Genomic DNA, 57,671 nt, shown 5'->3' with positions numbered 1-57,671 from the left:
CGACCCCACCAATGATGGCGCAGATTACTTCATTCCCGGATTCCATGACAGAACCGTGGGTGCCGACGGGCTGGTAGGTCCGGACGGCACGGTCTATGCGCCCGGCACTTACATCACTCCACCGGATACAGGTACATTTTCATTCTTCGAAGATGGTCTGACCGGCAGCGTAAAAGGTGCTGAGGTTACCGCTCAGATACCCCTGCGTATGGTGAGTGACGTACTGGACGGTTTTGGTATCGCCGCTTCTTATACTTACATTGATGCGACTCTGGAAGATGACTCACCGGTGCCCGGTCAGTCAGAAAGAGTTACGTCTTTGACTGCCTATTACGAAATGAATGGCTTTGAAGTGCGTGTTGCTGCGACAGACCGGGGTGAATTCTTCACCTATCAGCGCGGCGGTTCAAACAAAATTGAAGGTGCGACACGGGATGCGGTTACCCAGGTGGATGCGCAAATCAGCTATGACTTCGAGGGCAGTGGTATTGAATACCTTGAAGGATTGCGTATATCTTTGCAGGGTACGAACCTGACCGATGAAAAAGAAGAGACCCGCGATTCGAATGGTTTCGTCACCCTGAGACGGGAGTTCGGACCTTCTTATATGCTGAACTTCAACTACTCCTTCTATTAATCAATCCGGGCGGCAGCTTTACTGCCGCCCTTCTTTTTAAATATTTTCGTAGCAGCTTTTACTACAAAAACGGTTACGAAAGTGTTTATAGTAAATTTAATATCAATAGCATCAACGGATTACTGAATGACCTCAGGTGTGCGCAAATTAGTCATTGCCGGCGGAGGCACCGCCGGCTGGATGGCAGCCGCTCTGTTTAAGAAAGTCCTCGCAGACAACATCGAAGTAGAGCTGATTGAATCAGAAGAAATTGGCATCATCGGTGTCGGTGAAGCAACCATTCCCCCTATTCAAACCTTTAATCAATATCTTGGTCTGGATGAAAAAGCGTTTCTTAAAGAAACGCACGCCAGTGTAAAGCTGGCTATCCGCTTTGAAAACTGGAAGCAGGAAGGCAGCAGCTATTACCACACATTCGGCGCACCGGGCGCCACGCTGGGCTTTGTCGGCTTCCAGCACTACTGGTTACGGGCGGCACAAAACGGGCTGACACAGTCATTGTGGGATTTCGATCTTAATTACATGGCTTGTCTGGAAGGAAAATTTAATAAAATTCAGACTGATAATCCGGTGTATCAATTGCCTTATGCTTATCATTTCGATGCCACCCTGTATGGTCAGTTCTTAAGACGCATGGCAGAAAACGCCGGCGTAAAACGCACAGCAGGCACGATTGAACATGTGAAGCAGAATGAAACCACGGGCTTTGTGGAAGCACTGCAGTTAAAAAGTGGTGAGCAGATTGCCGGCGATTTATTTCTGGATTGCACCGGCATGCGCGGCCTGCTTTTACAAAAGACGCTGGGTACAGAATACGAGGACTGGTCTCACTGGTTATGTGCTGACAGAGCATGGGCAGTGCCGTCACAAAGGCATGAGCATACCGCTCCGTTCACCCGCAGCATCGCCCGTTCAACGGGCTGGCAATGGCGTATCCCCCTCACCCATCGTAACGGTAATGGACTGGTGTACAGTTCAAAATATATGGACGATGACAAAGCCAGGGAGTTGCTGATGACAAACCTGGATACGCCGGCACTGGATGAACCCCGGAAAATCAGTTTCCGCACTGGCCGGACCGTAAAGCAATGGTCAAAAAATGTGATCGGGATCGGTTTGTCCAGCGGGTTCCTTGAACCTCTGGAATCGACCAGCATTCATCTTATCCAAAGCGGTCTGGTGAGGTTACTGAAGATGTTTCCGCACAGGGAAATTAATCCGTCGATGGAAACCATGTATAACGCGGAATCGAAGGAAGAATTTGAAACCATCCGCGACTTTATCATTTTGCATTATGTGGTAAATGAACGTGATGACTCTGAATTCTGGCGGGATATGCAAACCATGTCCATTCCTGCGAGACTGGAGCAGAAAATCAACGCGTTTAAAGATACAGCCACCATTTTTAACGAACAGAACGATATCTTCCGTGATGCTTCCTGGCTTCAGGTCATGGCAGGCCAGGGGATCATGCCACGGGATCATCATCCTGCAGCCAATACACAAACCGTCCCCCAATTACTCGATGTCATGGGAAAAGTATTACAGGCAAAACAGCAGCCTCTTACACAGATGCTTCCCCATGATGAATTTCTCAAACGGTTTACTCAATAATGTCAGCGCCTCATCGTATTGTTATCGCCGGTGGCGGCACCGCCGGCTGGATTGCTGCCTGCCTCATGGCGCACCACTGGCGTGATAAGCCGGTGAGCATTACGCTGGTGGAATCAGCTGATATTGCCACCGTGGGCGTAGGAGAAGGTTCAACCCCTACATTGAAACGCTTCTTCAGCGATCTGAACATTGCGGAAAGTGACTGGATGCCAGCCTGCAACGCCACTTATAAGGTGAATATCCGGTTTAAAGGCTGGAGTCCCCAAAACGGGCCTGCCAGTTACAGTCACCCGTTCATTTCTCAACCGGATGCATTCACCGAGCGCCCCTTTCATGTGAATTGCCACAACCGCCGGCTGGGTCTGGACGTGAACGTTACCCCGGAAAACTTTCTGCTGAACGGGTGGCTGGCCGGAGCAGGGAAAGCCCCGGTGACGCCACCCTCGTTCCCTTTTCGTATCGAATATGGTTACCATTTTGATTCTGCCTTACTGGGCCGATATCTGAAACGCCATGCCGTCAGCCTGGGTGTAAATCACATTGAAGGGAAAATTGACGATGTCATTACCAGTCTTTCGGGCCATATTACGTCGCTGACATTACACTCCGGCGAGATAGTTGAAGGTGACTTTTTCATCGACTGTACGGGCTTCCGTTCTTTGTTGTTACAACAGACACTGGATATCCGCTTTAATTCATTCAGTGAAAACCTGTTTAACGACAGGGCTGCGGTACTGGCCACAACGGCGCAGGCACAACTGCCTGTGGAAACAACGTCCACGGCGCTCAGCAATGGCTGGGCGTGGTCTATCCCTTTGAGTAGCCGTATCGGAAACGGTTATGTCTTTTCTTCAGCTCATCTCTCAGACGATAAAGCAGAGGCTGAACTTCGCCGTCATCTTTCCGTGCAGGACAATGAAGGTGATGTGCGTTTCCTGTCTATGCGTGTTGGTCAGGTTGAAAAGCACTGGCACAAGAATTGTCTGGCGCTGGGGCTGGCGCAGGGTTTTATTGAACCGCTTGAAGCCACAGCGCTGCATCTGGTGCAACTGTCCGTCGAATTTTTCATGGAAGATTATGAACAGGGTAACTTCAGTCCCGCTTTACAGGACAAGTTTAATAAAGACGTCACTGAAAGGTTTTCCAGAGTAAGGGATTACATCGTCGCCCATTACAAACTCAATACCCGTGACGATTCGGCATACTGGCGGGATAACCGTAATAATATGGCTTTATCTGAATCTCTGTTGCAACTTCTGGATGTCTGGTACCGGAAAGGCGATTTTCCGGCAGAAATTCAACGGCAGAACATTCAGTCTCACTTTGGCATTACATCATGGCATTGCCTGCTCGCCGGATACGGCATTTTTCCCCCGCTGGCTAAACAGCAGCCCGGACAGGGTGATCTCTACAAAGACAATGATACTGAGGCATTCTTTAAAGGCTGTCTGTTAAATTTCCCCGATCACACTGCGTATCTTAAAGAGGTTGCACGTAGATCCCCGGCAGTTAAAAGCTCACTATACTAAAGACTGTTGAAAGGCGGAGACACATTACAACTGAACTTGTGCCCGGAGGTGGTGCAGCACTCCAGTTTGTTCCTTTGTGGTCATTCTTCCCGGCTTGCGCTGAGATGGCATGAAAACATGGCGGCTGAGGAGGCAGTCCGCCAAGTACCGGCCAGAAAAAGGTTACGCATAACCCTTTACATGGTCAATATAACCGATTGATTCGGTGATAATTTAAAGAATATGCTTCGTTTGCCGTCTTTAACTTCAGATTTCACTCTGGCCCCGGTCAACTTATCCTCTAACTCCCTCAAGTCAGAAAATTCTGCGGGTAATTCAGACAAATCCAGTTCTGCCAGCACCTCTTTTTCACTGTAAAAATTACTGACACTTATCAAAATGTCATCATTGTTCCAGCGCACGAAAGCAAATACCTTTGCATCAGAAAGCTGGCCGTTTACCTTTAACGACTGATGTAAAGACTGGTAGTTACCGGATATCACTGCCGGGGTTGAAACGGCGATATTCAGTACGGTTTTATAATAATCACGCAGTGCCTGCTCTGCTTTGGTTGATTGTCCACCATCAAATTTGCCGTTGTTCATCCAACGCTGGTGAGCCGGCACCCCGATGTAATCGAAAATAGACGTTCTGGACGGCTGGCCGAATCCCGCGACTTCACTACCGTCTTCGCCATTTTCCTGACCAAAGTAAATCAAAACCGGAGACTCACTGATAAGCGCAGACACAACCAGAGCAGGTTTGCCTGACTCAGCATTTCCGGCAAACTCAGGACTGGCTATTCGTTGTTCATCATGGTTTTCAAGAAAATGAAGAAGATGCTGACGGATATCTCCGTATTGTTCCTGAATATCAGTCAGTTTTGCGACATCGCCATTATCCTGCATAACATCTTTAAGTGAGTCATAAAAATCCACCTTGTCATACAGGTAATCCATTTTACCCAACTGCAAATAGTCACGGTAAAGCGCTGGCTGATAGACTTCAGCAAGCAATACCGCATCCGCAGAAGTGTGCTTAATGTGACTGTTTAAATATGACCAGAACGCCACCGGCACCATTTCAGCCATATCATAGCGAAACCCGTCTACGCCCTTATCCAGCCAGTACTGTGTGATATCTTTAAACTTTACCCACGAATCCGGTACAACTTTATCAGACCAGTACTGATAGTGAGCCTGAGCCGGCGCAAAACGCAGCTCTTCCGGTACATCAGGGAATTCATGGTCACCCGACGGCGTAACACCGTAGTTAATTTTAACGGTTTCATACCAGTCATTGACATCAGGTTTAGCATAACGGGAACCATTACCTGTCCAGCGGGCCGGTGATTCATCAAAATGACCGTCTGCCAGAGGATGTGCTGCACCACCTAACGGTTTTGTTGCCGAGGTGAAATCCGGGACCTCAAAAGGTTCTCCCGGGATATAGTAAAAATTATTATTTTTACTGTAGGTGACCGATGTGTCGTCACGGGCGCCAAAGCTGCTCTGTGGTCTCACTACTGAATAGTACTGTCTGGCAACATGGTTAGGCACAATGTCAATCATGACCTTGAGGCCGGCTGCGTGAGTACGGGAGATCAGTGCTTCAAACTCCTCAAGCCGGCTCGCCGGATCATCTGCAAGATCCGGGTCCACATTGTAATAATCCCGCACTGCGTAAGGCGAACCGGCTCGTCCTTTAACTACATCCGGATCGTCCCCTGCAATGCCGTAAGCAGAATAATCCGTTACTGAAGCGTGATGGGGAACACCGGTATACCAGATCCAGTTTGCGCCAAGCGCACTGATTTCATCCAGGGCCTTTTCTGAAAAATCACTGAATTTACCTGACCCGTTTTCTTCGATGGTTCCCCAGGGTTTGTTGGTCGTATTGGTATTACCAAACAATCGGGTGAATACCTGATAGATTACCAGCTTTTCAGCGGTATCCGATTTTGTATCGTTGGTCTTTGACGGGGTTGCTGTCATCGGGCCCCCAGGTTCTGTGTGACAGGCAACAACAAATAAACTGGAAAAAATAACACATACCAGTATGGCGGGAAGCCGGATGGAAAGTAAAGTGGCTGACACGACAAGCAAACTCCATGCATAAAAAAACCGAGCATAACGACCCGGTCTTTTTCAGCAATAAACATACGTATTCATAATCAAGCAGCGCGTGTTTTTTGACCTTTTCCTGTCAATGTGGAAGGTACTGGTTTGTGGATCGAACCAAAGTTCGGTACATCTTCCAGCTCTTTCATAATTTTTCTGTAGAAACGATGCAGCGACGGTGAGATTTGATGGAAAAACTCTTCAGGAGACAAGCGGTAGGCTGCACGCTTACCATGATATTCAATAACCTGACCAAGCTGATTGAACTCAATGCCAAGCATACGCAGACTTCTGGCCAGTTTCGGCTCCATCATAACGTATACATTTTCTACATCCCTCAGCACACAAATTGTTGCAGCAAAGAAATACAGTGCCAGTGTGAGATAAGGGAAATTTCGATCGGGTTTGGTTCTTTTGAAACCTTTGTCGAGTGACTTACCCGTCACCGGAGAAAGATTTGTATCGGTTTCGCGACGGCGAAAGCGTTTTGGAATGGCCAGGCGGGAAATTTCACACACCGAGTGGCGCGGCAAGCGGCTCGGACTGTTCTCATCCATCCGGATGGCATCTGCACAATTTTGCTCTATTGGCAGTACCTGTCCGCTGTGCTGAGGCATAACCACGCGGATAGTACCGGCGCAATCTCCGGTGGCCTTGTGCTGTATATAACAACTGATCGCATATTCATCGAATTCGTCAAACTCCATTTTGGTTTGACGCACTTCCTCAAACCCCATTTCCTCGCAGTACACCTGATGGCGTGTACGAAAACAGGCTCTCTGATCTTTTTCTTCATTTGCCACAACAAGGGTAAAGTGCTCAAAGAAGTGATTGGCGGCTGCATCTATGGCTTTGTTCATCTGGCGCCTGACAAGAGGCTTTACCATATGTTTGACACCAGGTACTTGATGCACTTTTTTAAAAGCGTTTAACAAGCGACGTTTCACTCTGACTCCCAACGATTCGAAAGAGGATTTTTTATTCTATTAATGAGTCTTACTTGGTGCTTCCGTGACTAACCAAACAAACCACACCCGTGAGGTGTGAGAGTCACCCTGTGAGATCAGTTGAATAACGGATTATAATTATTAATGCCACAACTCAAATGCATACTAACAGCGTCAACTTTTATAGGTTTTTGTATTTTTTGTATAAACCCATTGCGTACTTTCTTAAACAAGTTTCAGACCACTTTATCAGGATCATCGAAAATAGTTATGAACCCGCAATACTATCAAAGAGTATTAATAATATTTTTAAGTAAGACTTAAACCTCAGTTTTTTTATGCAAAATGAAAACTAATTTCATAACTGTATGATTTAATTTGTTATTAATTGTAACCGGCAAATCTAAACCTATGAAAAACCTGCCGAAATTTCGTTCAGCCCAGGCAAATTCATAAGCGTAAATTAATTTAATTGAGGGTGAGATAATTTTAGATCCCGTGTCACAACATCCGGATCTAAGCGTGAGATCGTAAAAAACTCTGACACTTTCAAAGATATGGTTACCAGGGTGTTGCCATATGGAAACACCATTTTACAAGACCTCAGGATTTCTCAGTCCGTAACTGATTATTACGGTCCCGCGAAGCTCTTATAAGCTCGTCACCATGCTGATACTGGCTTTTTGCAAGCCGGTCATAAAGCACGACATTCGCTGTCGCAGCCAGATTCATACAACCTGTCGTTGGCACATAAACAACATCATCGGCCCGTGCAACCAGACTGGCAGGCACGGAACCGTCCTCGGGCCCGAATATATAAAATGCGTTAGCCGGATGCTGATATTCAGGTAGCGGAATTGCTCCTTCAACCAGTTCAATTACAACAACTTTTGTGCCTTCGGGGATGACCTGTTGCAAATCAGAAACAGCCTCAACGGGTATTTGTTTATGTATGTCTTTGGTGTCCGCATAGAACTCTCTGGCCCGGGTATACCGTTCACCGGTGTAATACACAGCGCTGGCATTAAAACAACCCGCGCCACGGAGCACTGAGGCCACATTCACCGGACTTTTCGGGTTAACCAGACCGATATATGAAAGTTTTGACGATGACATTAAGTACCCCGCTGGAAAAACCGCGGCAGTATCGCAAAAAGCAATCCGCTTAACCAGCAGGCAAAGAAAAATATTTACTGTTATGCTGCGAGCCTTTTACGGGAGGATAACAGCCGTCTGGCCATCCTTCTTCCCTGCGCATAGCCAAGTAATAGTTTACGCTTATCCATCGTGAGTCGTTTTACACAAAATCCGGCATCCGGTGCGATTACGGTGATTTTACAATCGGCAGGAGGATTATTCAGAAAGGCCAGCGTTTCATTATACATGCGCGCCCTTTGAAGCATGGTTTCGAGCAAAGCAGGCTGATGACCGTACAGCTTAGTCAGTAGCCAGGCGTTTTTCACTTCAGGCTTGGAAAATCCCGCAGGCTGTGACAGCACCACGGTAATGTCTCTGGCTCCCATCCCGTAGGCATGTTTAACCGGTATTGAATCCCCTACTCCGCCGTCTACATAAGGTACGCCATTGATCACCGGCTGTTCCCTGAATGCTGTAGGTATTGCACAAGAAGCTACCATCAAATCGTCAACAGTATCCGGTGTGGCCAGATGATATCCACATTTGCCGGTTTGTGTATTTGTGACACCTACGTAGAGAGGAATTGCACTTTGTTCACCCGGTACAGGTATACCTAAAACCGTTTTCGCGTGATGCCATAACCAGTGGACATCTGTCATGTGCCCCCCCTTTATAAAACGAAGGGGACTGAAAAATTCGGCTTTCGTTGCAAACTCAGTGATGATTGTCTTACTCAGACCCTGTGCACCGGACACATAGGTAGAAAGATTTGTTGCACCTGCAGAAACACCGATGGCGAAATCAAATCCGTAGTGTTTTTCTTCCATGAATTTGTCGAGCACACCCGCGGCAAAGATCCCCCGCATTGCCCCGCCTTCAACTACCAGTGCTGATTTAATCCCGCTCATTTTAGTCTTCCTGTCTTTCACTCTCTATCTGGTAAGACCAGCATATATTGTACCAATCGTGCAGCTGATCCATGACTAATGAAATGAATAACTAAAACAGAAGCTTAACAGGAAAACTGCAGATTAAAACGCTGGCAGGATGTGCACCAGTATGTGATGTCTCCCCGACAACAGGGAAATATTATCCGGGCAGGGTAAATTTTGCAGACGGGAAAAATCGATGGCTGTAATTAAAAAAACCGTCTGCACTGACGTACAGACGGCTTATTCACCGGTTATCGGCTAAAAAGCGATCAGAAGGTGTAGTTGAAACCTAACAGGTAGTTAGCGCCATAAGCCTGATACAGCAGGACCTGACGGCTGTCAGTTCCCGATGTCTGAATATCGTCTTCGTCGGTCAGGTTTTGAGCCTGTAAAGTGACACGCAGGCCTTCCAGTGATTCAATACCAGACTCACTGAAGTCATAGCCAATCTGTGCGTCGATGAAAGTACCACCCTGGTTGGTGGTATCAGACAAGGCCAGACTCAGACCACGGGCTTCTGTAAGATAATCAGAACGTTTGGTACCGGCTACCCGCACTTCGAAACCGCTGTTTTCATAGAAAACAGTCAGGCTGTAGTTTTCATCGGATAATCCCGGGATCCGTGTTTCACCACCCTCACCGGCGGCGTCAGCATGACCGTCCATGAATGTGACACTGGCAAACACACCAAATCCGGACAGTGCATCAGCAATAAGATCGCGCGGCAGACTCATCTGGATCTCATAACCGCGGACCAGACCTTCAAAGCCGTCCTGAGGCTTGGTTTTATAACCTTCGAACAACACCGGAGCTAATGCGGCTTCATCCTGGGTATGGTGAATTTCCGGAATGTAGTCCTGAGTAAAGTCAGACAATAATCCGTTCTCGCGATGCCAGTTCTTAATGTCTTTAAAGAAATAAGACAAGGCTACGTAACCAGTATCAGCAAAATAATTCTCGTAGGACAAGTCGAACTGATTTGCTTCGTAAGGACGCAACTCAGGGTTTCCGGAGCTGCCACCCCATGGACCGTTCTCAACATTATTGGAAAGAATATTGGTGTTGTTATAAGAGAAAGTCACCTGAGTATTCGGACGCATATCATCCATACGCGGACGGGTCAGTACTTTACTTAATCCCATTCTCAGAAACTGGCCTTCGGCAAATTCTGCGCTGAGGTTCAGAGTCGGCAATACATCTGTGTAATCGGTTCCGCCCGTAACAGGCACAGCTTCCACCAGACCATCCTGATTAACAGAAGTACTGAAGCCCTGAGAACTTTGATCGGCACGCACAACCTGAACACCCACATTACCGCGGATGTAGATATCGTCTACAGAGGTATCAATATCCAGTTTACCGTACAATGTGGTGAGTTTTTCATTCACGGTGTATGTATCACCCAGACGACCGGCATCAACCAGCTTTGCGTCTGTAGCAATATAATATCCGCTGTCATACAAGCCAATAGAATCGTACGCCAGCACACCATTGATGCCTATGAAATCAAGGGAGACAACACCAAGTACTTCAGGAATAGCTGCGTCACCAGGATAAGACGGAGCAGTCAGATAAGCGCCGTTATTTACCTTAGATTTTTCACGGTCAGAATACACCATGCCGACTTCCAGACCGGAGAAAATTCCCCATTCCACAAAACCTTCCGTAGAAAGACGGAAGGAATCCAGGCTCTCTTCAAATACAGGCTGGTTAACAAAGCCATCCTGGGCGTCACCACCAACAATGGGAGCACCCCATGTTTGCGGTCCTGCCAGTGTGATCAGGCTGGCGTCGGTTAAATCAACCGGCGCAATTTCAGGATGATCTGAATACATCACGCCGGTGGATGTCATTTCCCACGAACGTGCTGTCATGGGACGTCCGTCAGTACCGGTACGGCCCACACCGGAGTAACTTTCTACGTCAGTAATAGTTTTATCGACGCTGCCGGTTGAAATATCTGCTTTGATACTCCAGTCATTATTGAGCATGTACTCAACATTCAAACCAAAGGTTTTCAGCTCAGCTTCCTGCCGGCGTACGTCATTGCGTACCACACTGTAGAAGCCATCGTAATAGCCCGAAGTGACCAGGCCATCTTCAACGCCGGTAATCGTGTAGTCACCGGTTCCCCACTCTGCACCACCTTCTTCAACACCGCGACGGGCATCATCTTCGAGGAAATCGATATACAGGGCGTCGAACTGAATATTTAATTGATCCTGCGGGGCCCATTGGATAACTGCAGCGACAGAATCACGGTTCATCATGGCAGATCGGGCAAAGGAGTCATGACCGCCCAGAACCAGTGTTCCTTCCGGCACATCAACACCGCTGGCCGCTTTATCCGGATTCGCATCAGCATAACCCCAGCCACGGAACTGTTGTTCCTGACGTGGTGACTCCATGGTCGCAACCGTAAGCGCCACACCTAACGTATTATCAAGAAATTGATCAACGAAGTTAAAGGACAAACGGTGTCCCTGATTATCAAAATCAGGGTTCGCAGCATCTTCTTTGTTCTTTTCTAATGTACCGTTGAGGGTAACAGTACTTTCTGCAGATAGCGGCTTAACGGTTTGCAAATCAATAGAACCGCCAATGTTTTGCGTAGTCATGCCGGCTTCAGGTGTTTTATACACCAGAATGTTAGAAATGATTTCGGTAGGATAAAGGTCGAATTCAACACCACGGTTGTCACCCATACCTAACAGTTCACGACCGTTAAGAGATGTACCTACATAGTTCTCGTTAAAACCCCGGACTGAAATACCGCTGGTACGTCCGTTACGACGTTCACCCGCAAGACCGGGCAAACGGGACAATGATTCTGCAATACTGGTGTCAGGCAGTTTACCGATATCTTCTGCTGACAACGCTTCAACGATAGAGGTGCTGTCCATCTTGATAGCCTGAGCACGCTGAAGGCTTCCGCGGATCCCTGAAACCTGGATAACTTCTACATTATCTTCCGCCTGTGTGTCGTCAGATTGTGCGAATACGGGTACAGAGGTAAGGGATAATCCGGTGGCGATCATCGCCATTTGAATTAAATTTGGTTTAAATTGTGTCATCAATCTTTCCCTAAGGTTATGCGGGCAATCTGTAATCGCGGCGGTAACATACCGCCAGAATGGGCTGCCGGTACGCTGGTTGGGGCCCGCCGCGAAACAGTTCCTGAGAACGCCATTAGTTATTTTTATTACCGTTAAATGACAATTCTCTGTGTCGCGTGCATCCTATCGGGTAGATAAAAATTGCTCAATCATCTGCATACGTATTCATAAAACAATTAAAACAATAACTTAACATTGTAGTAATGCCGTTGGAGAGGCAACCGGATGACCGGCTGTCTCTTTAAACCTTTTAAATGCATGGACTGTATCGATTAAGTTTATTGACGCGAATGTGATATCTGAGAGGACTTGTTTTAACAGATGTAAAAACGGTATGCCTGTAAGAGGAACAGCCGGCAAAATCGATTTACCGGCCATTTATTCTATTGGGATTTAGCAAGCTGATTTAGTTTATCTATCAATTGAGTTTCGGCTTCAATTTCCTGCATCTGACTGTATGCCGCATCTGCCCGCTTAATACCTTCTTCAGCACGTTGACTTGCACCGGAAGAAGACTCCGATAAGGCCGCTAATTCGCTGCTTAAACTTACCGATCCAGACTCAATTTCCTGAAGCAATCCGTTAATACTGTCGATAGCAGAGGATATCCCGTCTATAGACGCAGAGACTTCGTTGATCGTATCGCCGGTTTCTTTGAGACTCGACTGGGTACGCTGACTAAGCGCTCTGACTTCGTCAGCCACAACGGCAAAACCACGCCCTGCTTCACCTGCACGTGCAGCCTCAATCGCAGCATTTAACGCCAGCAAGTTAGTTTGTTCAGCAATACCGCTGATAGACTGAATAATGTTTACAATCTTCTCTGCACTTTCACGAAGCCTGTCCATACCACCAGATAATTCAGTTCGTTCATGCTCCTGACGGGCAATTTGTTGCATGAAGAAATCAAATTGTTTTCCAAGATCTAACTGACGGTTAGCTGAATCACTGGCCTGAGATGCAACAAACTTTAACTGTCCGGTTGATTCTTTGAGTAAGGGATGAAATTTCTCAGTCTGCTCAATTAACTTGCTCTGCAACATATTGATATTGCTCATACTGATAAGTTTTGCCTGCATGTGATAATTTGAAAATGCGGCCAGGTGAAACGGGAAATTGGTAACATATTCATCAAAATAGGACTGTTGCTCATCATGTTTGAAGAAACCGATGGCGGTTACAGTCTGATTCTGGTGTAAGCCCAGATATTCACCAAATGTGGAAAAACCTGACACAACCACCTGATCAAAAGTACCAATCCCGCTTAAATTATCCGGATTGTTTAACCGCCTTAAAATACAGTCATTGGCAATCAGCGCCACAGGTTTTCCGTTTTTTCCTCTCAGAAAATTATCAAAGTCCCGCTGCAAAGATTGTTTAAAATCTGTGGCCTTAACCAGTTGTAAGTATTCGCCAAACCCCATGTCGCTGAAGAAACGGATGCTGCCATCATCGTTGATTGAAGCTACTGAGCGAATATAAATACTCTTGTCGATATCAATACCGAATGAGTGACTGGTCAGTTTGCTGTCCAGTTCTCCAACAGAACATTTAAAATGCCGTGCTAATGCATCAACTGGTGTGCGCAGCGACATATCTTTATCAAGCACTGAATGCAGGGTCCGGGTAAGCGGGTCAAATTTAGCTACAGTAAAACCCGTACCCGTGGTTACAAAGTTATGGCTTTTCATGATCCCGTAACGGTAGTTTCGGGATAACTTACAGAATGCGAGTAAAACCTGATTTGATTTTATTTCTCCGTTAAGGGCAATGTCAGCCTGTTTAAAATCCAGCTTTCCCCCTGCACTGCCACCTATGAAGAAGCAGGGGAACCGTTTCACTTTGTACAATGCCTGAGTGAAAAAATCCTCACTGGCTGTTATGCCGTCAAAATAGGTCAAGGCAAAGGTGTCCCTGCTACCTATATCAAAAGGTACATTTACTTTGGCTAACTCTGAAGCGATGCGTTTAACCCGTTCAGCAGGAGGCATTACCGGCTTACCCTTTTTAATATCATCACTGTATAGAGGCACGCCGTGAATACTGATTTGGCTAATCAGCGCAGAAGAAAAACTATGTATAACAATGTTGTCCCATCGCTCCGGAGCCGGATGATAAAGTGTCGTGCCACCACCTAACTCACCTGAAGTCATGATTGTGATGACATGTTTACAGAAGTTGGCAGATTGGGTTATCTGTCTGCTTACAGATGCAAAATCAAGGTGAGGAGAGACAAAAGCAATGATCAGCGCCGTGCCTTCATCGAATACCAGCTCTCTGAGAAATGATTCAGAAATTTGATTACTTTGCAGACTTTTTGAACGGGTCAGTACTGACGATGTAACCTGAGTAGTAGTGGTTTTCTTCTTTCCAAAAAACATAGGCTTCCCTCAATTCATCATGAACAGGCTGGATATAGCGATAACTATAGTTCACGATACAGGATCAGAAAGAGTAACCATTGATTTATATTAAAAAAGCCCGCTATCAGCGGGCTTTATAATCATCAAAAAGCGGGGCTTACCAGCCGGTCTGCTCGCGCAGTGCTTTACCGATGTCAGCCAGTGAGCGAACAGTCTTAACGCCTGCTGCTTCAAGGGCTGCGAATTTGTCGTCTGCAGTACCTTTACCACCTGCGATAATTGCACCGGCGTGGCCCATGCGCTTACCCGGAGGAGCAGTAACACCCGCGATGTAAGAAACAACCGGCTTAGTTACGTTTTCTTTGATAAACGCAGCCGCTTCTTCTTCAGCAGTACCACCGATTTCACCGATCATAACAATCGCTTCAGTCTGTGGATCATCCTGGAACATTTTCAAAATGTCGATGAAGTTAGAACCCGGGATTGGGTCACCACCGATACCAACACAGGTTGACTGGCCGAAACCTTCGTCAGTAGTTTGTTTAACCGCTTCGTACGTCAGCGTACCAGAGCGGGAAACAATACCTACTTTACCAGGCTTGTGGATGTGACCAGGCATGATACCAATCTTACACTCACCCGGAGTGATAACACCCGGACAGTTAGGACCGATCATGCGAACGCCTTTCGCATTTACGTATTCTTTAACGTAAAGCATGTCCAGCGTAGGAATACCTTCTGTGATACAAACGATCAGCTCGATACCGGCATCAGCCGCTTCAACGATTGAATCTTTACAGAAAGGAGCCGGTACGTAGATAACAGATGCAGTCGCACCCGTCGCTTCTACCGCGTCACGTACAGTGTTGAATACTGGCAGACCTAAGTGCTCAGTACCGCCTTTGCCCGGCGTTACACCGCCAACCATTTGCGTACCGTAAGCAATAGCCTGTTCAGAGTGGAAAGTACCCTGACCACCAGTGAAACCCTGACAGATTACTTTGGTGTCTTTATTAATTAAAACTGACATTATTTGCCCTCCGCTGCAGCAACAACTTTTTCTGCTGCATCAGTCAGCGATTCAGCAGCGATGATATCCAGACCTGAGTTAGCAAGAACGTCACGGCCAAGATCAGCATTTGTACCTTCAAGACGTACAACAACCGGTACTTCAACGCCTACTTCTTTTACTGCGCCGATGATACCTTCAGCGATCATGTCACAACGCACGATACCACCGAAGATGTTTACCAGTACTGCTTTAACATTGCTGTCAGACAGAATGATTTTGAATGCTTCAGCTACACGCTCTTTAGTCGCGCCGCCACCAACATCCAGGAAGTTTGCAGGCTTACCGCCGTGCAGGTTTACGATGTCCATGGTACCCATGGCCAGACCTGCACCGTTAACCATACAGCCAACGTTACCGTCAAGTGCAACGTAGTTCAGCTCGAAAGAGGCAGCATGTGCTTCACGGGCATCTTCCTGTGAAGGATCGTGCATTTCTTTCACTTTCTTCTGACGATACAGTGCGTTACCGTCTACGCCCAGTTTGGCGTCAAGGCAGTGCAGGTTACCGTCAGTCTTGATTACCAGCGGGTTGATTTCGATCAGCGCCAGGTCAAGGTCTTCGAACATTTTCGCCAGACCCAGGAAGATTTGCGTAAATTGTTTTACTTGTACGCCTTCCAGACCCAGTTTGAATGCCATTTCACGTGCCTGATAAGGCTGAGGACCAACGATTGGGTCGATTTCAGCTTTCAGGATTTTTTCAGGCGTTTCTTCTGCAACGGTCTCGATTTCAACACCGCCTTCAGTAGATGCCATGAAAACAACGCGACGTGTACCACGGTCAACAACCGCGCCTAAGTACAATTCGTTTGCGATATCAGTGCAAGATTCAACTAAGATTTTGCTTACTGGCTGACCTTTCTCATCAGTTTGGAAAGTTACCAGGTTCTTGCCAAGCCACTTCTCTGCAAATGCGCGAATGTCTTCTTTATCTTTTACAAGTTTAACGCCGCCCGCTTTACCGCGACCACCGGCATGTACCTGACATTTCACAACCCACTCGTCACCGCCGATGCGGTCGGCCGCTTCTACAGCACCTTCTGGTGTGTCTGATGCGTATCCTTCAGAAACAGGTAAACCGTATTCTTTGAATAGCTGCTTACCTTGGTATTCATGCAAATTCATGGTGTTTCTATCCGATTTTTAGTAAGACAAAAGTCGCTTATGCGACTTGATTAGTATGACCGGCCTCATTCTTCGAAACCAGCGCTGTGACGGGCAGCAACGGGTTGCTGCCTGCACACAATGACTACCTGAAAACTTATACGTCCAGTAACAGACGTGTTGGATCTTCAAGCATTTCCTTCACAGTAACCAGGAAGCCAACTGACTCTTTGCCATCGATAATACGGTGGTCATAAGACAGGGCCAGGTACATCATAGGAAGAATTTCTACTTTGCCATTCACTGCCATTGGACGTTCCTGGATCTTGTGCATACCCAGAATCGCGCTTTGTGGCGGGTTAATGATTGGCGTAGACAACAGAGAACCGAACACACCACCGTTAGTAATGGTGAAGTTACCGCCCTGCAGATCAGCCATTGACAGTTTACCGTCACGACCTTTCAGAGCCAGATCTTTGATGCCTTTTTCAATACCTGCCATGCCCAGATTGTCAGTGTCTTTCAGCACTGGCGTTACCAGACCACGCGGGGTAGAAACCGCGATAGAGATATCAAAATAGTTGTGGTAGCAAATGTCATCACCGTCAAGAGATGCATTTACTTCAGGGAAACGTTTCAACGCTTCAGTGACTGCTTTCACGTAGAAAGACATGAAACCAAGACGAATGCCGTGACGCTTCTCGAAGCTATCCTGATACTGCTTACGCAGATCCATGATTGGCTTCATATTCACTTCATTGAAGGTTGTCAGCATCGCAGTCGAGTTTTTCGCTTCCAGCAGACGGGTAGCGATTGTTTTACGAAGACGTGTCATAGGAACACGTTTTTCGCTGCGGTCACCAACAGGCAGGTTAGCTGCCGGTTCAGCCGCTGTAGCTGCAGCTTTAGGTGCTGCACTACCGCCTTTCAGATACTGTTCAACGTCTTCTTTGGTGATACGACCGTTTTTGCCGGTACCTTTTACTTTAGACGCATCAACGCCTTTTTCAGCAAGTAAACGACGTACAGACGGGCTTAACGCATCGCCATCATCGCTGTCGTCAGCTTCTTCAGCCGCTGCAGGAGCCGCTTTACCGGAAGCCGCACCTTCAACAAACTTAGCAATCACTTCTTCAGCCGTTACTGTAGCACCTTCTTCTGCCAGAATTTCTGCCAGAGAACCATCTGCCGGCGCAACCACTTCCAGAACCACTTTATCTGTTTCAATATCAACCAGGTTCTGGTCGCGACTTACTGCTTCACCCACAGCAACATGCCATGTAGCAATGGTTGCATCAGCAACTGACTCAGGCAGTACTGGTACTTTTACATCGCTGGTTTTGCCGGAAGCTGCCGGTGCTGCTTCTTTAGATTCAGCTTTAGCTTCAGAAGATTTGCTTTCTGATTTAGCCGGTGCTTCACCGCCTTCGCTCAGCTTCGCAATCACTTGCTCACCTAATACAGTCGCGCCTTCTTCGTTCAGGATTTCTCCGATAACACCGTCAGCAGGTGCTACTACTTCCAGAACCACTTTATCGGTCTCAATATCAACCAGGTTTTGATCGCGCTTAACTGCATCACCGGCTTTAACATGCCAAGTTGCAATGGTCGCATCGGCAACTGATTCAGGCAGAACCGGAACTTTTATCTCAATTGTCATCACTGTTCCTTTATTTAATCGTGAGTGCGTCTTCAACCAGGGCTTTCTGTTGCTGGTTGTGAACGGATAGATAGCCTACGGCAGGAGAAGCCGATGCTTCACGTCCCGCATATGATAATTTTGCACCATCAGGGATGGCTTGCCAGAAGTGATGCTGGCTGCTGTACCAGGCGCCCTGATTTTGAGGCTCTTCCTGACACCATACCCAATCTTTAACATGGCTGTATTCGGCAACAATTTTTGCTGCTTCTTCCTGAGGGAACGGATACAACTGTTCGAGACGGATGATAGCCACATCGGTCTGTTCATTCTTACGACGCTGGTCAAGCAGATCGTAGTACACTTTACCTGAACACATCACCACGCGTTTCACGCCAGCCGGATCGATATCATCAATCTCACCGATAACGTTCTTGAACACGCCTTCAGACAATTCTTCTAAAGAAGAGATAGCCAGCGGGTGACGCAGTAATGACTTAGGTGACATGACAATCAGAGGCTTACGCATTGGACGTACAACCTGACGACGAATCATATTGAACACCTGAGCCGGCGTAGAAGGGATACATACCTGCCAGTTGTGGTCAGCACATAATTGCAGGAAACGTTCGAGACGTGCAGAACTGTGTTCCGGGCCCTGCCCTTCGTAACCGTGTGGAAGTAACACAGTCAGACCACACAGACGGCCCCACTTCGCTTCACCTGAACTTAAGAACTGGTCAAAGACAACCTGAGCGCCGTTAGCAAAGTCACCGAACTGCGCTTCCCAGATAGTCAACGTACCGGGTTCCGCGGTAGCAAAGCCGTATTCGAACGCCATAACAGCTTCTTCTGATAATACAGAATCGAAGATTTCGATTTCACCCTGACCTTCACGGATATTCTGTAAAGGCATAAAGGTTGAAGCGTCAGTTTGGTTGTGCAGTACGGCATGACGGTGGAAGAAGGTACCACGACCTGAGTCCTGACCGGTCATACGGATGCTGCTTCCATCGTCAACAATCGATGCGTACGCCAGGTTTTCAGCCATACCCCAGTCAAGAGGTTTCTCACCGGATGCCATGGCCTTACGGTCCTGATAGACCTTATTTACACGTGAATGCAGTTTGAAGTCTTCCGGATAACTACTGATGCTTTCAGCAAGAGACTTCAGTTTTTCGATAGACAAACTGCCATCGTAAGGTGCATCCCAATCGTGACCAATATACGGAGTCCAGTCTACAGAATGCTCTGTCATCGGACGCCATTCTTCTACCACACAGGCACCATGATCTAATGCTGCACGGTATTCTTCAATGAAACGTTCAGCATCACGACTTTCAATTGTACCCTCAGCAATTAATTGGTCAGCATAGATCTGACGGGGAACAGGATGCTTTTTAATTTTTTGATACATCAATGGCTGAGTCGCGTTCGGCTCATCAGACTCATTGTGACCATGACGACGGTAACAAACCAGATCGATAACCACGTCTTTTTTGAATTTATTACGATACTCAAGGGCCAGTTTAGTCACAAACATCACCGCTTCAGGATCGTCAGAATTCACGTGGAAAATAGGCGCCTGAACCATCTTCGCAATGTCAGTACAATACTGAGTCGAACGGGTATCTTCAGTCTTGGACGTTGTGAAACCAACCTGGTTGTTGATTACGATACGCACTGTACCGCCCACAGCGAAACCACGTGTCTGAGACATGTTAAAGGTTTCCTGCACAACACCCTGACCGGCAATCGCAGAGTCACCGTGAATGGTAATTGGCAGCACTTTATTGAAATCGTCATTGCGGCGGTCAATACGTGCACGTACAGAGCCCATCACTACCGGGTTAACAATTTCAAGGTGAGACGGGTTAAACGCCAGCGCCAGGTGAACATTACCGCCGGGCGTTGCGAAGTCTGAAGAGAAACCTGCGTGATACTTAACGTCACCGGAACCCAACGTGTTGTCATGTTTTCCGGAGAACTCGTCGAACAATACAGACGGGTTTTTACCCAGCACATTAATAAGTACGTTCAGACGGCCACGGTGAGCCATACCGATTACCACTTCTTTAGTGCCAACGGTTCCGGCTTCAGTAATAAGGCCTTTAAGCATAGGAACCAGTGCATCACCACCTTCCAGTGAGAAGCGCTTGGCACCCGGGAATTTTGCACCCAGGTATTTTTCCATACCATCAGCAGCTGTCAGCCCTTTAAGGATAGCAAGCTTCTCTTCTTTAGAGATTTGCGGGCTGGCTTCTACAGATTCAATGCGTTGTTGTAACCAGCGCTTCTGCTCAGTATCGGTAATGTGCATGTATTCTGCACCGATAGATTCGCAGTAAGTGCGGTTAAGAGATTTAAACAGGTCACGTAGCGACATGCTGTCCTGACCGATAGCATACGAACCGACATTAAAGTTAACGTCGAGGTCTGCATCTGTCAGAGAGTGATGAGAGAGATCCAAATCGCGGGCTTTAGTTTGTTTCCAAAGTCCAAGCGGGTCGAGATTTGCATTCTGGTGACCACGAAAACGATACGCGTTAATCAGCTGAAGAACTTTAACCTGACGGTCATCTGAAGGAGCGGAGCCTTCCTGACTGGCAGATGAAGACATCCTGGCTGTTGGTCCAAGGGCAGCGAGCTGCCTGAATTGATTACGAATTGACGTATGGTTGCTTTCCAGTTCTACGCCGTCAACTTTCGGTAGGGTATCGAACACTTGACGCCATGTATCTGAAACGCTTTGTGGATTGTCGATGTACATTTCGTACAGCTCTTCCACATAGGCAGCATTGGCGCCCGCCATATGCGAGGAATCCCACCACGCTTTCATCACGCTTTCTTGCATTATTGTGCCTTGCTACGTTTAGGAAATATTCTTTAACACGGTGTTATATTATGACGGTTATTTTCATAAGAACCAATAGTTATGATCATATTGTGAATAAAAACCAACCGTTTATGCCGTATATATAAAAAAATAGCCATCCTCGATGGATGGCCATTTAGCTAATTACAATCTGAAACTAAAAAAGTGACAGAAATTTGTACTAAACAGCCCGTTGTAAAAGCATCGACTTAATCTGACCGATAGCTTTTGTCGGGTTCAATCCTTTCGGACATACACTGACACAGTTCATGATACCGTGGCAGCGGAAGACGCTGAATGCATCATCCAGGTCGTTGAGTCGCTCTTCGGTAGCGGTGTCACGGCTATCGATTAAGAAACGATAAGCATGAAGCAGACCAGCAGGGCCGATGAACTTGTCAGGGTTCCACCAGAACGACGGACAAGACGTTGAACAACAAGCACATAGAATACACTCGTACAGGCCATCCAGTTTTGCGCGGTCTTCAGGCGACTGCAGATGTTCACGTGCAGGCGGCTGCTTACTGTCGTTAATCAGGAACGGTTTAATTTTCTCGTACTGGTTGTAGAACTGCGTCATGTCAACAACCAGGTCACGCACTACCGGCAAACCTGGCAGTGGGCGGATAACAATTTTACCTTTACCCAGAGCAGATAATGGTGTGATACATGCCAGGCCATTCTTGCCATTCATGTTCATACCATCTGAACCACATACACCTTCACGGCATGAGCGACGAAAAGACAGCGTAGGATCCTGTTCTTTAAGAAGCAGCAGTGCATCAAGCACCATCATATCCTGGCCTTCTTCCACTTCCATTTTGTAGTCTTGCATCTTAGGTGCGTCGTCTACGTCAGGGTTGTAGCGATAAACTGAAAAATGTAATTGCATGGTACTTGCCTCTCTTAATACGAACGCACTTTAGGCGGGAATGCTTCCCGTAACTTTGGCGCCATATTGACGTCACGTTTCAACATAGACTCGGTTTGCGGGCGATAGATGCTATGGCATAACCAGTTCTCATCGTCACGGTCCGGGAAGTCGAAACGGCTGTGTGCACCACGACTTTCCGTACGGAAGTTCGCAGCCACTGCAGTGCTGTATGCTGTCTCCATGAGGTTATCAAGCTCAAGACACTCAATACGCTGGGTATTAAAGTCTGAACTCTTATCATCAAGACGGGCGTGTTGCAGGCGTTCTCTGATTTCTTTAAGTTGTTGTAAACCTTCAGCCATTGCATCACCTTCACGGAATACCGAGAAGTTAAGTTGCATACATTGCTGCAGGTCCTTTTTAATTTGAACCGGATCTTCACCCTTGCCTTTTTCAGAGGACTCCCATCGATTGAAGCGGGCCATAGCCGCATCAAGATCAGATTGAGAAGCATCACGGGCAGGCGCGATTTCAGACAGTTTTTCACCCAGGTGCAGACCGGTCGCACGACCGAACACCACGAGATCAAGCAATGAGTTACCACCCAGGCGGTTTGCACCATGTACAGATACACAAGCAATCTCACCACAGGCGAATAAACCATTTACTACGGAGTCGTTACCGTTTTCATCAACAGTCAGACACTGGCCATGAACGTTGGTTGGAATACCACCCATCATATAGTGACAAGTCGGGATTACCGGAATTGGTTCTTTGACCGGATCAACGTGAGCAAATGTACGTGATAGCTCAAGGATACCAGGCAGACGTGACTCAAGTACGTCTTTACCCAAGTGGTCCAGCTTCAATTTAATGTGAGTACCCCAGGGGCCTTCGCAACCACGACCTTCACGGATTTCCGTCATCATTGAACGGGCAACAACGTCACGACCGGCAAGGTCCTTCGCGTTAGGAGCATAACGTTCCATGAAACGTTCGCCGTCTTTATTAAGCAGGTAACCACCTTCACCACGACAACCTTCGGTTACCAGCGTACCGGCACCGGCAATACCTGTCGGGTGGAACTGCCACATTTCCATATCCTGTACGGAAACACCGGCACGCAGTGCCATACCAACACCGTCACCGGTATTGATGTGAGCATTAGTAGTAGAAGCGTAAATACGACCAGCACCACCGGTAGCCAGTACAACAGCACGTGACTTAAAGTAAACCACTTCACCGGTTTCAATGTCGATAGCAGTACAACCTACTACATCGCCGTCCTGGTTCTTAACCAGATCCAGTGCGTACCACTCAGAAAATACTTTCGTTTTGTTTTTCACGTTCTGTTGATACAGAAGGTGAAGCAGCGCGTGACCAGTACGGTCGGCAGCAGCCGCTGTACGTGCGCCCTGCTCGCCACCGAAGTTTTTCGACTGACCACCGAAAGGACGCTGATAAATTTTACCATTCTCGAAACGTGAGAAAGGCAGACCCATGTTTTCCATTTCAATAATGGCTTCAGGACCGGTTTTACACATATATTCAATGGCGTCCTGGTCACCGATATAATCGGAACCTTTTACCGTGTCATACATGTGCCATTCCCAGTTATCTTCATGGGAGTTACCCAGCGCTACGGTGATACCACCCTGCGCAGATACGGTGTGAGAACGGGTAGGAAAAACCTTAGATAATAAGGCGCAGGATTTACCTGACTGAGAAATTTGCAATGCGGCACGCATACCCGCACCGCCTGCGCCGATTACAACGGCGTCAAATTCATGTACTGGTAGATTCATATCAGATACTCCACAAAACAAACAGGCCAACAAGAACGTATACAAACGCAATCAGGTTCAATACGAACTGGATAACAGCACGCAGGCCGGGCGCTTTAACGTAATCGGTAAGAACTTGCCACAGACCAACACGAACGTGAAACATAACAGCAACCAGTGTTGCAAATGTGAAGACCTTCATGCCTAAGCCAGTAAACAGACCACGCCAGATTTCATAGCTGAGTTCATCGGTGGTGATGAAGAACCACACCATGAAAAATGAAAATGCGGTGATGATTGCGGCGGTTGTGCGCAGTGTAACGTAATCTTGTACACCGTCGCGCTTAATGCTTGCCTGGTTAGTTACCATAGTGCGACTCCCAAAACGACAGTAAGAACAACCCACAGTGCGATGATTGCACGGGCGCTGTTATTACCTGACTCTAATTCTTCCCAGTGACCCATATCCATAATAACGTGACGGATACCGCCAAGAATGTGATACGTAAGTGCGGAAGCTGTACCGATAGCAATCAGTTTTCCAATTACTCCGTCCATGATTGTTTGCACGTTAGCAAAGCCGTCTGGTGATGAAACAGAAACTGCCCATGCCCAGATAACAAATAAAAGTGCGAAAAACATGGCTACGCCGGTGACGCGGTGGAGAATTGAAGAAACAGCAGAGGGAGGAAATTTAATTGTCTTGAGGTCTAAATTTACTGGTCTTTGCTTTTTCACAATTTATGCCTGTTTAATCCGTAGGGATATGAATTACCCGCTGTTTTTATGTCCTGACAGAGTAATTCGGTTGTTTACCTGTTAATAGTCTCGTCCAATGAGTTGTTAACAATTTGTGAAGTATTTATTGCTTTATTAACAAGGCAGTAGTGCCTCGTTTCAAGCACGCCTGAGTATATCCAGCGCATTGTACAATTACAATTTTTTGTACCCTATTAGGACTTTAGTCGTATAACTTCTGAACACCGGATGGCGGGGTGTATGATGAGAGCGTTACTTTTGCTTATCGAAGCAAGCGCAAGTGCAGCAGGCAATCTACACTCAACACCTATGGCGTCGCGTATTAATATAACACACCTGAAATTCTATGCATTTAGATGAAACAGATGTAATCCATGGAAATTTCAAATGATTGTTAATCTGTCATGAAGAAACCATTTCTTTTCACTTCAATTACAACTTATTTTTTAGTGCGTAAATAAAATAAACATAAGTTGTAATACAGTTTCGATATAACTTTTAATAACTTGGAATATTTATTATACAATTTTGCAATTAAATTGACTTTTAGCTGCATAATAAAGTAAAACTACGCCACTTTTTCCAACTAACTCGTTTAGTTTTTAAGCGAGAACGTTGCCAAAGAACCATTCTGAGGAGAGCATTTATGGCAGATCAGAAGGCCATTCTGAAAGCCGGTGATAAAGAGATCGAACTACCGATTTTGTCCGGCACCGAGGGTCAAGATGTAATTGATGTACGTTCACTGGGTGCACACGGATATTTCACGTTTGACCCCGGTTTCATGGCGACAGGCTCTTGCGAGTCTGCAATTACGTATATCGATGGCGCGGCTGGTGTATTATTGCACCGTGGTTACCCTATCGAAGAGCTGGCACGTGATGCGTCCTACCTCGAAGTGTGCTACATGCTGTTAAACGGCGAAGCACCAACTAAAGAAGAATATGATGATTTCCGTGCGACAATTACCCGTCACACAATGGTTCATGAACAAATCAACATGTTCTTCCACGGTTTCCGCAATGATGCCCACCCGATGGCCATGCTTTGCGGCACTGTAGGTGCGATGTCTTCTTTCTACCACAGTGACCTGGACGTTTCTAACCCTGAAGAGCGTATGCGCAGTGCACACCGCTTAATCGCGAAAATGCCTACGCTGGTAGCTATGTGTTACAAGTACAACATCGGTCAGCCGTTTGTTTACCCGCGTAACGACTTAAGCTACGCTGCAAACTTCCTGAATATGATGTTCTCAGTCCCTGCTGAAGAATACAAAATCAGTCCTGCCGTCGAACTGGCTATGGACCGTATCTTCACGCTTCACGCTGACCACGAACAAAACGCTTCTACGTCTACTGTCCGTCTGGCAGGTTCTTCAGGTGCTAACCCTTATGCGTGTATCGCTGCCGGTGTTGCATCTCTGTGGGGCCCTGCGCACGGTGGTGCAAACGAAGCATGTCTGACAATGCTGGAAGAAATCGGCAGCGTGGACCGTATTCCTGAGTTTATCGCACGCGCGAAAGATAAGAGCGATCCTTTCCGTCTGATGGGCTTCGGTCACCGTGTTTACAAAAACCACGACCCGCGCGCCACAGTAATGCGTGAAAGCTGTCACGAAGTACTGAAAGAGCTGAATGTACAGGATCCATTACTCGATGTAGCAATGGAACTGGAAAAAATCGCCCTTAACGACCCGTACTTCGCTGAGAAGAAACTGTTCCCGAACGTTGATTTCTACTCAGGCATTATCTTAAAAGCGATTGGTATTCCTACCAACATGTTCACGTGTATCTTTGCTCTGTCCCGTACAGTTGGCTGGATTTCACACTGGCATGAAATGATGAGCGATCCAAAGCAAAAAATCGGTCGTCCACGTCAGATGTATACAGGTTACAACCAACGTAAATTCTCACCGCTGAAAAAGTAATTTTTTCCCGATGAGTTAAAATAGCGCCTTATGGCGCTATTTTTGTTTTAAGGAGTGAATATGCCCTATCAGGTTGTGCTATTAGGGGTTGCCGGACTGATCCCTTTTTTATTTTTACCTCTTGCAGTGGTCCTTAACCTGCTGCCGTTGCATGAAAGTGCCCGTTATTTCACCCAGTATTCTGCCGTCCTGCTGTCATTTTTTGGTGGTATTTACTGGTGGGATGCCCTGAATAAAAAAGCGTATGGTCCGCAACTTGTGATTGCCATGCTGCCCACGATTACTGGCTGGTTATGTCTTGTATTTGCAGGCAACCTGTCTACGCTGGGTGTGCTGTCGGTGGCTTATCTGGCAGTATTATTTTATGACAAGCAGGTACTCGCATTAGATAAATCAGCGATTGTCAGCTATATCACCTTGCGGATGGCTTTAACAACAGTGGTTGTGTTGTCACATGCCTGGTTGATTTTCCTGTTCTGAATCATGTTATACAAACGAAAAAGCCTCGTTAAAACGAGGCTTTAGACATTTAAGGAATGACTATTATTCAGATCGAATAAGCGTAATTAATTCCTGTGTTTTTTCTTCCATCAACGGGATGTTTCCGCGGGACTCAACGTTCAGGCGTATTACCGGCTCAGTATTCGATTTGCGCAAATTAAAGCGCCACTCAGCAAATTCATAACCGATGCCGTCCGTATCGTCGATAATTTCAGCGTCTGCCTCATATTTTGCTTTAACCCGCGCCAGCGCAGCATCAGCATCTTTCAGCACGCTGTTAATTTCCCCTGAGGACGGAAATGCTTCAATCCGTGCTGCCACCATATCAGCCAGCGATGTTTGCTTTGTGCAGAGCAGCTCTGCCACCAGCAACCAGGGGATCATACCTGAATCGCAATAAGCAAAGTCGCGAAAATAGTGATGAGCACTCATTTCGCCGCCGTACACAGCGTCTTCTTTACGCATACGCTCTTTGATGAACGCATGACCGGTTTTGGATTTAACCGGCGTCCCGCCAGATGTTTTCACAATGTCTTCGGTGTTCCAGAACACGCGGGGATCGTAGATAATTTTGGCTTTATCTTCCTTGTCGATGAACGCCTGAGCAAGCAAACCTACAATGTAATAACCTTCAATAAACTCCCCTTTCGCATCAAACAGGAAACAGCGGTCAAAATCACCGTCCCAGGCGATGCCGAAATCAGCGTTATGGGCAATAACCGCTTTTGCAGTATCCGCGCGGTTTTCAGGCAGAAGCGGATTGGGGATCCCGTTAGGGAATGTACCGTCAGGCTGATGGTGAACTTTGATGAATTCCACCGGCACAGCTGTTTCAGCGAATACCGCTTCAATGGCATCCAACGCCTTACCGGCTGCACCATTACCCGCATTCGCGACAATTTTGAGAGGCGTCAGGTTAGCTGTATCAATGTACGAGACAACGTGGCGTGCATAATCTGTGAGGCAGTCTTTTTCTTCGTAGGCACCGGAAGCCTTAAGCTTCGCAATATCAATATGACTGTGGCCATTGAAGAACGCTTCAGCATCAATGCTGGCATCATTGCAATAAAATGCCAGACGGCTTGCAACCGCTTCGTCACCGTATGTCTCAGCAAGGGCTTTAATCGCATTTAACCCGGTATCACCACTGATAGGAACAGAGCCGGCTTTAACCAGCTTCATACCGTTGTAGTTAATCGGGTTGTGGCTGGCAGTTACTTCAATACCACCGTCAACACCCAGGTGCTTAGTGGCAAAATATATCTCTTCAGTGCCGGTATCACCTAAGTCATAAACCTTTGCACCGCCATCAATCAGGCCCGCTGACAAAGCCAGTTTCAATGGTGTAGAAGTAAGGCGCACATCACCACCGACAACCACAGTTTTCGCTTTCAGTTCTTCAGCAAAAGCGCGGCCTATACGGTAAGCCACTTCCTCGGAGAGCTGCTTGTTCAGCTCTCCGCGGATGTCATAGGCTTTAAAACAGGTAATTAGCTGACTCACGCTTTACCATCCTTTTTTTCTGTTCTGCCATAACGGTCAGAGAAACGGATGATATCATCTTCACCCAGGTAACCACCGGATTGCACTTCAATCAGCTCCAGAGGGATCTTGCCCGGATTTTCCAGCGCATGAACTTCACCGATTGGAATATAGGTCGACTCGTTCTCTGTCACCAACTGCGTTTTTTCTCCGATGGTAACATTGGCTGTGCCGCTTACTACGATCCAGTGCTCAGCTCTGTGATGGTGCATTTGTACTGATAATTTCTCACCCGGTTTAACCGTAATACGCTTCACCTGGAAACGGGCACCGTTATCAATGGAATCGTAGCTGCCCCAGGGTCTGAATACTTCACGGTGGAATTCGAATTCCGGGCGTTTTTCAGCTTTCAGACGGTTAACCACATTTTTGATGTTTTGCACTTTGTCTTTGTGCGCAACCATGATGGCGTCTTTTGTTTCAACAACAACAACATCATCCAGTCCGATAACAGAAATCAAACGCTGCTCGGCATTAATATAACTATTGTTAACGCCTTCAAGAATGGCATCTCCGACAATAACATTGCCACGGGTGTCTTTCTCTGCGGTTTCCCACAAGGATGACCAGCTGCCTACATCAGACCAGCCAGCGTCAAGTGGTACCATTGCCGCACTGTCGGTTTTTTCCATCACTGCATAATCGATTGAATCGTCCGGGCAGGATGCAAATACATCACCGTCGACACGGATGAAGTCCAGATCAGCAGACTCAGTATCGATGGCATCACGGCAAACTGACAAGATCTCAGGATTCAATTTTTCTAACTCTTCCAGATAACGGCTTGCTTTAAACATGAACATGCCGCTGTTCCAGAAATACTTACCGGAAGACACATAACCTTCCGCAGTGGCAAGATCCGGCTTTTCTACGAATTCATCAACCACAAATCCGTTATCAATTCCGTCTCCGGCTTTGATGTAACCGTAACCGGTATGCGGCTGGTCCGGTACAATCCCGAAGGTTACCAGCTTACCTGTTCGTGCCAGGATCTCCGCCTTTTCGATGGCGAGATGGAAAGCCGGCGTATCTTTAATCAGATGGTCTGCTGCCAGCACCAGTAAAATAGGATCTTCACCATTTTTGGTTGCATGCAACGCAGCCAGCGCAATCGCAGGGGCAGTGTTGCGCCCTACCGGCTCAAGCAAAATTCCGTCATGGGCAATGTTCTGTATGCGTAACTGTTCCGCAACCAGAAAACGATGGGAATCATTACAAATAAAAATGGGGCTTTCAGAATCGGTCCCTTTCAGTCGGGTAACCGTCTCCTGCAACATAGTTTGTTCTGACGTAAGCGCGAGAAATTGCTTTGGAAGTGCTGCGCGGGATTTAGGCCACAAACGACTGCCTGTCCCACCGGCTAAGATAACTGGTTTCATTGACTTTCCTGTTTTATAAGTACGGCTAATTCTTTTTCCTGCCTCACTGAATACTAAGCGAGTGGCTGCTTTGGTTCAATTGTTTGTCAGTGGAAAGTCGTCAAAACCATGCAATTTTAACAATTTCGACACAAAGCAGCTTAAAAATGCCTGTTTAACCAGCAAAACGCCCGTTCTGATAGTCTTTAATGGCCTGATGAATTTCAGCTTCGGTGTTCATCACAAATGGTCCGTACTGCACCACAGGTTCCTGAATAGGCGCACCGCTGACAATAATGCATTTTGTGCCGGCCTGCATTGACATCGTTAATTCTGTTCCTTTACTTAGTACAGCCAACTTTCCATGACTTACCGGTTGTTCAGCAATTTGCAGGCCACCTTCGTAGCAGTAAACAAATGTATTGTGTTCATCCGCCAGCGGCAACATCACTTCCTCTTCAGCAGCGCTTTGTACGTCAATAAACAGCGGATCGACAGAATGACTTTTAACCGGACCACTGACGCCATTAAATTCACCAGCCAGTATTTTCACCCTGATCTGTTGCCCTATAGCAACATCCGGCACGGCATCAGGATGGATATCTTCATATCCCGGCGCTGACATTTTTTCTTTTGCCGGTAAATTCACCCACAATTGAAAGCCTTGCAACAACCCCGATTCCTGTTCCGGCATTTCTTCATGAATGAGTCCCCTGCCCGCGTTCATCCACTGGATGCCACCAGCCTCAATGACGCCTTCATTGCCTACGGTATCCCGGTGACGCATTTTACCTGCCAGCATATAAGTCACCGTTTGAAATCCCCTGTGCGGATGGGGAGGAAAACCGGCGATGTATTCACCCGGATTATCAGAACCGAAAAAATCCAGCATCAGAAAGGGATCAAGACGGGGAAGCGACGGCTGTCCTATTATGCGGGTCAGCGACACGCCCGCACCATCTTGTGTGGGTTTTCCCTGATGAAGTGACAATACAGTTTTAGTGCTCATTATTTGTTCTCTCTGTTATGGGGCACATCCAGTTGCTGTGCCGGACCCGCCGGCACAACCTGTGTCGGATTAATCATGGTATGACTGTAGTAGTAATGGCGTTTGATATGAGCAAAATCCACTGTGTCAGCCACACCGGGAAATTGATACAGCTCCCGCATATAATTGTATAGATTGGGATAATCCGTGACCCGTTTATGATTGCATTTAAAATGACCGTGATAGACAGGATCAAAGCGGATAAGCGTGGTAAACAAACGCCAGTCTGCTTCAGTAAGTTTGTCACCGCACAAGTATCGTTGATGACTCAATCTGGATTCGACAGAGTCCATGGCGTTAACCAGGGCTTCAAATGCCTCTTCGTAAGCACTCTGGGTAGTAGCAAAACCACATTTATACACACCGTTGTTGATGTTGTGATAAACCAGTTCATTGATATTATCGATGTCTTCCCGTAACGCCGGAGGATAATAGTCCGTCGTATCACCGGTTATGTCATTGAATGCCGTATTAAACATTCTGATAATATCCGCCGATTCGTTGCTGACAACAGATGCGGTTTTCTTATCCCAGAGCACAGGTACCGTAACCCGTGTTGTTACGCCCGGCTCAGCTTTGGTATATAGCTGATGCATGAAATCTAAATCATAAAGATCATCGCCGCTGCTACCTGCGGATTTATCAAAGGTCCAGCCATTATCCAGCATATCCGGCGACACAACGGAAACACTGATGTGCGGTTCCAGTCCTTTAATTTTCCGGAAAATCAGGGTTCTGTGTGCCCACGGACAGGCAAGCGACACGTAAAGGTGATATCGCCCGCTTTCAGGAGTAAATTTCGCGTTATCTGAATTCTCAACATGATGTCGGAACACAGACTGTTCCCGTTTGAATTTCCCGCCGTTGCCGTCAGTATCGTACCATTTATCCTGCCATTTACCGTCTACCAGTAGTCCCATGAAAAGCTCCTGCTAAATTGGATTTTGAAATTTAACCACACCTTTCGTTTAACATATTTTGACAATTCAAGGATTGATTATCCGGATAATTAGAATAATCCCCGTCAAATCCGCACTGCGCACTGCATTAACAAGAAATTCCTGTAAAATACTGCCTGTCGCCTGAATTACCTTCAGCGACGCAGGTTTTATATTAAATCAGCAGGAACTATGAGCGAAAAACAACGATTTGGCGGAATAAGCCGGCTGTACGGCGTTGATGGCACTGAAAAACTGGCAGCAGCCCACGTTTGTGTAACAGGTGTAGGGGGCGTTGGCGCGTGGAGTGCTGAAGCGCTGGCACGCAGCGGTGTGGGTACGATTACTCTGATTGACCTTGATGATGTGTGTACGACCAACATCAACCGTCAGATCCATGCGCTGGACAACACGGTAGGTCAGGCTAAAGTCGACGTGCTGGCTGAACGTATTAAGTTAATTAATCCGGCCTGCAGGGTAATTACGGTAGAAGACTTTGTGACACCTGAGAATGTCCGTGAAGTGTTGCATACAGATATGGACAGTGTGATTGAAGCCACCGACAGTGTGAAGGCCAAAGCGGCTATCATTGCCTGGTGCAAGCGTAACAAGTGCCATGTTGTGACCGTTGGCGGTGCCGGCGGTCAAATTGATCCCACGCAGATAACACGGGGCGACCTCGCCAGAACTATTCAGGATCCGCTGGCGGCAAAGGTTCGCAGTGAATTAAGACGCTTTTATAACTTCACGAAAAATCCGAAACGCCGGTTTGGCGTGGAGTGCATCTATTCGACGGAACAGTTACGCTACCCCCAACCGGACGGTTCAGTGTGTCACAGTAAATCTGCACTTGAAGGCGGTACGCGACTCGATTGCGCGGGCGGTTTTGGTGCAGTGGTAACGGTAACCGCAACATTTGGCATGTTTGCAGCGGCCAGTGTGATTAATAAAATCACGGCGAAATAGACACATCGGGCTACAACGCGCACAATAAAAGAAAAAGGAGAACACGATGCAACAAGCTGAACTCGAAAAATTAATGGAAGAATGCTCTGCCGACGCTGTCCGGGCGGCTCATGATGAATTCGCTATTGAACTGGATTACAGCCCTGAAAGCACAAAGAGCGTTGACGACATACTGCTATCTTTTCTGGACAAGTACCACGACAAAGCGCTGGAAGACTCCGCCGTCTTTACCATTTGTAACGTCTACGGTGCGTATCTTGGTGAGACATATAGAAAGATTGCTGGCGGCGACTGGCGATATGACGATTCAAATCCCGAAGCGCCCTTTGTTGTACTGGACGCCGGAGAGTACTCTTACGCGTTTGCCGGTATTTGTTATGAGCGCCTGGTAAACGACAGCAATGTCAGTGTGGCGATGTATTTTGACCAGGCTTTGTCACGCCAGCGTCAGTAATTTTTTTATCTTCTGTGCCGCCACTGTCTCCGGTGGCCGGATCACGCCAGTCACTGACCATCAACCGTATATGCCGGCTGCGCATGACAGTGACGAATACCAGAACATTGACCAGAATAAAACAAGCCGGCGTCCAGTGGAAATCCCACTGGTCGTGCAGCACGGTCTGCATTTGTGCTGCGATACTGACGATATTTCCCGTCCAGATAAGCGGCATGATCCCCAGTCGCCAGCCGGTCAATTCCTTATTCCACAACCGCTCCCGGTTACCCATCAGCAAAATGACTGTTAAAAAAGGCCAGGTGGCAAGCAAGCGCCAGCCAAGTACTGTTTTATCAGGATAAAGTACGGAAAGTAATTCTGATGTCTGGCCAAACGTGACCAGAGAAAAGACTAATGCAATCCAGTCACTGCAAAGTATTAACAGCATCCAGTAAAGCCAGAGTGGCGGTTTGACGCGACCGGCTTCATCATAGCAATGTAACGGCAATAACATGAGGAGTGAACACTTTTTCCTCCGGGTAACACCCGGACACACAGGATTATTCAGGTGCGGCAGTCTAACAGGTGAATGAAAAAAGAGGAAATCGCTGCCGGAACGAAGGCTAATCTTATTACTCTGCAATAAGCCTGATATAATGTGCCGATAATGTGTTAACAGTAGAAGTCCATGTCCGTAGAGAAATACACCCCGAACGCGACCACCACACTCAGTACTCCGGTCAAAGTACTTGAGTCACAGCGTAGCGACAGCCCGGCATCCACCGTGGAAAATCCCATTGCGAAAATTGGTTTTGTCAGTTTAGGCTGCCCGAAAAACCTCGTGGATTCCGAAAGGATTCTCACCCAGCTTCGCACCGAAGGGTACGATGTTGTCCCTACTTACAACGATGCCGATCTCGTCATCGTCAACACCTGCGGTTTTATCGATTCTGCTGTGCAGGAATCATTAGATACGATTGGTGAAGCACTGACAGAAAACGGGAAAGTGATTGTGACCGGTTGTCTTGGGATCAAAGAAGATGAAATCCGCGAGGTGCATCCGAATGTGCTCGCTATCACCGGCCCCCATGCTTATGAAAGCGTGGTGGAACAGGTTCACAGTCATCTGCCGAAGCCGGTTCACAATCCGTTCGAGCACCTTGTACCGGATCATGGCATTAAACTGACTCCGAGACATTACGCCTATCTCAAAATCTCTGAGGGCTGTAACCACCGCTGTACATTCTGCATTATTCCATCTATGCGGGGAGACCTGGTCAGCCGTCCGGTGGGTGAAATACTTGATGAAGCAAAGCGCCTGAAATCAGCAGGTGTCAGCGAATTACTGGTCATTTCCCAGGACACCAGTGCATACGGTGTAGATGTAAAACACCGCACAGGTTTCTGGAACGGTATGCCGGTTAAGGCACATATGCAGCAGTTGTGTGAACAACTCGGTGAACTGGATATGTGGGTGCGTCTGCACTACGTTTATCCCTACCCTCATGTGGATGATCTTATTCCGCTGATGAATGAAGGTCGTATTCTGCCGTATCTTGATATCCCTTTTCAGCATGCCAGCAAACGTATCCTGCGTCTGATGAAGCGTCCCGGCAGTGCAGAACGCACCATCGAGCGGGTCAAAGCCTGGCGTGAAGCTTGTCCTGAGCTCATTATCCGCTCAACTTTTATTGTTGGATTCCCGGGAGAAACGGAAGAAGAATTTGAAGAATTGCTGACTTTCCTTCGCGAAGCACAGCTGGACCGCGTTGGCTGCTTTGCTTACAGTCCGGTTGAAGGTGCAAAGGCCAATGATTTGCCTGACCCGGTGCTGGAAGACGTTAAGCAGGACCGGCTTGCACGCTTTATGGCAGTGCAAAGCGAAATCAGTGCACAACGCCTGAAGTCACGTATCGGTAAAGAATATCTGGTGGTCATTGACAGTGTTGACGCCGAAGGTGCCGTTGGCCGTACCTATGCCGACGCCCCGGAAGTCGACGGCGTCGTTCACCTCAATGGTGTGCACGATGTGAAACCGGGTGAACGTGTTTGGGCAGAAATCATTCATGCTGATGAGCACGATGTCTGGGGCGTTTTGAGCCCTGACGATGACGAAGAGATGGAAACGGCCTGATCCACAGGCCGTCATATTCAGTCAGTGGCAACCGTAAACTGACTGACGATATGGCGGGTGTCTTTCGCACCTGCCTCACCTGCCCCGCCAATTAACCAGATGGCATCCTCAAAGCTCACCACGCCCAGCCCGTGTCGCGGCACTGGCATAACCGTAGCTTCAGACCAGCGCTTACGATTAATTTCGTATCGCCAGACCTTGTGGAATACACCACCTCCGGCATCGTCAAAATATTCGCCGCCAAAAACATAAATACTGCCGTGAAGCACCGCGCAACCAATCCCCGCTTCTGCTTCCGGCATAGGCTTTTCGGTTATCCAGATGTCTTTTGCTGCATCAAATACTTCATGCACAGCAGTGTTGCCGTTGTCCACTGTGCGGCCACCAATCACATGCCACTTATCGTCATACACCACACTGCATGCACTGTTGCGCGGGGTTGGAATTGGCGTTGCTGACTGCCACACCGACGTTTCCGGATCAAACACGCCGTGCCAGTCTGAGTCCATATGATGCTGCCAGTGATAGTTATCTTTTGTCGTGGTCCGTCCGCCGGCGAGGTGCACTTTTCCGTTTATGACGGCAGAAATGCTTTCAGACAATTTAACCGGCATGGGATTACGCTTTATCCAGCTGCCGTCGCTTTCATTAAATTCCCAAACCGCAGAGGAATTAATCCACTGCCCGTTTTCGTTTTCTGTGAAACCACCGAAGGACCATAATTTTTCACCCGCAGACACAAGCATAGCGTGATGCACAGCAACAGGAAAAGGCGGCAGTGTTTGCCAGTTTTTACTGCCCTGCTGAAAACGAAAAACCTGATCTGATACCGTGAAATTCGGGGTTCCGGATGTCAGGCCACCAGCCACATAAATACTCTCTTTGTGTACTGCGGGGTAAATTTCCTGCACCGGTGCAGGCAATGAAGGGCCGTGTTGCCAGTGATAATTACTGGCTGAGGCGGCATTGCCTGCGCAAAAAAGGAGTGCAACTGCTGCAGAGCGGCGAATCACCAAGGCAGTGACTCCCCGTTTGCATGAACAAAGCTACCGGTATTCTCCATTGAAAGACTATCAAGTTGCTTCAGCAAACCGGCTGCGGCTGTATCTGCATCTACATCACCGGCATTGTTTACCATTTCCGTCTGCACAAAGCCCGGATGCAGTAAAGCCACTGCGATGCCTCTGGTACGCAAATCGTTGGCCATGGAGACACCGGCAGCGTTCAATGCTGCTTTTGACATCCGGTAACCGTAATATCCACCTGATGTGTTATCCGCCATAGAGCCCATCCGGCTGGTCACAAGACCGATTTTACTGCCTTCACCCATGGCCGGGAGTAGGATTTGGGATACCAGCAAAGGCCCGAGAGCATTAACTCTGAACTGATAATCAATAGTATGCGGTTCCTGTTCATCCAGCGTTTCCCTGGCCAGTACGCCGGCATTATTGATGAGAAGGTCAATGTGAATATCGAGCAGAGGTGCAAGTGCCGCCGGTAACGCATCCGGGTTAGAAACATCCACGCCGGTCAATACCGTTGCTCCGGAAGCATTCAGCGCGTCAGAACTGTTACGGCAGGCAACATAAACGTTATCTCCTCTGGCAAGACACGCTTTAGTCAGCGCCAGCCCGATCCCGCGGTTACCACCGGTAATTACCACATTCATAAATCATTCTCCGTCATTCAGCAGTGCCAGAAGTCGTGTCAGATCATGCGGTGTATCAATGCCCACAGGCGGTGGTTCGGATGCCACGTCAACATGGATTTTATCGCCGTACCACAATGCCCGTAACTGCTCCAGTGACTCTGTATGTTCCAGCGCACTAGGTGTGTAACTGACATACTGATTCACATAACCTGCACGGTAAGCATATAAACCAATATGGCGAAGATAAAGGGAGGGATCAGTTCTGCCCGGATCGGTCATCATGCTGCTACGCTCAAAAGGGATCGCCGAACGGGAAAAATAGAGCGCTTCACCCTTGACGTTTCGTACAACTTTCACCATGTTCGGGTTAAGCACATCATCTGCGCTGTGCATTTCAGTGCCCAGTGTGGTCATGGCCACATCAGTGCGCTGTGACAGGTTTTCCACAACCTGACGGATATTTGCAGCAGGTACGAAAGGCTCATCGCCCTGCACGTTTACGATAAGGGTATCATCCGCAAGGTTCTCTTTCTGAATGACTTCCGCAAGACGCTCAGTGCCGGATTCATGTTTGTCCGACGTCATCACCACCCGTGCGAAGCCCTCCGCTACAGCCGCTATACGGCTATCGTCAGTAGCGACAATCACAGCCGATGCGCCCGCTTCTGCCGCCCTCTCCGTCACATGCTGAATCATTGGCTTTCCATTGATATCAGCAAGAGGTTTACCCGGAAACCGGGAAGAGCCGTATCGGGCAGGAATGATAACGGTAAAGTCCATCAGCGGGCCGCATCCATGTCGTCTACTGATAATTTTGTGGCGTTCACTTCCATTAACACGGGAATACCGTCTTTCACCGGATAACTGAGGCGGTCAAAACGACACAACAAGGCCTGCTTATCCTGTGACAGGATCAATTTACCTTTGCATACAGGGCATGCAAGTACATCCAATAATTTAATGTCAAAGCTCATTGTTTATCCTTCTTCCGGCTTCAAACCGGGTATCCAGTAAGTCATAAAATTCTTCAGGTAATACAGCATCCACCGGCAAATACCAACAATCTTCATGGGCAAATGCCCTTGCCTTCACAGCATCTTTCTCTGTCATGACCACCGTGCCCGGGGGAATATCTGCGGCGGAGAAATGATGATGATCGGGAAGCGGTTGTGTTGATGATAACGTCATTCCGTACATCTCTAACTGACGGAAGAAACGTTCAGGATGACCAATCCCCGCCAGGGCATGAATACCGGATTTTGCGCAAAAATCCTGAATACCCGTCTTGCGTCCGGGCTCCCGTACATTACAAAAGTGACGCCCCTCAAGAGTCAGATTATATGCAGGCGGTAAAGTGATTTGTTGTGGCAAAGCCGTTAGGTCAGCGTTGCCATTCAATATTATTCCGTCCACAGACGTCAGGCGCCAGGGCTTCTCCCGCAGCGGGCCCATGGGCAGCAAATGACCGTTTCCGGTTCCCCTGCTGTCCATGACTACCAGCTCAAGATCACGTTCCAACGCATAATGTTGCAGCCCGTCATCGCATATAATGACATCACAGTGTAATTCTTCCGCCAGCATTTTAGCCCCGCGTGCACGTACCGGGTCTATAACAACCGGTACGCCGGAACGTCCGGCAATTAACGCAGGCTCATCACCGCAAACAGCAGCATCGTCACCGGGCATAACACGATACGGATGATGCTGCATCGTGCCGCCATAACCACGGCTGAGTACACCGGGTTTCAATCCTTTTCTTTTAAAATGTTCTGTGATGGCCAGCACCACCGGCGTTTTGCCATTGCCGCCAACAGAAATGTTGCCCACAACAATAACAAACGCTCCGGGATGAGAACGCTTTTTTAAACCGGTCTTAAACAACCATCGCCGGCAGGCGCTCACAAAGGCAAATAACAACGCCAGGGGCCACAACAGCCATACCCGCTTTGATTTCTGGTACCACAGCTTGTTGATATCCATGCTCAGTGAGTTTCACCAAACTGTAATGCATGCAACTGGGCATAATGGCCTTTTTTCGCCAGCAATTCGCTGTGACGTCCCTGCTCAAGGATACGCCCCTGATCGATGACGATGATCTGGTCTGCCTTTTCAATTGTTGACAGGCGGTGGGCCACCACCAGGGATGTACAGGACTTTTGCAGCTGTTCCAGTGCATCCTGAATCAGTTTTTCTGATTCCGTATCCAGCGCCGATGTCGCTTCATCTAAAATCAGTACCGGCGCTCTGGCGAGAATTGCACGGGCTATGGCAATACGCTGACGCTGACCACCCGAGAGCATCAGACCATTTTCACCGATGACAGTATCCAGGCCTTCGTCAAGCTGATCCACAAACTCGGTAACATGGGCCATCTTTGCCGCTTTTTCGATATCTTCCCGCGATACTTTATCCGTTACGCCGTATGCAATGTTATTGGCGATGGAATCATTGAACAAGGTGACATGCTGGGAAACAGTGGCAAACTGTTTGCGCAGCGAACGCAGCTCAATGTCATTAATATTCATACCGTCCAACTGCACTTCCCCCTGCTGAGGCAGGTAAAAGCGGGTGAGAAGAGAAGAAATGGTAGATTTACCGCTGCCGGACTTACCGACCAGCGCAATGGTTTCCCCCGGTCTGGCTGAAAAACTGATGTCGGTCAGGGCCGGACGTTCTTTGCCGGGATAGGTGAAAGTCACATGATTAAACGCGATGTTACCTTGCGCACGTTCCAACTTTTTAGTGCCGGTATTCACTTCAATCTCTTCATCCAGTATTTCAAAAATACTGTTACAGGCTGCCATGCCGCGCTGGTATTCATTATTCACAGTGGTCAGTTGTTTAAGTGGTTTAAGCAACATCACCATGTAGAACACAACGCTGATAAACGTGCCTGCAGTCAGATTTGCCATAATATTCGGCAGACTTGCCATGAACAACACCACAGCCAGTGCGACGGAGGCAATGATCTGGATAGACGACACACTTAAAATTTGCGTCACTGCCAGCTTCATCGTTTGCTGACGGTTGTGGTTATTTTTCTGTGCAAAGCGGTTACGTTCGAAGTCCTGGCCCCCGAACATCAGGATAACTTTATGGCCTTTTACCGCCTGCTCAACCGACGCCGTCACACTTCCCATTGACTGTTGTATATTGCGGCTGACCTTCCTGAACCGTTTGCTGACCACTGCAACAATGATTGCCACCAGCGGGCCGATAATGAGAAAAATAAGAGACAATTGCCAGGACTGATACAGCATGACGACTAACAGACCAATAACCAGCGCCCCCTCACGAACGATGGTCAGCAGCGCCTTGCTGGCCGCACTAGCCACCTGTTCAGTGTCGTAGGTCACTTTACTGATGAGTGCCCCGACAGCCTGCTGATCATGAAATGACACCGGTAAATGCATGTACTTTTCGAACAACTGCTGGCGCATGGTCATAACAACCTGTGAGCCAATCCAGCTGAGGGTGTAGGTGCCCATAAAATTGAAAATACCGCGAAGGACAAACAGTGGTACGATGGCAATAGCCGCTATACGCAGAAAGTCGCTGTCACCGTTACCAAGGGAGTCATCTATCAGAGGTTTAAGATTGGATATTACGTAGGTATCCAGCGCGGAATACCCAATCATACCGATTACGGCCACGAAAAAAGCGAGTTTATAGTTTCGCAGATACGTAAAAAAGCGGCGTTGGTTACTGGCCGCCGGGTCGGAATTTTGCATTTATTTTCATCACTTATTCGAATAACCGGCCCATTGTAACTGGAATCGGCTAAATTCCCAATGCGCGGTGTTAATGCCGGCCTTTGTTATGGTCATTAACGCCTGTATTTTCAATGCTGAGGCAGAGATACCTGTGTCCGTAAGTCATACCAGCGGCGGCTGATATCTCTGTTGTAGCGCTTTACGCCGATCCCCTCATCAGCCAGGGTAAATTGTATGTAGCCGTTCAGGTCAGTCCGCAGAATAACTGAACCGGCTTCACGGTAACGGGATTCAACAACGTCTTCAGGTAATTTCCAGCGATGATAAAAGCCGGACGTAAATACGGTGAACGAAGGTGATACTGCTTTTATGAAAGCCATTGATGATGAAGTGCTGCTGCCATGATGGGGTGCCAGTAGTATATCGGCGTTAAGGGCTGCATTGTTATACAAAAGTGCGTATTCGGCACTGCGGTTTATATCACCCGGGAGCAACACTGAATAGCCATTTCCGGATACCAGTAAAACACAGGATAACCGGTTGCTGTCTTCCATATTGCCTTTTTCCGGCCACATGGCACGAAAGTGTAATCCTTGCCACCGCCATCGTTTTCCGCTTTGACAGCCATTTGTATTTGATGACAAACTCCGGTTGAGCTCCAGCGGATGATCAGCCCTGCGATCTAACCACGCAGTAACACCGCCGGCATGGTCGTCATCTCCGTGAGAAACAATCAGTTGATCAACGTGATGAATACCGGCCGCCGTCAGTGCCGGCAGTACCGTACTTGTCAGTGCGTTGCCTGTTTCCCATGAGGGACCGGTATCAATGATGACTGCACGGTTTCCCCTGGAAACTGCCAGTGCCGTGCCCTGGCCCACATCAAATACGTGAAGTTGCCAGGCATCTGTACTGAGCGGGAACCAGAAACTCATCGCCGGCACCGCCAGCATCATGGCACTGCGCTTCCGGTAGCGAAACACCGGCAATGCCAACAGCAGCATTGACAGGAGCAGACAGAATGCAGCCTGACCGCTAACGCCTGTATTATCAAAGGCCGCCATATACGGGTAAATCACGCTGAGTTGCTGCGTCATCCATAGCAGGATGGTATCAGCCAAATCGAGTAACGTGTTTGTGAGACCATCGTTATAGTTCAGTACCAGCCCTGCCAGACCGGCGGGCATCAGCAGTGTGATCACAGGAATTGCGATGAGATTAACGCCTGCCGTCAGCAAAGACACTGAACCGAAAAATATCAGCGTAAACGGCATTAACAATAATGAAATCAGACACTGCGCGCGAATAACAAACATGATGCGGTGAAAGTATGAATACGATGCAGGTTTCCACCGCCAGCCAATGAATATTAAAACACACACCGCACCGGCACTCAGATAAAAGCTGTTACTGAATACACTGAAAGGAGAAACCAGAATACACAGAAACACCATCACCAGCAGCCGGTGCCGCCAGCTCCAGCAGACTTTAAAAGTAAGCAGCAATGTGAACAATAAAATAAGCAGCCACGCGCGGGTTACCGGTACCTGCCAGTTGGCCAGCGCCGCATAGAGGGCTGTCATGAGGAGTGTTGCTACAGCAACTGTAAGCCGTATATTCATACCGTTGTGCCCGGCATTGATAAGACGGGCAAAACAACTGATCACAGCACTGCTCAGCAACGCAGACCATAAAGCCACCATACCTGCATGCAGACCCGAAATTGAAAACAGGTGGCCTGTTCCGGTTTTTTGCAGCAACTGCCAGTCTTTGTCTGTCAGCAAAGAACGGTCACCAGTCATTAAAGCCACCAGCCAGCGGGAGTAACCCGCTTTCTGCAAACGCTGACTTGCGCGGTAATGCAGACTGTCAGCCGGAGAAACAAGAGAACCGTTTCCGAACGCTTTGACTGAACCCGTGGCTATCATTTTCATGCTGACCATTTTTGCCCGGCTGTCGCCGCCCGGGTTCATTAACGGCGAAGCCGGCTTCAGATTAACCGTTAACTTCACCTGTTGATGAATAGCCAGCTCCCCCATATTTTGCGACAAGTGAACACCGATGACCGGACGGAAGAAATAATGCCTGTCACCCAGTGTCGAAAGAGCAACATGCAACCACTGACCATTGTCATTTCTCTGCGTAAACGTTATCTGCCCCGTAACTATGACATCTTGTTGAATTTTGCCGGCAGGGAGTTGCCAAGCCAGGTAGCAATGCCCTACACTTGCCATCCAAATCAATCCGGACATTATCCCGCTGAGTAAATACGGCAGTACACTAAACTGTTTTTTACTGCGCACGTACCAGTTTGTAACACCACATAAACGACATCCTGCTTTCAGGGCGGTGCGGATGTGCATTTTGACATTGTGTGTGTGGATAATGGAGACGATACAGGCAAGAAGTACAATCCAGATTTTTCCCGGCAACACCGGCCAGAACCTCGCAGACAGCGAAGTCAGGCAGAATGCCAGCAGCCATAGCGCAGCGTGTTGATGCATGGATTGGTTACTTCGGATGAAATGAAATACGGTTTATGCCAAAAAAATTTATACGACGTTTTTTACCAGACCATCAAACGATAAAGCACAATCGTGCGCTACGGATCTTCGGCACAGTTTTGCATGAGCCGAACCTGTGGCATCTGAACCGTCGTTCAGCAGCTAACGCGTTTGGTATTGGTTTGTTTTTCGCTTTCTGGCCTGTTCCGTTTCAAATGTGGTTGTCTGCCGCCACTGCTATTCCCTTCCGTGCAAACCTCCCCCTCTCTGTAGCAACCGTGTGGATCACGAACCCGTTTACCATGCCGCCAATTTTTTACGGTGCTTACAAGGTAGGTACAACGGTACTGGGTACAGAGCCCACACACTTTGAATTGCAGTTCAGCTGGAAATGGATAATTGAAAGTATCAGCACCATCGGCCCGGCCTTCCTCGTCGGCTGCGGGATCTGTTCAGTCATATTTGGTTTGCTGGGGTATTTCGGACTCAACTGGATATGGCGTTTTTCTGTGAGAAAATCATGGAATGCACGTAAAGAAGCCCGCAAACAACGGGCTTCAAAAGCATAAACCGGAATTAACAGTCTTCACTGATCTGTCGGCAAAATATTTTAGCAAATCAGGTCCGCACAAAAGCTTGCCGGTATCACAACACCGGCAAACTGATGGCAGATTTTAATTTATTCGCCGGAAAGATTATGTTCGCGAAGAAAACTGAGCAGCTTTTCTTCATCCCACACATCAACGCCTAAATCCTGCGCTTTGGTCAGTTTTGAGCCGGCTTTTTCTCCGGCTACGAGGAAGTGTGTTTTCGCTGACACCGAACCGGCAACTTTCGCCCCCAGTTGCTGTAGCAATGCTTTTGCCTCATTGCGTCCCATGGCCGTCATGGTACCGGTCAGTACGCAGGTCTGGCCCTCCAGAGGCAAGTCCCCTGCATCTGCAACCTGAATAGCCGGCCAGTTCACACCTGCAGCGACAAGATCATCAATAATGGCACGGTTATGATCTTCGTGCACAAAGTGATAAATGTGTGTAGCCACCACTTCACCCACATCCGGCACTTCTTTGAGGGCTTCAATGTCTGCGGCAAACAACGCATCCAGATCTTTAAAATGTGTGGCCAGATTCGACGCTGTCGCTTCGCCTACTTCCCTGATCCCCAGAGCATAAAGAAATCTGGGCAAGGTGGTGGTTTTAGCCTTTTCCAGTGAAGTAAGCAAATTCGAAGCTGACTTTTCTGCCATCCGTTCAAGACTGACCAGATCACCTAACGACAAATGAAAGAATTCAGCAGGACTTTTCACCAGTCCGGCATCCACCAGTTGATCAACCAGCTTATCGCCCAGGCCGTCAATATCGAAAGCTTTGCGTGAAGCAAAATGTTTAAGTGCCTGTTTGCGTTGTGCAGCACATACCAGTCCTCCGGTACATCTTGCTACGGCTTCGCCCTCAGCTTTCTCAACATGAGAATCACACACGGGGCAATTGGCAGGGAATATAATATCCGTAGCATCCTCAGGCCGCTTTGCCTCAACCACAGAAACAACCTGTGGTATCACATCACCGGCTCTGCGGATAACCACAACATCACCCACTTTGACACCCAGACGCTGTATCTCATCCTGATTATGGAGCGTGGCGTTAGATACTGTAACACCGCCCACAAACACAGGTTCCAGGCGAGCCACCGGTGTAATAGCGCCGGTCCGGCCAACCTGAAACTCCACATCCAGTAAGCGTGTCATTTCTTCCTGTGCAGGAAACTTCTGTGCAATTGCCCAGCGGGGAGCGCGGGCCACAAAACCCAGTGTTTGCTGCAAGTCTATGCGGTCAACCTTGAATACCACCCCATCGATGTCGTACGGTAACTGCTCACGCTGCTCAAGAATACGCTGATAATAAGCCAGACAACCCTTCGCGCCTTCAGCCACATCGACCTCAGGGCACAACGGCAGTCCCCAGCTCCCCAGTGTTTTCAGCCGTGCGCTGTGGGTATCTTCCAGTCCGAAGTCCTGTGGTGAAACGACACCCAGTGAATAGGCGTAAAACATCAGTGGCCGTTTTGCAGTAATACGGCTGTCCAGTTGCCTCAGACTGCCAGCAGCGGCATTACGGGGATTGGCAAAGACTTTATCGCCCTTTTCACGTTGCCGTTCATTAAGTGCATCAAAGCCGGCCTTTGGCATAAAGACTTCACCTCGCACTTCGATACGGGCGGGGAGATCTTTACCTTTAAGGCGGAGAGGCACATTACCGATGGTCTTGACGTTTTGCGTGATATTTTCCCCTGTCTGCCCGTCACCCCGTGTTGCAGCCTGCACAAGCACACCGTCTTCATACAGAATACTGACAGCCAGACCGTCCAGTTTAGGCTCACAACTGAACATCAGTGTTGAATGGTCTTTCAGGCGGTCACCAATACGTTTTTCAAAGGCGTTCAGTGAAGCTTCATCGAAGGCATTGTCCAGCGATAACATAGGAACTTCGTGGGTAACCTGCTCAAAGGCGGCAAGAGGCGCACCACCTACTTTCTGTGACGGCGAATCCGCTGTCAGCAGATCAGGATGGGCGGCTTCCAGCGATTTTAACTCCTGCATGAGCCGGTCGTATTCAGCATCAGGTACAGAAGGAGCATCTTCCACATAGTACTGGGTATTATAACGGGTGATAGTGTCACGCAGTGTCTCTATACGACTGGCAACGGAGGCTTTATCTGTTGACATAAAGTGTCTCTTGCAAAGCGCTGCTACAGCAGGGTAACAGCGCTGATGGATCAGTGGCGGGTAATCATTCGCTTGCGTTCAAATTCGCGGATTTTTTCCATGTATTGCTGCAATCCCTGTTTGGTCAGTACACTGCGGCGACCGTCCAGAATTTGCGCATTGAATTCGTCAGCAATTTTCCGGGCTGCATTATGCATCATGTTAAATACCTGATGGGCATCAACCCCGTCGATGGGCAGGATCATGAATAATGACACACCCTGAGTGGTAAAGTTCTCCAGGTTATCAATATCGAAAACCCCCGGCTTGAACATATTGGCCAGACTGAAGAGTACAGGTCCCTTACCATTTGAATTCACATGGCGGTGGAAAATATCCTGATCACCGAACTTAAACCCTAATGTGAGTAATAAAGGCAATAATGCGGCACCTGAAATGGGTGTGTCGTCCTGAGCCCGCACATTAACAACGAGCACCTCCTGCTCCACATCCTCTGAAGGAGCAGCGCCGGACTCTGCAGCCGGCTGGCTCTGACTGTCGTCGAAATCAATTCTCATCTGGTCATCACCGAAATTCGGTTCCTGACGACGACGCAGCAAGCCCCGTTTCTTAGCAACTTTCTTACTGTCAGTATCGATGTCATGGTCTGAGCTTTGTTCGTCAGACGCATTGTCTTTAACTGCCGGCTCAGCTTGCTGGGCATCCAGCGTAAAATCATCAGCCTGCGGTTCATCTGCGACGGCTTTTTGTTCTTTACGGATAAGAAACTCAGGCGGATCCGGGATGGGATCGTCGTCTGCCTGCTCCGGCGCAACATGCCGGCTACCCTGCATATGAGGTTTAGGGTTAGTCACCACTGAACCATACAGCTTGGTTGCCTGCGCCTGCGGTTCCGGCTTCGAAACCGTCTTTTCGTCCGCATCTTCATTAACGGGACGGGAGACTGGCGGCTCAGATTCTTTATCGTCGCCGGTGTCTGCCACAGGTTTGGCAGAGGAAACCACTCTTACCGCTCCCAGACCTAAATCATCATAACCTTTATGATCGTCGCCCTGCTCTGCAGACCAGTCGTCCTGTTCTTCTGAATTGTCATCCTGCCACTGGCCGGGTTCAATACGCTCTTTCTTGGTCGCATTGTTATTTTTTCTGATCTTCCAGATACCATGGGCGAGCACGCCAATAATAAAACAGGTACCCAGGATAAGGAGTGATAAACGTAGTTCATCCATTTAATTCGTTCGCCCTTTGTTATGCTTCGACGAAGGCCATGGCTTCATCAACATCTACGGCAACCATGCGGGAAACCCCTGGCTCTGCCATAGTGACACCTGTGAGGTGCGTTGCCATTTCCATCGCAATCTTATTGTGGGTGATATAGATAAATTGCACCGACTTTGACATTTCTGATACCAGTTTACAGAAACGCCCCACGTTGGCATCGTCCAGCGGCGCATCCACTTCGTCAAGTAAACAGAAGGGCGCCGGATTCAACCGGAAAATTGCAAACACCAATGATAAAGCGGTTAACGCTTTTTCTCCACCGCTTAAAAGGTGAATTGTACTATTTTTCTTACCGGGCGGCCGGGCCATAATTGTCACACCGGTCTCAAGCAGATCATCATCTGTCAGTGCCAGATAGGCAGAGCCGCCGCCAAATACCTTAGGAAAGAGTTGTTTCAGATCCTCATTCACCTGTTCAAAGGTTGCTGAGAAACGGGTTTTGGTTTCTTTGTCTATTTTACGGATAGCGCTTTGCAGCGTATCCAGCGCAGATACCAGGTCATCAAACTGCGTATCGAGATGCTGTTTTCGTTCCGCCTGCGTCTCATATTCTTCCACGGCCGCCAGATTCACCGCCCCCAGACGGGAAACCGCTGCGGTGGTTTTTTCCAGTTCCTGCTGCCAGCTCTTTTCATCAGCAGTGTCATCCAGTTCCGGTAAAATTTCTTTCAGAGACTGGCCGGTTTCCTGCAATAATTCGAGTACCGACATGGCCCTTACACGGGCGCCTTCGATATCAATTTTTAACCCGTCAATAACGGTATTCCGCTGCTGAATTTTTACAGCTACGCCATGATGCCCCTGCTGCGCTTCCCTCAGCAGAGCTTCCACATCGCTTAACGCATTCTGCTTGTCTATACGCAATGCTTCCTGCACTTCGCGGTCTTCGAGTAATTGCGCAAGTTGTGCTTCATGCATCGCCATAGGCTGACTAAGGGACTGTTTTTCCTGTGTTAACGCGTCTTCACGCTGACGGTATTCAGCCAGCTGGGTTTGGTTACGCGTTACCTGTTCGCGGTATAATTGCTGCTGATTTCGCTGCTGCTGTACAGACAGTTCAAGCTGATGTTTACGGGATTTCTGCTGATCTGCAGACTGCCTCGCATCCTGCTGTTCGTGCTCGAACCTTTCCCGCTCTGACGAAGCATTCTGCTCCTCTTCCTCCGCATCCATCAACTGCATTTCCAGCACTTCAAGCTGAGCCGTCAATGTATCAAGTTGCTCATCATCCCCGGCCAGAGTCTGCTGTTGCCGGGTAAGTTCATCGCGGATTTTTTGCTGCCGCAAGGCTAACTGGGCAACTTCCTGCTTCAGCATGGCTACCTGATGTGCAGCCTGCTGTTGTTGCTGAGCAGAGCGCACCTGTGCCTGCCTGGTGATTTCAAGATGATCTTCCGCCCGTGTTTTTTCTTCTGCGGCACTGTCTGCCTGAAACTGAAGTTCTGCAAGTTGTTCACTCAGGCTGTCAATTTCGCTCTGCAATTTCGCCATTTGCCCATGACGTTGCAGTGCACCTGCACTGTCTTCCTGTACGGTCCCTCTTAACAACCAGTCTGCAGATAACCATTCTCCGGTTTCAGTGACTACCGATTCACCGGCAGCCAGAGCCGGCAATAACTTCCTTGCTGCCGCCAAATCGGCGACAAGGCGGATACGGTAAAACAATGACGGGATATAGCCGTCATTCAAACATGACGCCAGTGTACTCTCTGCAGGTGGTCTGTCTGTATGAAGTGGCAGGATCCTGTGCCCCTGGGGAAAATGTTCTGCTGAGGCGATGAGGGTTTCCACTGGATACTCTGCTGCCACCAGCGGGTCGTTTAACCACACAGTGACTTTTTCAATCAGCGCCTCAAACCCCGGCTTTACGCTGATACTTTTCCACAGTAATGCAACACCCTCAGGAAGTTCGCCTGCTTCAGCTTCCGCCAGTTCCTGCAACGCTTCAAGGGCTGCAAAACGTGAAGCCGCCTGGTCCAGTTCCCGCTGACAACCTGCCTGAGCAGCGGTTGCCGTCTGATATTGTTCTGATGCGACATTAAGCGCATCTTTACTGATAATCACTTCATCTTCAGCAATAGCGGATTTTTCTGCGGCCAGTTCCTGCTCAGCCTGCGCTTCTTCGAGACGCTGACTCAACGTGTCATAATCCAGTGCCGCCAGCTCATCATTCAATTCACCGATGCGCTGTGTCGTGCGCAGTTGCATACTGGTCACCGACTGGATCTGGCTGTGTAAACCCTGCACCTTTTGCTTAAGAGAATGATAGTGTTGTTCCTGTTCACGACGCTTGCGGTTGTAGTCCCTTAACGCAGATTCCGCAGATTCAGCCCGCTCTTCAGCCTGGAAGATCGTTTCTTCTAACATCAGCAGTTCAGGCTCAGACTGTTCAAGAGACATATCAGCCTTCTCAAGTGCCTGCTCAGCTTCCTGAAGCGACGCCGCTAACAGTTCACGGCGCTGATGAAGCTCTTCCAGTTCAGCTGAAATCTGATTGTCACGCTGCTGACTGTGAAGGGTGTTCTGTTCAATGCGGGTAATTTGCGTGGAAATGGTGAACACAGCCTGCTGAACGTCATCCAGTGCCGCCTTAATGTCTTCCGACTGCGTGCGGTATTTCTCGATACCGGCCTCATCACCACGCTGCTGTGCAATCAGTGCATCCAGCTCATTTTGTTCTTTTGCCAGTTCACCTTCGATCTTTTCAATATGCTGCGTGTGTTTGAGCCAGCGGATGGCAGACAGCTCACCTTTCAATTTCCGTTCACTGGCCTTCAGGGCCTTATAGCGTTGAGCGGCAGCCGCCTGACGTTGCAACTTTTCCAGTTGCCGGCCAAGTTCACCCCGCACATCTTCCAGACGCTCAAGATTGTCCTGTGTGTGCCGGATGCGGTTTTCAGTCTCCCTGCGGCGCTCTTTGTATTTTGATATGCCGGCAGCTTCTTCAATAAATACCCGCAACTCCTGCGGCTTTGACTCAATCAAACGGGAAATCATGCCCTGTTCGATAATGGCATAACTGCGGGGGCCGAGACCGGTTCCCAGAAACAAATCGGTTACATCCCGCCGGCGGCAACGGGTGCCGTTAAGAAAATACAGAGACTGGGCATCGCGGGTTACCAGCCGTTTCACGGCCAGTTCATTATACTGAGCGAATTCACCACCAATTCGACCGCTGCTGTTATCGAAAACCAGTTCAACTGAACACTGACCGACAGGTTTTCGCGCTGAGGAGCCGTTGAATATGACATCCGTCATGGCGTCGCCACGGAGATTTTTTGCTGAACTTTCCCCCAGCACCCAGCGTACCGCATCAATCACGTTGGATTTACCGCAGCCGTTCGGTCCGACTATCGCTGTCATATCACCGGGAAAAGGAATGGTGGTAGGATCGACAAAGGACTTAAACCCAGCCAGCTTAATTTTTTTCAGGCGCACAAAAACCTCTCAGGGAAAAGGAGATTTAAGTTGCCATCAGCCAAGCTGAAGAATGCCTGAAATTGCAGCATAAATAACGGGTTACCGGTGATCAGCGCAAAGGAAAATTATTCTTATCCGCTGACTCTATCAAAACTCACACGCTGTAACAATTGGGTTTTCTCACCGCATGCGGATACAGGTATACTGCATGTGCATACTGGCCCGGCAATTTGAATCCGGTTCAGAACCCAATTTCAAGCGCAGCTTCAGGAGATGTAATGCAAAATAAAAGCGGACTCAGTTATTTTATGACCGGCTTTTCACTGATTAAAACAAAGGGCCTGAAACGGTTTGTATTCATCCCGCTGACGGTTAATTTGCTGCTTTTTTCCGTGGCATTTTACTTTCTGTTCGGCGAAATAGGAGAAGGCATTAGCTGGCTGATGAGCTTAATCCCGCAATGGCTGGACTGGCTTCGTGGTGTGATCAGCTTTTTCCTGTGGCCTCTTGCAGTCTTGTCAGTGCTGCTGATATTTGCATTGGTTTTCGGTACCCTGGCTAACTGGATAGCGGCTCCTTTTAACGGCATTCTGGCCGAAAAAGTTGAGCGTCACCTCACTGGTCAGTCAATCGGCGATGATGGTCTGCTGGACTTAATTAAAGATGTACCACGGATGCTGGGAAGAGAATTTGCCAAATTAATCTGGTACATCCCCAGAGCCATTGTGTTTTTAATCCTATTTCTGCTTATCCCTGTCATCGGCCAGGTGTTATGGTTTATGTTCAATGCGTGGATGATGGCCATTCAGTATTGTGACTATCCCTACGACAACCATAAAGTACCGTTTAAGGTGATGCGGGCGCACCTGGGAAAACATAAGACACTGTGTTTCTCTTTCGGCGTGGGTGTGAGCTTATTTTCCCTTATCCCGCTGGTGAACTTTATCGTTATGCCGGTGGCTATTTGTGGTGCCACCGCCATGTGGGTTGAACGTTTGAAGCCCGATTTACAAAGCCGCTGAAAACAGTTTTAAAACGGTAACGGTTCCTCGTCGTCTTCTTCAGGAACCGTTTCTTCCGGGTCTCCCCTTCCTGCTCCCAGAAAGTCATTGTATTTATCCAGCCATTTTCCGGCCTTGCGGGTTTGCCCTGCCTTTTGAAAAGACTGAAACAAATTCATGTATACCGGACGCTGCGCTTCAGGGCGGGTAAGTTGCTGGCGCCACAAAGCCATGTAAATTGGTGGAATATCCCCGCTGTCATGGTGTTCAAGAAAGGTAATATGCCCGGAAGGTTTATAGGCACGGATATCGGAACGGGCGCAGCTTTGTGCCGGCCAGATCCCGGCACCGGGCTGCAATGCCCGCCAGTTATCCAGTGTGGAGAGAGGTGAATAGGTAATTTTGCCGTCGAAAATCAGATTTGGTGCATCCCCACTGCCGCAGTACCGTTTGGCGGCATTTTTCCCCAGCGCATATTCATCAACAAATCCGGCAAAGTGCGCCAGCTCATGAACAAAAACCGCATAGGAGTCAATCAGGTCGAGAAACATTACACCGTTATTTACGTTGGCTTTACCCTGCTCTGCAATAATCACAGCATGGGTTAATCCCCGCTTTTCCACCGCATTGGCTAGAGGCCTTACATCACAGCCGAGGCGTCCCTGTCCTTTCCAGTCGCCACCACAGTTCAGACTGTCATCCGTGAGCCACACCGGCGCATCCAGGCAAATTGCCAGTGACTGCAGGCGCTTGTCTTTGCGGAATTCTGTTACGATTTCATCGGCTTTTACGATGGTCGATAACGAAGTAGCAAACAGACCTACTTTCTGGCTGCAACTTTCATCCGTTCTGGCTTTAGCCGGCACTGAGGCTGCGCTGTAAGGCGAATAGGTTGACAGAATACGTCTGACCTTCCCCGCCATTTCATGACCGCTGTCAGCTGCCTGAGCAATCCATTTACCGGCAGCCTTACGTTTACCGTCTGCCCACAGCAATCTGCCATACTGAAAGGCACTTTGCGGATAATCATTAGCGGTTACACGAAGCCACGGTCTCGCTTCTTCCGGCTGGGCATGCAGTAAGTACCAGTCAGCAAGTGCTGCCTGACCCGGCAAATAGCCTTGTCCGGCGGCCCGTTTAAGCCAGGTTTCCCGTTTTACCGGGTCATCCGTCGTCATGGCGAAGGCCAGCTGAGCTTCGGGCACATTGCCGATAGCAGCCAGACTCATCAACCGGTCACTTTTCGCATCATCGCCGACCAGTTGATACAGTGCCCAGGCCGCATCGGCGTTATCCAGAGCAACCAGCTTATTAAGCCAGAACGCTGAACCCTGCATAGTGGCCCAGGCCACAAGGCGGTCTTCTGCTACACCGCTGCCGTTTGAGGCTGCCAGCCATAACAGTGAAGCAGGGTTCGATGCGGACTCTGCATTGTGAAGGAGTTGACGGGTATCACGACCTGAGTCAGACCCTACCAGCAATATAGCCAGCAGTGCTACGATAAATCCACGCATACAGGATTCGGGTTATTCAGTATCGTCAGCGGGATGGCGCAAACGGTTCAGCTCAATTCTGGCATAACGGTGCTCCACATAATCATACACATTGGTACTGAGAGCCAGCTTGAAATAATTTGAAGCGATCCCCTTGTTTCCCAGCGCGCTATGGTATTTACCGAGATAGAAATAAGCCTCACAAAGACGATCTGTCAGCTCTTTCTGGCTGGAGATGCCTTCGATAAGCGAATTGAGTAACGCCGTTTCACTGGATGTGCCTAAAAACAAATCAACCAGTTTCACCGCCCAGTGTCCGGGATTAAGCCCCGGCCGCACGGCGACCAGCCAGGCCCTGGCATCAACCGGATCGATATCGTGTTTGGCAAAGAATGTCCACAACACTCTGAAAGGGTCTGTTTCGTCTTTGGTCTGAAAAGTAGTGAGATCGTCGATGGCCAAATCAGCGCGACCGCCGTAGTACAGTGCAATACCACGGTTTAAAAATGCGAAGTCATATTCCGGATCGATATCAAGGGTCGAATCAAATGCTTCGTATGCCTGAATAAAATCCAGCTGCTGCACAAAATGAATACCGATTGAATTATACGCTTCCGCCATGTCCGGCTTCAGTTGCAAAGCCTGCGTGTAATCATACTGCGCCAGACCTGCCAGGCCGACACTGTCGTACAACATACCGCGCTGATAAAGTAACTCAGCACGATCCCCGTCGGGAATAGTCGCATTCGCCAGTACCTGATTGTACCGCGCAATTGCCATTTGAGAGCGTGGATTGACCGGCGCTGGTTCTGCGAGTAACAGATTCCCCATTTCACCTTTAGGTTGCGCTTGTTGTGAACTGGCACAGCCGGACACAGAGACCGCCAGATAAGAAAAAAAGATGAGACTAATGACTTTACGCATGTTAAAAATGGATTCACTCGCTATGAAAATGACGTGGCGCGGGCAAACTGTCTTCCTGACAGTCATCCGATGGCTGACACCATCGCCGATTTGGTAAAAAAAGTAAAGCCTGAGCCACCAGAGAGATGTAATGGAAAATAAAAGAATAACACAACTGAAAGAAACAGCCCAGGCAGCAAAGCAACATGCCCATGCCCCCTACTCCGGTTTTCATGTAGGTGCCGCCGTGCTCACCACCGGTGACAGTATCTTTGCCGGCTGCAATGTAGAGAACGCGGCTTATCCGCTTGGTCAGTGTGCAGAAGCCACAGCCATCGGAGCAATGATTGCAGGAGGCGCCCGGCAAATTAAGGCCATTGTAATAGCCAGTCCCAATGACAGCTTCTGCTTCCCTTGTGGCGGATGCAGGCAAAAAATAGCTGAGTTTGCAGGTGATGACACACCGGTGATTCTGGTGACTGACGACGGTAAAACAGAAACCTATACTGTTGGCGATTTACTGCCCCATGCTTTTCGTTTCAGTAATTTACAGGCTGATAAAGAACACGCATAAAAAACGGCCTGCCGGCCGTTTTCTATTTTTTCTTCGCTTCCATGGCTGCGAGCTGCTCAGCGGTAGCCGGCAACTGGTGTTTTTCCTTCCACTCGCTGTAAGGCATACCGTAAACCGCTTCCCTGGCCGCTTCGTAGTCTACGTCAACACCTTCATCTGCCGCTGCCTTGCTGTACCATTTAGCCAGACAGTTACGACAGAAATCCGCAAGAATCATCAGGTCGATATTCTGCACCTGTTTATTATCATCCAGATGTTTCAGTAACCGGCGGAAGGTTGCTGCTTCAATTCTGGTCTGTTCATCGCTGGTCATATTCCACTCCTGATCATTATCCGTGTGCACCGGCGAGCCGGCAACGGACAGGTAAAAAACAAAAAGGGCGCCAGAAGCGCCCTTTTCAACAAGGTGAAAATAAAAGCTTATTCGCCTTTATCTTCTTTTGCTTCTGCAGGAGCCGGCTTTTCAAGCAGCTCTTTGATGCTCAGACGTACACGGTTCTGACGGTCAATTTCCATGACTTTCACGTCAACCATTTCGCCTTCTTTCAGGTAGTCGGTCACTTTGTTCACACGCTCGTGAGCGATTTGTGAAATGTGAACCAGACCTTCCTTACCAGGCAGTACTTCTACGAATGCACCGAAGTCTACGATACGGGTGATCTTACCGTTGTAGGTTTTGCCCACTTCGATTTCAGCCGTTACGCCTTCGATCATGCCGATAGCGATATCTGCTTTCGCACGCTCAGTCGCGAAGATCTTAATAGTACCATCATCTTCAATTTCGATGTTGGTATCAGACGCTTCAGTGATAGAACGAATCATCGCACCACCTTTACCGATTACGTCACGGATCTTGTCCTGATCAATCTTCATGGTGTAGATGCGCGGAGCAAATTCGCTCAGCTCTTCACGGTGACCGGTGATCGCCTTATCCATTACGCTCAGAATGTGTAAACGGGCTTCTTTTGCCTGTTTAAGTGCAATCTGCATAATTTCTTTGGTGATACCTTCGATCTTGATATCCATCTGCAGCGCAGTGATACCGTCGTTAGTACCGGCGACTTTAAAGTCCATGTCACCCAGGTGATCTTCGTCACCCAAAATGTCAGACAGAACTACGAAGTTTTCGTCGCTCTTAACCAGACCCATTGCGATACCCGCAACAGACGCTTTAATTGGTACACCGGCATCCATCAGGGCCAGAGACGTACCACATACAGACGCCATTGAAGATGACCCGTTAGATTCAGTGATTTCAGAAACCACACGTACTACATACGGGAATTCTTCTTCAGAAGGCATAACCGCCTGAATGCCGCGCTTCGCCAGACGGCCGTGGCCGATTTCACGACGCTTAGGAGAACCGATCATGCCGGTCTCACCTACACAGTATGGAGGGAAGTTGTAGTGCAGCATGAACTTGCTGTCACGCTTGCCCTGCAGTTCGTCAATCATCTGTGCGTCACGTTCTGTACCTAAAGTGGCAACAACCAGTGCCTGCGTTTCACCACGGGTGAAAACAGCAGAACCGTGAGTACGTGGCAGTACGCCAGTCGCTACGTCTAGTGCACGAACCATAGCAGGCTCACGACCATCGATACGTGGCTCGCCAGCAAGTATACGTGAACGTACTACGTCACTTTCCAGATCGTGCAGCAGGTCAGACGCTTCTTTCGCGTCCTGTTCAGGATTCGCTTCAAGAATTTGAGCCAGCGCTTCTTCAGTAACCTTAGTTACCGCATCTTTACGCTCAAGCTTGTCAGATATCTGGTAAGCCGCAGTCATGCCGCTTTCAGCCAGTTCTTTTACTTTCGCTTTCAGTTCGGTGTTTTCAGCTTTAGGCGCCCAGTCCCATGCCGGAGTATTTACTTCAGCAGCAAAAGACTTAACAGCTTCAACAACCGCTTGCGACTGTTCGTGACCGAACATTACCGCACCCAGCATGACGTCTTCAGACAGTACGCTGGCTTCAGATTCAACCATCAGAACAGCACTTTCAGTACCGGCAACCACCAGGTCAAGCTGGCTTTCAGGCTGCTCAGAGAAACGTGTATTCAGGATGTACTCACCATCTTTGTAACCAACACGGGCTGCACCAACAGGACCGTTGAAAGGAATACCGGAGATAGCCAGTGCCGCAGACGTACCAATCAGTGAAATGATGTCAGTCGGGATTTCAGGGTTCGCAGAAAGTACGGTAACAACAACCTGTACTTCATTGAAAAAACCTTCCGGGAACAGTGGACGGATTGGACGGTCAATCAGACGGGCTGTCAGTGTTTCGCCTTCTGAAGGACGGCCTTCACGTTTGAAAAAGCCACCCGGGATTTTACCGGCAGCGTAAGCTTTTTCCTGATAGTTAACCGTTAACGGGAAGAAATCCTGATCGGCTTTCGCTTCTTTTTTACCAACTACAGTTACCATCACAGAGGTATCGTCCATGCTGGCGATGACGGCTGCAGTTGCCTGACGCGCGATAACGCCAGTTTCCAGAGTTACAGTATGCTGACCATACTGAAAAGAATGAGTAATAGGAGTCACTATTTGTCCTTTATTTTCTTTAATATATATATTCGCTTTTGAACGCGGCGCATAGTATAGCCGCGATAATTACCTAATGCCATTATCAAATGCCTGAAAGCCGCTGACTGCCGGATTTATCTCCTTAAACTGCAAAGATTTTTTGATTTGCTGTTTGCAGGCGAATTAAACAACAAAAAAACTTGGCAATTGATTACTTTTTCATCATATTGAAATATAAAGCAGTATGCTATAAGAGTCACACATGAGGAGATGTCCCTGATGCTGGTATTAAGACTCAACAAAGCGGGTATGCCACAGGAATGGGTTTTGCCTGAAGAGGCTGCAAGGCTTTATTGTCAGGACAAAGTGTTGTTCGAACTTGGTGCGACCGCCTGTACCCTGCACGGTGGCTGGAATAATGCCGGAATCCGGAGCGAACTGACGTTATCCAGCATTATTGCCTGCGACGGAAAAGTGACTGATGTAAGCGGAAAGATTGCGTTATGTAACCGTTATCTTTTCCGCCGGGATGATCATTTATGCCTGTATTGCG

Annotated in this window: 45 protein-coding genes (2 of these 45 cut by a window edge); 12 read left to right on the top strand and 33 right to left on the bottom strand. The window is 48.4% G+C overall.

From position 1 onward, the window contains the following. The 3 genes from ACXAGC_RS17670 to ACXAGC_RS17660 form a co-directional block, all read left to right on the top strand. Positions 1 to 637 carry the 3' portion of a TonB-dependent receptor gene (locus tag ACXAGC_RS17670; protein WP_474845868.1) on the top strand. The gene continues 2,279 nt to the left of window position 1, outside the view, so 637 of the gene's 2,916 nt are visible here — the last part of the coding sequence; the start codon falls outside the window, past its left edge; the stop codon is at positions 635 to 637. 126 nt (positions 638 to 763) lie between these two features. Further along, on the top strand, positions 764 to 2,251 hold the full coding sequence (locus ACXAGC_RS17665; RefSeq protein ID WP_474845866.1) for a tryptophan halogenase family protein: 1,488 nt from the start codon (positions 764 to 766) through the stop codon (positions 2,249 to 2,251). Continuing rightward, a complete protein-coding gene (locus ACXAGC_RS17660; protein WP_474845864.1) occupies positions 2,251 to 3,780 on the top strand; it encodes a tryptophan halogenase family protein in 1,530 nt (509 codons plus the stop codon). The genes ACXAGC_RS17665 and ACXAGC_RS17660 overlap by 1 nt, the downstream gene beginning before the upstream one ends. Before the next feature lie 176 nt (positions 3,781 to 3,956). Here the strand turns inward: ACXAGC_RS17660 and ACXAGC_RS17655 are convergent, their stop codons facing one another. From ACXAGC_RS17655 to sdhC, 14 genes are all read right to left on the bottom strand, one after another. After that, positions 3,957 to 5,753: an alpha-amylase family protein gene (locus ACXAGC_RS17655; RefSeq protein ID WP_474845862.1), complete on the bottom strand. Its 1,797-nt coding sequence runs from the start codon at positions 5,751 to 5,753 to the stop codon at positions 3,957 to 3,959. 179 nt (positions 5,754 to 5,932) lie between these two features. After that, complete coding sequence (locus ACXAGC_RS17650) at positions 5,933 to 6,739, bottom strand: PEP-CTERM/exosortase system-associated acyltransferase (RefSeq protein WP_474845860.1); 807 nt, start codon at positions 6,737 to 6,739, stop codon at positions 5,933 to 5,935. Positions 6,740 to 7,429: 690 nt separating this feature from the next. Continuing rightward, a complete protein-coding gene (locus ACXAGC_RS17645; RefSeq protein ID WP_474845858.1) occupies positions 7,430 to 7,942 on the bottom strand; it encodes an RNA methyltransferase in 513 nt (170 codons plus the stop codon). An 80-nt stretch (positions 7,943 to 8,022) separates the two neighbouring features. Then, positions 8,023 to 8,862, bottom strand: coding sequence for a patatin-like phospholipase family protein (locus tag ACXAGC_RS17640; protein WP_474845981.1), 840 nt, complete (start codon positions 8,860 to 8,862; stop codon positions 8,023 to 8,025). A gap of 302 nt (positions 8,863 to 9,164) precedes the next feature. After that, positions 9,165 to 11,969 (bottom strand): TonB-dependent receptor, encoded by a 2,805-nt coding sequence (locus ACXAGC_RS17635; protein ID WP_474845856.1) that lies wholly within the window; start codon positions 11,967 to 11,969, stop codon positions 9,165 to 9,167. Positions 11,970 to 12,394: 425 nt separating this feature from the next. Continuing rightward, positions 12,395 to 14,392: a methyl-accepting chemotaxis protein gene (locus ACXAGC_RS17630; RefSeq protein ID WP_474845854.1), complete on the bottom strand. Its 1,998-nt coding sequence runs from the start codon at positions 14,390 to 14,392 to the stop codon at positions 12,395 to 12,397. Between the two features lie 139 nt (positions 14,393 to 14,531). Next, on the bottom strand, positions 14,532 to 15,404 hold the full coding sequence (gene sucD, locus ACXAGC_RS17625; protein WP_070124076.1) for a succinate--CoA ligase subunit alpha: 873 nt from the start codon (positions 15,402 to 15,404) through the stop codon (positions 14,532 to 14,534). After that, complete coding sequence (gene sucC / locus ACXAGC_RS17620; RefSeq protein ID WP_070124077.1) at positions 15,404 to 16,570, bottom strand: ADP-forming succinate--CoA ligase subunit beta; 1,167 nt, start codon at positions 16,568 to 16,570, stop codon at positions 15,404 to 15,406. Before sucC ends, sucD begins: the two co-directional genes overlap by 1 nt. Before the next feature lie 136 nt (positions 16,571 to 16,706). Beyond that, positions 16,707 to 18,209 (bottom strand): 2-oxoglutarate dehydrogenase complex dihydrolipoyllysine-residue succinyltransferase, encoded by a 1,503-nt coding sequence (gene odhB, locus ACXAGC_RS17615; RefSeq protein ID WP_474845852.1) that lies wholly within the window; start codon positions 18,207 to 18,209, stop codon positions 16,707 to 16,709. 10 nt (positions 18,210 to 18,219) lie between these two features. After that, positions 18,220 to 21,042 carry a 2-oxoglutarate dehydrogenase E1 component gene (locus ACXAGC_RS17610; protein ID WP_474845850.1) on the bottom strand — a complete coding sequence of 941 codons (2,823 nt, stop codon included), beginning with the start codon at positions 21,040 to 21,042 and terminating at the stop codon, positions 18,220 to 18,222. Positions 21,043 to 21,244: 202 nt separating this feature from the next. Continuing rightward, positions 21,245 to 21,955, bottom strand: coding sequence for a succinate dehydrogenase iron-sulfur subunit (locus ACXAGC_RS17605; protein WP_119501256.1), 711 nt, complete (start codon positions 21,953 to 21,955; stop codon positions 21,245 to 21,247). Between the two features lie 14 nt (positions 21,956 to 21,969). Further along, positions 21,970 to 23,742 (bottom strand): succinate dehydrogenase flavoprotein subunit, encoded by a 1,773-nt coding sequence (sdhA, locus tag ACXAGC_RS17600; RefSeq protein ID WP_303574205.1) that lies wholly within the window; start codon positions 23,740 to 23,742, stop codon positions 21,970 to 21,972. A 1-nt stretch (position 23,743) separates the two neighbouring features. Continuing rightward, a complete protein-coding gene (gene sdhD, locus ACXAGC_RS17595; protein ID WP_119501254.1) occupies positions 23,744 to 24,091 on the bottom strand; it encodes a succinate dehydrogenase, hydrophobic membrane anchor protein in 348 nt (115 codons plus the stop codon). Next, complete coding sequence (gene sdhC, locus ACXAGC_RS17590) at positions 24,085 to 24,459, bottom strand: succinate dehydrogenase, cytochrome b556 subunit (protein ID WP_119501253.1); 375 nt, start codon at positions 24,457 to 24,459, stop codon at positions 24,085 to 24,087. Before sdhC ends, sdhD begins: the two co-directional genes overlap by 7 nt. Before the next feature lie 667 nt (positions 24,460 to 25,126). Between sdhC and ACXAGC_RS17585 the strand changes: the two genes are divergently transcribed. Together ACXAGC_RS17585 and ACXAGC_RS17580 are read left to right on the top strand one after the other, a co-directional pair. Beyond that, positions 25,127 to 26,407, top strand: a complete 1,281-nt coding sequence (locus ACXAGC_RS17585) for a citrate synthase (protein WP_474845847.1) — start codon at positions 25,127 to 25,129, stop codon at positions 26,405 to 26,407. A 60-nt stretch (positions 26,408 to 26,467) separates the two neighbouring features. Next, a complete protein-coding gene (locus ACXAGC_RS17580; protein ID WP_474845845.1) occupies positions 26,468 to 26,887 on the top strand; it encodes a DUF3429 domain-containing protein in 420 nt (139 codons plus the stop codon). Between the two features lie 63 nt (positions 26,888 to 26,950). Here ACXAGC_RS17580 and ACXAGC_RS17575 read toward each other — a convergent pair whose 3' ends face one another. From ACXAGC_RS17575 to ACXAGC_RS17560, 4 genes are all read right to left on the bottom strand, one after another. After that, on the bottom strand, positions 26,951 to 28,411 hold the full coding sequence (locus tag ACXAGC_RS17575) for a phosphohexomutase domain-containing protein (RefSeq protein WP_474845843.1): 1,461 nt from the start codon (positions 28,409 to 28,411) through the stop codon (positions 26,951 to 26,953). Continuing rightward, on the bottom strand, positions 28,408 to 29,829 hold the full coding sequence (locus ACXAGC_RS17570) for a mannose-1-phosphate guanylyltransferase/mannose-6-phosphate isomerase (RefSeq protein WP_474845841.1): 1,422 nt from the start codon (positions 29,827 to 29,829) through the stop codon (positions 28,408 to 28,410). Before ACXAGC_RS17570 ends, ACXAGC_RS17575 begins: the two co-directional genes overlap by 4 nt. Before the next feature lie 154 nt (positions 29,830 to 29,983). Then, the gene (locus ACXAGC_RS17565) at positions 29,984 to 30,817 is read right to left on the bottom strand and encodes a pirin family protein (RefSeq protein ID WP_474845839.1); all 834 of its coding nucleotides are present in this window, start codon (positions 30,815 to 30,817) and stop codon (positions 29,984 to 29,986) included. Further along, positions 30,817 to 31,776 carry a glutathione S-transferase family protein gene (locus ACXAGC_RS17560; RefSeq protein ID WP_474845837.1) on the bottom strand — a complete coding sequence of 320 codons (960 nt, stop codon included), beginning with the start codon at positions 31,774 to 31,776 and terminating at the stop codon, positions 30,817 to 30,819. The genes ACXAGC_RS17565 and ACXAGC_RS17560 overlap by 1 nt, the downstream gene beginning before the upstream one ends. Positions 31,777 to 31,986: 210 nt before the next feature. Here ACXAGC_RS17560 and tcdA point away from each other — a divergent pair, with 210 nt between their 5' ends. Together tcdA and ACXAGC_RS17550 are read left to right on the top strand one after the other, a co-directional pair. Further along, the gene (tcdA, locus tag ACXAGC_RS17555) at positions 31,987 to 32,760 is read left to right on the top strand and encodes a tRNA cyclic N6-threonylcarbamoyladenosine(37) synthase TcdA (RefSeq protein WP_119501246.1); all 774 of its coding nucleotides are present in this window, start codon (positions 31,987 to 31,989) and stop codon (positions 32,758 to 32,760) included. Positions 32,761 to 32,806: 46 nt separating this feature from the next. Beyond that, complete coding sequence (locus tag ACXAGC_RS17550) at positions 32,807 to 33,214, top strand: hypothetical protein (RefSeq protein WP_349586040.1); 408 nt, start codon at positions 32,807 to 32,809, stop codon at positions 33,212 to 33,214. Here ACXAGC_RS17550 and ACXAGC_RS17545 read toward each other — a convergent pair. Next, positions 33,165 to 33,710 carry a DUF2919 family protein gene (locus tag ACXAGC_RS17545; protein ID WP_474845834.1) on the bottom strand — a complete coding sequence of 182 codons (546 nt, stop codon included), beginning with the start codon at positions 33,708 to 33,710 and terminating at the stop codon, positions 33,165 to 33,167. The genes ACXAGC_RS17550 and ACXAGC_RS17545 overlap by 50 nt on opposite strands. 174 nt (positions 33,711 to 33,884) lie before the next feature. Here ACXAGC_RS17545 and rimO point away from each other — a divergent pair, with 174 nt between their 5' ends. Beyond that, positions 33,885 to 35,330, top strand: a complete 1,446-nt coding sequence (rimO, locus tag ACXAGC_RS17540; protein ID WP_474845832.1) for a 30S ribosomal protein S12 methylthiotransferase RimO — start codon at positions 33,885 to 33,887, stop codon at positions 35,328 to 35,330. A 17-nt stretch (positions 35,331 to 35,347) separates the two neighbouring features. Here the strand turns inward: rimO and ACXAGC_RS17535 are convergent, their stop codons facing one another. From ACXAGC_RS17535 to ACXAGC_RS17505, 7 genes are all read right to left on the bottom strand, one after another. Further along, positions 35,348 to 36,343, bottom strand: a complete 996-nt coding sequence (locus ACXAGC_RS17535) for a Kelch repeat-containing protein (RefSeq protein WP_474845979.1) — start codon at positions 36,341 to 36,343, stop codon at positions 35,348 to 35,350. Continuing rightward, positions 36,340 to 36,999 (bottom strand): SDR family oxidoreductase, encoded by a 660-nt coding sequence (locus ACXAGC_RS17530; RefSeq protein WP_119501241.1) that lies wholly within the window; start codon positions 36,997 to 36,999, stop codon positions 36,340 to 36,342. The genes ACXAGC_RS17535 and ACXAGC_RS17530 overlap by 4 nt, the downstream gene beginning before the upstream one ends. A gap of 3 nt (positions 37,000 to 37,002) precedes the next feature. After that, complete coding sequence (gene kdsB / locus ACXAGC_RS17525) at positions 37,003 to 37,761, bottom strand: 3-deoxy-manno-octulosonate cytidylyltransferase (RefSeq protein ID WP_474845830.1); 759 nt, start codon at positions 37,759 to 37,761, stop codon at positions 37,003 to 37,005. Beyond that, a complete protein-coding gene (locus ACXAGC_RS17520; protein WP_119501239.1) occupies positions 37,761 to 37,955 on the bottom strand; it encodes a Trm112 family protein in 195 nt (64 codons plus the stop codon). Before ACXAGC_RS17520 ends, kdsB begins: the two co-directional genes overlap by 1 nt. Beyond that, positions 37,945 to 38,961 (bottom strand): tetraacyldisaccharide 4'-kinase, encoded by a 1,017-nt coding sequence (gene lpxK, locus ACXAGC_RS17515; protein WP_474845828.1) that lies wholly within the window; start codon positions 38,959 to 38,961, stop codon positions 37,945 to 37,947. The genes ACXAGC_RS17520 and lpxK overlap by 11 nt, the downstream gene beginning before the upstream one ends. A gap of 2 nt (positions 38,962 to 38,963) precedes the next feature. Further along, positions 38,964 to 40,712 carry a lipid A export permease/ATP-binding protein MsbA gene (gene msbA / locus ACXAGC_RS17510; protein ID WP_474845826.1) on the bottom strand — a complete coding sequence of 583 codons (1,749 nt, stop codon included), beginning with the start codon at positions 40,710 to 40,712 and terminating at the stop codon, positions 38,964 to 38,966. Between the two features lie 110 nt (positions 40,713 to 40,822). After that, the gene (locus ACXAGC_RS17505; RefSeq protein WP_474845824.1) at positions 40,823 to 43,198 is read right to left on the bottom strand and encodes a DNA internalization-related competence protein ComEC/Rec2; all 2,376 of its coding nucleotides are present in this window, start codon (positions 43,196 to 43,198) and stop codon (positions 40,823 to 40,825) included. A gap of 35 nt (positions 43,199 to 43,233) precedes the next feature. On the opposite strand from ACXAGC_RS17505, the gene ACXAGC_RS17500 reads away from it, so the two are divergent. Then, entirely contained in the window at positions 43,234 to 43,767 is a 534-nt protein-coding gene (locus tag ACXAGC_RS17500) for a DUF2062 domain-containing protein (protein WP_474845822.1), read from the top strand. A gap of 110 nt (positions 43,768 to 43,877) precedes the next feature. Here the strand turns inward: ACXAGC_RS17500 and ligA are convergent, their stop codons facing one another. Genes ligA through smc form a run of 3 tightly spaced genes read right to left on the bottom strand, consistent with a single transcriptional unit; the run spans position 43,878 to position 50,642 of the window. Beyond that, a complete protein-coding gene (gene ligA, locus ACXAGC_RS17495) occupies positions 43,878 to 45,923 on the bottom strand; it encodes an NAD-dependent DNA ligase LigA (protein ID WP_474845820.1) in 2,046 nt (681 codons plus the stop codon). 50 nt (positions 45,924 to 45,973) lie between these two features. Continuing rightward, complete coding sequence (zipA, locus tag ACXAGC_RS17490) at positions 45,974 to 47,152, bottom strand: cell division protein ZipA (protein WP_474845818.1); 1,179 nt, start codon at positions 47,150 to 47,152, stop codon at positions 45,974 to 45,976. A gap of 19 nt (positions 47,153 to 47,171) precedes the next feature. Further along, positions 47,172 to 50,642, bottom strand: a complete 3,471-nt coding sequence (gene smc / locus ACXAGC_RS17485) for a chromosome segregation protein SMC (RefSeq protein ID WP_474845816.1) — start codon at positions 50,640 to 50,642, stop codon at positions 47,172 to 47,174. A gap of 260 nt (positions 50,643 to 50,902) precedes the next feature. Here smc and cysZ point away from each other — a divergent pair, with 260 nt between their 5' ends. Next, entirely contained in the window at positions 50,903 to 51,646 is a 744-nt protein-coding gene (gene cysZ / locus ACXAGC_RS17480) for a sulfate transporter CysZ (RefSeq protein ID WP_474845814.1), read from the top strand. Between the two features lie 8 nt (positions 51,647 to 51,654). Here the strand turns inward: cysZ and ACXAGC_RS17475 are convergent, their stop codons facing one another. Further along, positions 51,655 to 53,139 (bottom strand): SEL1-like repeat protein, encoded by a 1,485-nt coding sequence (locus ACXAGC_RS17475; RefSeq protein ID WP_474845812.1) that lies wholly within the window; start codon positions 53,137 to 53,139, stop codon positions 51,655 to 51,657. A gap of 12 nt (positions 53,140 to 53,151) precedes the next feature. Continuing rightward, positions 53,152 to 54,042 (bottom strand): lipoprotein NlpI, encoded by an 891-nt coding sequence (nlpI, locus tag ACXAGC_RS17470; protein ID WP_349586015.1) that lies wholly within the window; start codon positions 54,040 to 54,042, stop codon positions 53,152 to 53,154. 109 nt (positions 54,043 to 54,151) lie between these two features. Between nlpI and cdd the strand changes: the two genes are divergently transcribed. Continuing rightward, entirely contained in the window at positions 54,152 to 54,595 is a 444-nt protein-coding gene (gene cdd / locus ACXAGC_RS17465; protein ID WP_474845977.1) for a cytidine deaminase, read from the top strand. A 22-nt stretch (positions 54,596 to 54,617) separates the two neighbouring features. Here the strand turns inward: cdd and ACXAGC_RS17460 are convergent, their stop codons facing one another. Next, positions 54,618 to 54,908, bottom strand: coding sequence for a DUF1244 domain-containing protein (locus ACXAGC_RS17460; protein WP_119501227.1), 291 nt, complete (start codon positions 54,906 to 54,908; stop codon positions 54,618 to 54,620). Positions 54,909 to 55,015: 107 nt separating this feature from the next. Continuing rightward, positions 55,016 to 57,136 (bottom strand): polyribonucleotide nucleotidyltransferase, encoded by a 2,121-nt coding sequence (gene pnp / locus ACXAGC_RS17455; RefSeq protein ID WP_474845809.1) that lies wholly within the window; start codon positions 57,134 to 57,136, stop codon positions 55,016 to 55,018. Between the two features lie 261 nt (positions 57,137 to 57,397). Between pnp and ACXAGC_RS17450 the strand changes: the two genes are divergently transcribed. Further along, positions 57,398 to 57,671 carry the 5' portion of an HNH endonuclease gene (locus ACXAGC_RS17450; RefSeq protein ID WP_119501225.1) on the top strand. Its footprint extends 281 nt past the window's final position, so 274 of the gene's 555 nt are visible here — the first part of the coding sequence; the start codon lies at positions 57,398 to 57,400; its stop codon lies off the right edge, out of view.

The sequence above is a fragment of the Alteromonas sp. AWJ4_197 genome, from assembly GCF_056160285.1.
This window is presented reverse-complemented; position numbering and strand designations above follow the sequence as displayed.

Bases quoted from the DNA above. Each gene is read 5' to 3' on its own strand.
- ACXAGC_RS17665 (WP_474845866.1), top strand. From the start codon at position 764: ATGACCTCAGGTGTGCGCAAATTAGTCATTGCCGGCGGAGGCACCGCC.
- ACXAGC_RS17660 (WP_474845864.1), top strand. From the start codon at position 2,251: ATGTCAGCGCCTCATCGTATTGTTATCGCCGGTGGCGGCACCGCCGGC.
- ACXAGC_RS17655 (WP_474845862.1), bottom strand. From the start codon at position 5,753: ATGACAGCAACCCCGTCAAAGACCAACGATACAAAATCGGATACCGCT.
- ACXAGC_RS17650 (WP_474845860.1), bottom strand. From the start codon at position 6,739: ATGAACAAAGCCATAGATGCAGCCGCCAATCACTTCTTTGAGCACTTT.
- ACXAGC_RS17645 (WP_474845858.1), bottom strand. From the start codon at position 7,942: ATGTCATCGTCAAAACTTTCATATATCGGTCTGGTTAACCCGAAAAGT.
- ACXAGC_RS17635 (WP_474845856.1), bottom strand. From the start codon at position 11,969: ATGACACAATTTAAACCAAATTTAATTCAAATGGCGATGATCGCCACC.
- ACXAGC_RS17630 (WP_474845854.1), bottom strand. From the start codon at position 14,392: ATGTTTTTTGGAAAGAAGAAAACCACTACTACTCAGGTTACATCGTCA.
- sucD (WP_070124076.1), bottom strand. From the start codon at position 15,404: ATGTCAGTTTTAATTAATAAAGACACCAAAGTAATCTGTCAGGGTTTC.
- sucC (WP_070124077.1), bottom strand. From the start codon at position 16,570: ATGAATTTGCATGAATACCAAGGTAAGCAGCTATTCAAAGAATACGGT.
- odhB (WP_474845852.1), bottom strand. From the start codon at position 18,209: ATGACAATTGAGATAAAAGTTCCGGTTCTGCCTGAATCAGTTGCCGAT.
- ACXAGC_RS17610 (WP_474845850.1), bottom strand. From the start codon at position 21,042: ATGCAAGAAAGCGTGATGAAAGCGTGGTGGGATTCCTCGCATATGGCG.
- ACXAGC_RS17605 (WP_119501256.1), bottom strand. From the start codon at position 21,955: ATGCAATTACATTTTTCAGTTTATCGCTACAACCCTGACGTAGACGAC.
- sdhA (WP_303574205.1), bottom strand. From the start codon at position 23,742: ATGAATCTACCAGTACATGAATTTGACGCCGTTGTAATCGGCGCAGGC.
- sdhD (WP_119501254.1), bottom strand. From the start codon at position 24,091: ATGGTAACTAACCAGGCAAGCATTAAGCGCGACGGTGTACAAGATTAC.
- ACXAGC_RS17585 (WP_474845847.1), top strand. From the start codon at position 25,127: ATGGCAGATCAGAAGGCCATTCTGAAAGCCGGTGATAAAGAGATCGAA.
- ACXAGC_RS17580 (WP_474845845.1), top strand. From the start codon at position 26,468: ATGCCCTATCAGGTTGTGCTATTAGGGGTTGCCGGACTGATCCCTTTT.
- ACXAGC_RS17570 (WP_474845841.1), bottom strand. From the start codon at position 29,829: ATGAAACCAGTTATCTTAGCCGGTGGGACAGGCAGTCGTTTGTGGCCT.
- ACXAGC_RS17565 (WP_474845839.1), bottom strand. From the start codon at position 30,817: ATGAGCACTAAAACTGTATTGTCACTTCATCAGGGAAAACCCACACAA.
- ACXAGC_RS17560 (WP_474845837.1), bottom strand. From the start codon at position 31,776: ATGGGACTACTGGTAGACGGTAAATGGCAGGATAAATGGTACGATACT.
- tcdA (WP_119501246.1), top strand. From the start codon at position 31,987: ATGAGCGAAAAACAACGATTTGGCGGAATAAGCCGGCTGTACGGCGTT.
- ACXAGC_RS17550 (WP_349586040.1), top strand. From the start codon at position 32,807: ATGCAACAAGCTGAACTCGAAAAATTAATGGAAGAATGCTCTGCCGAC.
- ACXAGC_RS17545 (WP_474845834.1), bottom strand. From the start codon at position 33,710: ATGTTATTGCCGTTACATTGCTATGATGAAGCCGGTCGCGTCAAACCG.
- rimO (WP_474845832.1), top strand. From the start codon at position 33,885: ATGTCCGTAGAGAAATACACCCCGAACGCGACCACCACACTCAGTACT.
- ACXAGC_RS17530 (WP_119501241.1), bottom strand. From the start codon at position 36,999: ATGAATGTGGTAATTACCGGTGGTAACCGCGGGATCGGGCTGGCGCTG.
- kdsB (WP_474845830.1), bottom strand. From the start codon at position 37,761: ATGGACTTTACCGTTATCATTCCTGCCCGATACGGCTCTTCCCGGTTT.
- ACXAGC_RS17520 (WP_119501239.1), bottom strand. From the start codon at position 37,955: ATGAGCTTTGACATTAAATTATTGGATGTACTTGCATGCCCTGTATGC.
- lpxK (WP_474845828.1), bottom strand. From the start codon at position 38,961: ATGGATATCAACAAGCTGTGGTACCAGAAATCAAAGCGGGTATGGCTG.
- msbA (WP_474845826.1), bottom strand. From the start codon at position 40,712: ATGCAAAATTCCGACCCGGCGGCCAGTAACCAACGCCGCTTTTTTACG.
- ACXAGC_RS17505 (WP_474845824.1), bottom strand. From the start codon at position 43,198: ATGCATCAACACGCTGCGCTATGGCTGCTGGCATTCTGCCTGACTTCG.
- ACXAGC_RS17500 (WP_474845822.1), top strand. From the start codon at position 43,234: ATGCCAAAAAAATTTATACGACGTTTTTTACCAGACCATCAAACGATA.
- ligA (WP_474845820.1), bottom strand. From the start codon at position 45,923: ATGTCAACAGATAAAGCCTCCGTTGCCAGTCGTATAGAGACACTGCGT.
- zipA (WP_474845818.1), bottom strand. From the start codon at position 47,152: ATGGATGAACTACGTTTATCACTCCTTATCCTGGGTACCTGTTTTATT.
- cysZ (WP_474845814.1), top strand. From the start codon at position 50,903: ATGCAAAATAAAAGCGGACTCAGTTATTTTATGACCGGCTTTTCACTG.
- ACXAGC_RS17475 (WP_474845812.1), bottom strand. From the start codon at position 53,139: ATGCGTGGATTTATCGTAGCACTGCTGGCTATATTGCTGGTAGGGTCT.
- nlpI (WP_349586015.1), bottom strand. From the start codon at position 54,042: ATGCGTAAAGTCATTAGTCTCATCTTTTTTTCTTATCTGGCGGTCTCT.
- ACXAGC_RS17460 (WP_119501227.1), bottom strand. From the start codon at position 54,908: ATGACCAGCGATGAACAGACCAGAATTGAAGCAGCAACCTTCCGCCGG.